Here is a 57671-nt window from a genome sequence, read left to right as displayed (position 1 = left end):
TCCTTGACCTCGATGGTGATGTTCTGGCGTGCGGTGTCGACCGCGCCGTTGTTCAGGGTCTCCTTGATCCATTTCGTGAACTCGCTGCTCTTGTCGAGGCCGCGGGTGATGGTGATCTCGCCCGCCTGCCGCGCGCCGGGCTGCTTGCGGATGATGTGTTTGCCTTCCGCGGTCACCTGACGGACCTCGACGACCTCCTCCTCGACGGTGAAGCCGCTGACCTCCTGGATGGACTCGACGAGGTAGCCGCCCAGCTGGACGCCGAAGATATGGGTGGAAAGAGCGTCGCCCTCTGCCATGGCTGTGTGTCACCTTTTCCTTTGGTCCGATGGCCCGGTGCCGGGTGCCCCCGCGGCGGAGGGCACCCGGGGGTCACTCGCTGACGAGGCTGGTGCTGTCGGAGAACTGCGCCAGCCGGAAGACCACGAACTCGGCGGGCTTCACCGGGGCCACTCCGATCTCGCACACCACCCGGCCGAGGTCGATGGACTCCTGGGGGTTGTTGTCCCGGTCGCACTTGACGTAGAAGGCTTCCTCGGCGACGCGGCCGAACAGCGCTCCCCGGCGCCATTCCTCGGTGAGGAACCCCGTGACGTTGCGCCGGATGCTCGACCAGAGCCGGTCGTCGTTGGGCTCGAACACCACCCACTGGGTTCCCAGCAGGATGGATTCCTCAAGGTAGTTGAAGAGCCGGCGCACGTTCAGGTAGCGCCAGGCCGGGTCCGAGGACAGGGTGCGCGCGCCCCAGATCCGGATGCCGCGGCCGGGGAAGGCCCGTACGCAGTTGACCCCGATCGGGTTGAGGAGGGACTGCTCCCCCTTGCTGAGGCGGATGCCGAGGTCCACCGCGCCGCGGATGACCTCGTTGGCGGGGGCCTTGTGGACGCCGCGTTCGCCGTCGCTGCGCGCCCACACGCCCGCGATGTGGCCGCTGGGGGGCACCATGGTGTTCCCGCCGGTCGCCGGGTCGAAGACCTTGATCCAGGGGTAGTACAGGCCGGCGTAACGGGAGTCGTAACCGGCGTCCTCGGTGCGCCAGGCGCGGACCCGCTGCGCGTTCATGCCCGGCGGGGTGTCCAGGACGGCGACCCGGTCGCCCATCTGCTCGCAGTGCGAGATCACCGCGAGCTGTACGGACCTGACGCCCTCCGCGTCCAGGTCGCCGCGCTGGTGCGCGCTCATCAGGTCGGGCACCGCGACCATGGTGATCTCGTCGATCGCTTCGAGTCCGGCGAGGCCGGTGCGTGCCTCGGCGTCGCCGACGTACTCGGCCGGGCCCGGCCGGGACGTACCGTGCCGGCCGGGGGCGGGCGCGGGTCTCGCGGCGGCCGGGAGGCGGACCGTCTGCTTCTCCGGGCGGGTCTGCTGCACTCCCGGCTGCTCGGCGGCCTCGATGAGTTTCGACTCGGCCACCTGCTGCACCAGATAGCCCTTGACGTTCTTGCGCGTGGTGACGTCGAAGGTCTCCGCCACCTTGCCGCCCTTGCGGACGACCAGCTTGAAGCGGTCCTCGGGCGGGTTCTCGCCCTCCGCGTCGGCGACCTCCACGGAGATGTCACCGCCTGCGCCCGGCAGCGCGGAGACCAGGAACCCGCCGATGGCGGCGGAGGCGGCGGGCGCTGCCGCGGGCGGCTCCTCCGGCGCCTCGGCCCCCTCGGCGGCTCCACCGACCCGGACGACGTACGCGGTGCCGCCGCCGTTGGCGAAGTACCCGTGCACCGCGTGCGCCAGATACGTCCCCTCGGTGAAGGAGCCGAAGGTCTGTACGTACTGGTCCCAGGTGGTCACCAGGGTCGGCTCGTGGAACGGGCCACGCTCGGCGAAGCCCACGAAGGCGGCGACGGCGGTGCCGACTCCTTCGATCGGCCGTGCTCCGGACTGCACCTCCTCCATGTAGACGCCCGGGGTGAGGTACGACGGCATGCTCGCTCCTTCGGGGTCGCCGATCGGTCACCGCCGAGTCTCAGCGGAGGTTTTCCCGGGCAGTAGGCCCCCGAGCCCCCGGTACGGGGCAGGAACGCTGCCCTCACGGGCACCTCGGCCGGGCACAACTGCCCTACGACAGCGGTATGTTCGCCCTCGCGCACCCCTGCCCCGCCCGCCCGGGGCCTAGGCTTGACGCGCACAGGCCCGTGACCGGAACCGGGCTTCGAAGCGCACCGCCACCGCCGCCACCTCGCCGACAGGAGGTCACCCGTGCGGACACCCGAGCCACGGCCCGACAGGACGACCGGTCAGACCGCGTCCCACCGCACCACCGGTACGACAGCGCCGGCCGTCCCCGCGGCCCGGCCGGCCGGCCGCCCCGGCCCACCCCGCGGAACCTCCGGGCGCTTCAGCGCAGCGCCGGCAACGCCGCGGTTGCCGGTCTGGTGGCCAGGAGCAAGGGCCGGGCGTCCGAGGCTCCGGAGGAGGAGATGCGGCACTCGGCCGTGCACGAGGTCCTGAGCGAACCCGGCCGGCCCTTCACGGGGCCGCTGGCCGGTGAGGTCGAGGCGCGCTACGGCGGAGTGGACCTCTCCCACCTGCGGGTGCACACCGGTGCCGTCGCCCAGCGCTCGGCGGCCGGGATCGGTGCCCGCGCCTACACCTCGGGCGACCACATGGTCCTGGGCGCGGGCAGCACCACGGAGGACGTCCTCCACGAGGTGTGGCACACCTTCCAGCAGAGCCACGGGCCGGTCTCGGGAAAGGACCACGGGGACGGTCTGAAGGTCTCCGAACCGGACTCCCCCGAGGAGAAGGAGGCGGCGGCAGTCGCCCACGAGCTCATCAGCTCCCCCGTCCCGGCCGAGCGGTCGTCCGGGGCACCCGCCGTGCAGCGCTCGACGGCAGCGGGCCGGCCGTCACCCGCCGGGAGGTCCGTCCAGCGCGCTCCGGCAGCCGACTCGGGAGGGTCACAGCACTCCGGGGGCTCGCAGCACTCCACCGAGCCGGTCTTCTCGTTCGCCCCGTCGCTCCCGGCCAACCCGTTCCTGTACACCGACGGCGACACGCAGTTCTGGGTCGGCCCGAACCCCCCTGAGGGCTTCTTCGACGTCGACCAGCATTGCGCGTACATGGCCACCTACTGGCTGCTCCACGGCACGCCGGCCGGTCTGCGCTACGACGGCTTCGACGACGCGACCCGGCGCGACGCCTCCGACACCGTGCGCCGCTGGGCCGCCTCCGGAGGGCTGGAGGCCCAGGAGCAGTACGCCCGTACCCGGCTGGGCGGCGCCGACGTCGACGGCACGAGGCTGGCGGGGCAGGCCACCTCGGGCAAGCTGCCCCCGGGCACGCTGATCTGGTTCGGCACCAGCCGGCACGCCGAGGCGGCGGTGGTGACGTCGGCGGGTCAGTTCCTGATGTACGACCCCAACACGGGCCGGACCACGACGCGCGACGCCGACGGGTTCGCCGCCTACATCGCGAGCAGGAACGCGTTCGTGGTCAGGTACGCCCCGGAAGCGGAGCACGACGCGAGCTGCAAGTGCTGCGTCATCATGTGACCGGCCCGGGCGCCGACGGGTTCGCCGTGGCCGGCACCGACACCGGCGAGGCGGTCGGCGCCCCGCACCCATGACGCTACGGTCCGGCCGCGGCGCGCTCCTCGTCGAGGCCGAGCCACGGCCCGAACTCGCTCTCCAGGACCAGGCGGCCGAGCTTGCGGTACTCCCGCAGGACCGCCGTCATCACCTGCGCCGTGCTCAGCGGCAGGCCCGTGTCCGCCGCCAGATAGGCCGCGGTCACCGCGCAGGCGCGGATGGAGCCGCCCGAGAGTTCGAAGCGGCGGGCGCAGAACTCCAGATCGAGCCCTTGCTCGCGGGGCAGCTCCGGCCCCAGGCAGCGGTCCCACAGGGCGAGCCGCTGGCCGGTCGCGGGCATGGGGAAATCCACGATCGTGTCGAGGCGCCGGGTGAACGCCTCGTCGAGGTTGGCCCGCAGGTTGGTGGTGAGGACCGCGATCCCGTCGAAGGACTCCATGCGCTGGAGCAGGTAGGCGGATTCCACATTGGCGTGCCGGTCGTGCGCGTCCTTGACCTGTGAGCGCTTGCCGAAGATCGCGTCGGCCTCGTCGAAGAGCAGCACCCCGTTCACCTCCGACGCCTCGCCGAAGATCCTTTCGAGGTTCTTCTCGGTCTCGCCGATGTACTTGTCGACGACGGTGGACAGGTCGACGACGTACAGTTCCATGCCGAGCTCCGCCGCGACCACCTCCGCGGACATGGTCTTCCCCGTGCCGGACTCCCCCGCGAACAGCGCGGTCACCCCGCGCCCGCGGCCGCCGCCCGGCCGCATCCGCCACCGGCCGAGCACCTGCTCCCGGTGGCGGGCCCGCAGGGCGAGTTCATCGAGCTGACGGCGCGTCGGGGCGGGCAGGACGAGGTCGTCCCAGCCGACCGCGGGCTCGATGCGCCGGGCGAGCCGGGCCAGGCCGGCGCCGTTCTGCGCCCGGACCGCGGCCCGTAGGTCCTCGGTGCGCACCGGCCGTCGCTCGACGGCGGCCACCCTCGTCGCCACGGTGGCGGCCCTGCGCATCTGCCCGGCGTCGAGCCGGTACCCGGCGACCGCCTCCGCGAGCGCGTCGGCCGTTCCGTCGCCCGGTGGCACGTACGCGCCGGGGCCGGCGGGTGGTCCCGTGAGTGAGGCGGCGGCGAGTGCGTGCCGCCACCGCCGGGTGCGTTGTGCGGGGGTGGGTGGCGGGACGGTGACGTTCACCGGGCTCTCCGCGGTCCACAGCGGGTCCCAGCCCTTGGTGCCGTAGGCGATCAGCGGGATCCCGGTGGCGGCCGCGCACAGACCGCGCAGGAGCCGGGCGCGCTCGGGCCGTTCCGGCTCCAGCGCTTCGAGCGGGCCGAGGACGATGCCGCCGCCCCTGAGCCTGGCCTCCGCCGCCAGGGCACGCGGCAGGTCCGCGGGCGCCGGCCCGGCGGCCAGCCCCGCGATGTCGAGCACCAGCGGGGTGCGGCCCGCCGCCGCCAGGGCGTCGACGGCGAGCCGGGCCGCGTCACCGCCCTGGTCGAGCAGGTGCACCAGACCGCCGCCGGTGCCGACGGCGGCCGCCACCCGGCGCGTCGCGCCCTCGGCGGTCCCGTCCACCGCCCGGCCCAGCGTGACCAGGCCGCGCAGCCTGGCGTCGAGCGCGTCGTCACCGAGCAGGTGCGCGGTCACCCGGTCGGGAACCCTCAACGTCCGTGAGGGAAGGGGACGTTCGGTGTCCTCGACTTCGAGGAGCCCTCCCGCCACGAGCGGCGCGGACGGGGCGAGGCGGAACCGGCCCGCTCCCGCCACGGGCAGCCCGCACAGCTCCAGTGTCAGCCCGATGGTCGGCCGGCACCGGAGGAGGTCGTCGTTGAGGTACCCGTAGAACAGCTCGAAGCGGGTGTCGATGTCCGGGGCGAGCGCGATCAGCAGCAGCTCGACGTCCAGCGGGACCAGGCCGAAGTCCGCGGAGAGGCGTGCGATGCGGGAGCCCGGCGGCGGTTCCGGCGGCGGCCGGCGGTCGTCGGGCGACGCGGGGAGGAACGCGGACGTTCCGTCGAGGATCCGCTCGACCGCCTCGGGCGTGAGGTACTGCCCGCGGTAGGGATCGTCCGGCTCCGGGTCGGTGGCCCGGCGCTCGGCGACGACGTGCCGGACCCGGCTCTCGACCCGGCGCATCCTCTCCCACAGGTGGTCCTGCCCGGCGCCGGGCCGCGCGCGTACGCTCTGCGTCGTCATGGGGCCGAGCCCCCGCCGCGACGGCGGCGGCCGGGCGGCAGTTCGCGGGCGCGCCGAGCGGTGAACCCTCGCGGGCCGGGGTCGGACGCGCCTTCGTAGCGCAGCCGTCGCCCGTCCTCGTCCCCGGCGCCGCCGGTCCCCGCGGCGGACCGCACCGTCAGCCCCTCCGTGACCGGCGGCCCCGCGGGCCGTACGTCACCGGCCAGTGGCGCGGTGACCCGCACGTCGATCGACGCCTTCATCTCGCCGTCCAGCGCCGACCACACGTCCGCCGCCGACACCCCGGCCGTGCTCGGACCCGCCGCGTCGATCTCGACGCCGAGGCCCAGCTCGGCCAGCGAGCCGGTGTGCAGGCGCGACGGCAGCACGTCCACCGCCGCCAGGCACCGGAGCACCTGTGAGAGCAGGCGGTGCTCGTCCTGCGGACGGGTGGTCCAGGCGGTGACCATGTAGGTCAGCGCGAACCAGCGGGGCGGGGCGCGCCGTCCGGTGACCCGGCCGTCGCCGTCGTGCACCTCGGCCGAGCCGGTCTGCCGCCGGGTGACGTCCTCGTGGATGTCGTAGAGGTACACGCTGACGGTCGGGGCGTTGCGGCGCGTGGACCAGTCCCTGGTGGGCGCGTCGAAGACCACCTCGACGCCGCTGTCCCGCAGGCCCGCCTCGTTCAGCAGCAGCCGCAGCCCTTCGTCGACTTCGTGGATCACCGGCGGTCCACCTCGTACGGTGGCTGGACGCTGCCGTTGACCACCAGGAAGGGTGTGGTGACGGGGCCGAAGCCGGGGCCCCGGGCAGTGATCGTGCGCGGGCCGGTCCGGTCCTTGGCGAGGATCAGCAGCTGTGCGGTGAACCGGAAGTCGGCGCCGGGCCGGCTCGGCGCGGCCGCCGCGGTGATGCCGGGCTCCCAGGTGAGCGTCACCGGCGCGCCCGGCGGGAAGTCCCTGCCGCGCACGAGGGTGACGAACCCGGGTTTGCCGAGGGGCGGTACGGCGACGATGCGGGGCTGGAGGATGCGCAGCGGCACCCTGGCGACGTTGTCACCGGGGTCGGCGTCGGTGCCGGTCGTCGTCAGGGTCGCGACGATCCTGGCCGCGAGGGCCTTGTCCGGTTTCAGGACGACGCGGGTGACCGTGGTGTCGCCGGGCGCCAGGTCGGGCAGTGCGCACGCACCGGCCGCGCAGCCCGCGGGCAGCGGCTCGGCGGGGATCCGGGCGGGCAGCCCGAGCCTCAGGCGCAGTCCGGTGGCCAGGGCGTTGTCGCCGTTGCGCACCAGGTAGGTCACCACGACCCGGCCGCCCACGAAGCCGGGGTCCGGCTGGGCGGTGACCGTCACTCCGGGTCCCGCCACCGGCGGCGGAGGCGGAGGCGGCGCGGGATGTGCCGGCGGCGGGGGCGGTGCCGGGCGGGTCGGCGGCCGGGAGGTGGGAGGGGCTGATGGGGACGGTGGTGCTGTCGTGGGCGGCCGGGTCGGCGGTCGTTCCTCGTCCTGGACCTCGATGCCGGTCCGCGCGGCGTTGTCGTCGGGCCGGGGGTCGACCACGGCACCGGCGACGGACCACTCCAGCCGCTGCCGTCCGGCCGTCACGCCGGTCAGGTGCGCCGTCACCCGTACCGACGCGCCGGGCCGGAGCACCCCCAAGGAACACTGCGGGGATCCGTCGGCGCACCGGCCCGCCGTGCTGGACAGCCGGTCGAGGCGCACGCCGGGTGGCGGAGCCGCGGTGAACACGGTGCCGGGTGAGGCGGCCGGGCCCTTGTTGGTCACGGTGACCGTCACCGAGGTGGCCGAGCCGGTCTTCACCGGCGGTGCGGTGGAGGGGGCGTCGAGGGTGAGGTCGACCGACTGGTGCACGCCGGGTTCCTTCTGCCGTCCGGGGAGTCCGCGGGTGAGGTGGGTCAGCTTGCCGTCGGCGAGGTCCAGGGTCTTGAGGCCTTCCGGTGAGTTCGGCGCGCGCGCCCGGCGCGCGCTGAACACGAGCGTGCCACCGTCCGCCGTCCAGGCCACGTCGCGGGGCTGGAACGGGCCGGTCGAGGAGGTCTCGGGCAGCTCCTGGCGGCACGCCGCGGGGTTGTCGCGCAGGTCGGCCGGGAGGACGACCTGGCAGCCCTCGCCGGTCGGGGAGGCGAGCAGGATGCCGTTGCGTTCGTTGATCCGGCCGCCGCCGTCCTTGCGGTTGAGCGCGATGCCGCGGCCGTCCGGGGAGAACGCCGGGCTGTCGTCGATCACCTGGCAGTCGCCGGGGCAGAGGGCGGCGCTCAGGTCCCGCTGCCGGTCGGGCGAGGCCACCGGCGCGGTCCAGACGTGCTTGTTGCCACCGTTGCCGCCGATCACATGGTTACGGGTGAAGGCGATCGTGGTGCCGTCCGGGGACCAGGCCGGCTGGGCGTCGCCGCCGGACGGCTGCCCGGCGGGTGGGTCGATCCGGCCGACGAGCGCTCCGCTCGTGGCGTCGGCGATCAGGATCCGGCCGGGGCCCCCTTTCCCGCCCGTGCCGCCGGGTGAGGTCCGGGTGAACGCCAGGAGCTTGCCGTCGGGCGAGAAGGTGGGGTCGGTGTCCCAGTCCTGTAGGCCCCGCCCGGCGAGCGGCACCGGCGCCGCGTTCGTACCGTCGGCGTCGGCCAGCCAGATCCGCTGGATCCGGCCGGCCTCGGAGTCCTCGAAGCGGGTCACCACGATCCGCCGGCCGTCCGGCGTGTAGTTCTGCCGCTCGGTCCACGGGTCGTACCCCGCCCGCGGGTTGAACAGCGGGTCGGCCGCGGGGTCGGTGGTGGTGTCGGCGGCCGGGTCCTCCTTGAGGACGGTCAGGCCGAGGTCCCTCGGGTCCGCGCCGTCCGTCCGGATGTCCTGCAAGGTCGCGGTGTGGGTCGCCGGAGCCGACGTCCGCTCGACGACGACGGCGCCGTCCGCCTGGGTGCCGAGCCAGGTCGGGGAGGCGACCGCGCGGTCCTCGTCGAGGACGAGCCGTGGCACCTCGGCCGCCCGGGTCCTCGCCTGGAACACGTGGTCGTACAAGCTGGTGCAGTCGCACGTCCGGTCAGGGCTGACGAAGACCACGTCGTTCCCCTCCGGCAGCCAGTCGGCCGACCGGGCGGTCCAGTTCGCGGCGTCGCCGCCCAGCAGAGGTTCGTCCAGGCCGCTGCCGTCCGTCACCCGCAGTTGAGGCCCCGTCGCGCCGCGCGCGTCCAGTGTGTACGCGACGAGGTCGCGGTGCGCGGGGTCGGCCACCGGGTTCCACACCGGCTCGGTCGCGTCGCCGGGCGGCCCGTGGCTGATCCGGGTCTGCGGGCCGCCGGCCAGCGCCCGTGTGTAGATCTGCCGTCCCCGCGCGGTGTCGACGTCGCTGGAGTACGCGATCCGGGCGCCGTCGGGGGAGAACGTGGGCGACGTCTCGTCGGCCGCGGAGTCGGTGAGCTTGCGTGCCCCGGTGCCGTCCACGCCCACGATCCACAGGTCCCGCCGCCCTCCGGCTTCCCGCGAGTCGAACACCACGGAGGTGCGGTCGGGCGCGAGCCTGGGGTGCGCGGCGTCCCGGCCGGTGGTCAGCTTGCGTACCGCGCCGTTCCCCCGCCGCAGGTACACCTGCGGCAAGGTCCCGTCCCGGAGGCTGGTGAAGACCGTCATGTCGCCCCGCGCGGAGGGCTGCCGGTCCAGGTGTACGGGGCCGGGGCCGAAGAGCGGCTCGCTCGAACGGGGCGCCTTCACACGGCCCAGGCTGCGGTGCTCCGTGCCCGCGTAGACGATGCGCCCGGCCTCCGCCGCCGCGGCCGCGTCCCGCCGGGCGACGGGGGACGAGGGCAGGGACACGGCGCCCACCGCGAGCAGCGGGACCAACAGCAGCAGGGCCACGCCCGGTCTGCCGAGGCGGGATCTCCCCGCCGGGCCAGCGGTGCCCATCGCATCCACCTCACAGTCCGGGAGTCTTCGTACGGGCACGAGCGTGACGGCGGCCGGCGGCGGAGGACAGGCCGGGAGGGCCCGCCCCGGGGGCAGTCGCCGCCGCCCTTCGGGGCAACGGGGCGGCCGCGTCCGGGCCCGCCGCACAGATGTGGCGTCGGGGGTCGGCCCGGGTCAGATCAGCCCGTACCGCATGGCGTAGCCGACGGCGTGTGCCCGGTTGCGCAGTTGCAGCCGGATGGTCACCTCGCGCAGCACGTTCTTGACGGTGCGCTCGGAGTACGACGTCTTCTGCGCGATCTCGGCGGTGTCGAGGCCCTCCGCCACCAGCCTGAGCATCTCCGCCTCCCGCGTCGTCAGCGTGGACAGCGAAAGCCCCCGGGGGTCGAGCACCATCCGCTGCAAGCTGTTGACGTGTTCCAGGAGCTTTCCCAGCAGGTCTCCCGGCAGCACGCCCTCACCGTTGGCAATGGCCGTGACGAGGTGGACGAGCCGGTCCTGGTCGGCCTCCGAACGCCGCAGCACGGCCGCCACCCCGCACTCGATCATCGGCTGGAGGTCCCGGGCCCCGAAGGAGCCCACGATCAGGCCGACGCGGGTCCTGGTGTCGCGTCGCAGCCGGCGCAGCAGCTGGACGGTGGGGTCGTCCAGCGTGTCCACCACGACCAGCGAGGTCCGCGCGTCATCGGCCTCGCCGCCGGCGAGCAGCTCGACCTCCGGCCGCTGCCGCAGTTGCTGGACGACTCCGGTGTGCAGGATCAGGTCCTCCGCGTAGACCGCCACGGAGATCCTTTCCGGCACCGGCCGATCCGGCACCGGCCCGTCCGGCACCGGCCCGTCCGGCACTGGTCTGTCCGGCACTGGTCTGTCCGCGGCCCGCCGTACGGGCTCGGGCTCCGGTCGGGCGGCCGGCCGCACCGGCGCGTTCTCCATGGGCGGCCCGTACCGGCGCCGGGTCGTCCCCTGTACGTGCTGCTCCGCTATGGATGCCATGTCCACGTCCGCTCGCTTCCTCTTCTTCGCTTCGGATCGGCTGTTCTCCAGCGGCCGGAGCCCCGGACCCGGGTGCCGTGAGCCCTCGGCCCGGCGGGTGCCGGCGGGACGCCGGGGGCAGCGCGGCGGTGTTCCGCGGGGGCAGCGCCCCTGCCCGCCGATTGCCCCCGCCGCCCTTCGTGCGACGGGACCGGCCGTCCTACGTTCGGGCGGTGACCACTTCTGCCGAACTCGCAATGCCGGCCGTGACGGTCTCTCCGGGAGGAGAGGCGACCACGAGCCTGACCGTCCGCAACGGCAGCGACATCGTCGAGGCGTACACCTTGGACGTGGTCGGTGACTGTGCCGCGTGGACCACCGTCGAACCGGCGCGCGTCTCGCTCTACCCCGGGACCTCCGAGACGGTGACGGTGCGCCTCGCCCCGCCCCGGACGCCCGACGTCCGCGCCGGGCAGTTGCCTCTCGGCATCCGCGTCCTGCCCGCCGAGCACCCGGAAGCCGTGACGGTGCCGGAGACCACGGTGCACATCGAGGCGTTCCACGAACTGCGGGCGGAGCTGGAGCCGCACCGCCGACGCGGCTGGCTCGGCGCGCGGTACCGGACCGCGGTGCGGAACCTGGGGAACACGCCGGTCGACGTGGCCCTCGGCGGCAGACAGGACGGGGAGGAACTGCGCTTCGGGTTCACGCCGGAGCGGCCCGCCCTCGACCCCGGTGAATCCCTGGAGGTGGGCCTGCGGGTGAGGGTCCACCGGCTCACCTGGTTCGGCCCGCCGGTGACCTGGCCGTTCGAGCTCGACGTCACGGAGACCGGAGCGGAGGCCGCGGCCCCTGCCGCCGCCCCTGCCCCTGACACCTCGGCAGGCCCGGGTCCGGCGGACCGGCGCGAGGCGCTGCGGGGCGAGTTCGTCCAGCTGTCGGTGCTGCCGAAGTGGCTGCTCGCCGTTCTCGCGGCGCTGCTGGCCCTGCTCCTCGCCTGGTTCACGCTGGTCCGGCCCGCGGTGCGCAGCGCGGCCGAGGAGGCCGCGGACAAGGCCGTCCGGAACAGCCCGGCCACCGGGGGCGAGGGGCGGCAGGGCGACGGGTCCGGGGCGGCCCCGGGCGGGAAGGACAAGCCCGGGGCGTCCCCCGGTACAGGCGGCACGGACACCGGTGCGGGAACGGGAGCGGGTACGGGCACCGGAAATGTCGGTGGGGGCGGCGGGGCGGACACCGTGCCGGGCAGCGCTCGGCAGAGTTCGGCGACGATCGACGTCCAGACGGACGGCGGTGCCGAGAAGGTGGGGACGTACCGGGTGCCGGCCGGGAGGATCCTCGGCATCACCGATGTCGTCGTGGCCAACTTCCAGGGCGACGAGGGCGTGCTGACCATCACCTTCGGCGACCGCAAGATCACTACGATCGCGCTGGAGACCTTCCGCAATCAGGACTACCACTGGGTCACCCCTCTCCGAGTGCCCGAGAACGCCACCGTCACCGTGGCCGTGACCTGTGCGAAGCCCGGTACACCGGCCACCGGGCAGCAGGCATCCGGGTGTCACGAAGTGCTCAATGTCAGTGGAGTGATGAGCGATCTCAAGCCGTGAACCAGAGACACGTGGGTGAACATGGTGATCCCGCCACCGGGCCAGGAACCAGAGCCCAGGACCGGTTCGTCCGAAAAGGACCACGACAACGTGCCGAGGCCCTCGTTCCCCCGGCTCTCAAACGGGCACGCCCGCCAAAGGCCGTGCCCGAACGGGCATGGAGGTGGGCCCAGCTCACGGCACACCTTCACCCGTGACCCGGCCGGGCCCGCGTCCGTAACGGTCACGTGGGCGACCCGCGGGTCCCCCGCCGGCCTCCCCGCACGCACGATCGGCGGTAGATCGGTTCCGGCCAGCCCGCCCGGAGCCCCTCGGGCATGACCGCCCTCATCCACCCCGGCCGGAGACGGCCCGAAGCCCGAACGGGCAGTCGTACAAGGCATGTTGGGAAGGACCGAACGCCGAGGCGTCCGCCGCACCGACGGCGGAGCGGACCGGGTACAGGAGTGTGAGGTGGAGGCCGAGGAACGACGGCACCGGATCGTGGGGACGGCCCGCCGGGACGGATCCGTGAACGTGGCCGAGCTCGCCGCGCACCTGGGGGTGGCGAAGGAGACCGTACGGCGGGACCTGCGGGTCCTGGAGGACCACGGCCTGGTGCGGCGCACGCACGGCGGCGCGTACCCGGTGGAGAGCGCGGGGTACGAGTCCGCCCCGGCGCCCCGGACCAGGACGCACGCGGCGGAGAGGACGAGGATCGCCGCGGGCGCGGCGGCGCTGCTCGGCGACGCCGAGAGCGTGTTCGTCGACGAGGGCCGCACACCCCGGCTGATCGCCGCCGCGCTCCCCCGCGAGCGGCCGCTGACCGTAGTGACGGCCTCGCTGGCCACCGCCGCGCTGCTCGCCGCCCGCGACAACGTCACGGTGATGCTGCTGGGCGGCCGGGTGCGCGGCGGAACCATGGCGACGGTCGACCACTGGGCGGCCCGCATGCTGGCGGGGCTGGTGATAGACCTGGCGTACATCGGCGCCGACGGCATCTCCTGGGAGTACGGTCTGACAACACCCGATCCTGCGGTGAGCGAGGTCAAGCGGCAGGCGGTGCGGGTGTCACGGCGCCGGGTGTTCTCCGGGGTGTGCACGAAGTTCGGGGCGGTGAGCTTCTGCCGGTTCGCCGAGCCGGCCGAGTTCGAGGCGCTCGTCACGGACACCCGGCTGCCGCGGAGCGAGGCGCACCGCTACTCGCTCCTGGGCCCGCAGGTGCTGCGCGTATGACACCGCCGGCCGTACCGCCCCTCGCCGAGGGACCTGGGCCGGCGCCCGCGCGGCAAGGACACCGCGTGACTCACCCGGACCTGGGCGCCCCCTCTTGACCGACCATGTCGAGCAGGAGCTTCGCGGCGACCGTCGTCCCGTCCGTGCGGACCGTGGCTGCCACCTCCCGCGCCCGTACGCGGACCTCGGGGGTCAGGGCCGTCCGGAGCGCGGCCGACAGGGACTCGAAGGCCGGGGCCGGGCCGTCGTGTGCCACGCCGATGCCCAGGTCGGCCACCCGGGCGGCCCAGTACGGCTGGTCCGTCGCCTGGGGTACCACCACCTGAGGCGCGCCGGCCCGGGTGGCCGTCGTCGTGGTGCCCGCGCCGCCGTGGTGCACGACGGCGGCCACCCGGCCGAACAGGGCCTGGTGGTTGGCCTCGCCGACGGCGAAGCAGTCGTCCTGGCCGTCGATCAGGGCCAGGTCGGCCCAGCCGCGCCCGACGAGTGCGCGGCGGCCCTGCGCGCGGATCGCCTCGATGGCCACCTGGGCGGCGTCCTCGGCCGCGCCCATGGGCATGCTGCCGAAGCCGACGTACACCGGTGGTGTGCCGGCGTCGAGGAAGGCCACCAGATCGGCCGGGAGCGGGCGCTCGTCCGGCAGGGTCCACGCGCCGGTCTGTACGACGTCGAGGTCCGGTGTCTCCCGCCACGGGTCCAGGGCCGGGTCCGTCGCCAGCCACGGCCGGTCGCCGACGACGTAGTCGCGGACGTCGTCCACCGGGGGCAGGCCGAACGACGCCCGGTTGGTGTTCAGCGCCTCGCCGAACAGCGCGTTGACACTCCGGGCGTCCAGGTCCCACAGCACCCGGTTGTCGGTCACCTCCGGCGGGAACGGCCGGCCCGGATACGCCAGCGGCGGACGGTGCGGCGCCGGCAGGGTGAGCTGCTGGAAGGTCACGGACACGGAGCGGATGCCCAGCTTCTCGGCCACCGACAGCGCGCCGGCCGCGGCCGGCATCATGCCGGTGGCCACCAGCACGTCACACCCCTCGGCCGCCGCGGTGACCGTTTCGAACTGACCGGCGATCAGCTCGGCCGCGCGCCGGGGCAGGGACGAGGGTGCCGCCCCCGACTTCGTCAGCGCCCGCGCCGACGGGCCGACCGGCACCAGCGGCACACCGACACCGGCCAGCCGCCGCGCGAAGTCCTCGTCCGGCGGCGCGCACACCCGTACCTCCGCGCCGAGTTCCCGCAACCGCACCGCGAGCGCCACCAGCGGCTCGACGTCCCCGCGCGATCCGTACGTCGACAGCAATACACGCATCCGTGACTCTCATTCCCGTAGGTTTCCGGCTTCGGTCGGCGATTCTGCGGCACCGCCAGGGCCTTGCCGCAAGCCCCCCGGTGCGCTATAAGTTGAGCATGGAAAGGAGCGGGTACTCCCCCTTTCCCTCCGCCGGTCGCTGTGAACGGGCAGTCCCGGTCTCGCGCCTCTTCAGCTGATCGTGAACCGGCCCCGCGCCGTGCGGCTCAGGCCGCGCCTTCTCGATGTGCGTGTCGACGCCTCGGCGCCGGCTGTTCGCCGGGGTCTGACCGTCACGCGACAGCCGGGCGCGCGGCCCCGGCGGCATCGCCGTTCCTCCGCACGGCCGAGAAGCACCGACCCGCCCCGATTCGAAGATCCGGCGACACTACCGTCATGGATCTCCTCTCACTGCGATATTTCCAGGCCGTGGCCCGCCACCAGCACATCAGCCGGGCCGCGGAGGAACTCCGGGTCGCCCAGCCGTCGGTGAGCCGGACCATCATCCGGCTGGAATCGGAACTAGGCATTCCGCTTTTTGACCGCCAGGGTCGGCGGATACGGCTCAACGAGCACGGCGAGGCCTTCCTGCTCCGGGTCGAGCGGGCGCTGGCCGAGCTCGACGACGCCCGCCGGGAGATGGCCGATGCCGCCGGGGACGGGCCGGGGCGGGTGGCCGTCGCCGCCGAGACCCTGGTTCAGCTGGCCGGGGTGCTGCCCGCCTTCCGCGCGCGCCGCCCGGGGGTGAAGGTGCGCCTGTTCCAGGCTCCCGTGGAGTCGATGCGGCGCCATCTGCGCTCCGCCGAGGTGGACTTCGCGCTCGCCTCCCAGCCGCTGGCCGGTCCCGAACTGCGCTCGGTGGAGCTGGTCCGGGAGGAGGTGCTGCTGGCCGTACCGCCCGGGCATCCGCTGGCCGTCCGGGAACGCGTCACGGTGGCCGAACTGGCCGGTGAGGACTTCGTCAGCACACGCGCCGGGCACTGGCAACGCGCCCTGCTGGAGCGGCTCTTCGCCCGTGAGGGACTGACGCCGCGGGTGGTCTGCGAGGGCGACGAAGCCGCCGCCACCCCGGAGCTGATAGGCGCCGGGCTGGGCATCGGCCTGATGCCGGCCGTCGCCCGGCGGACCCTGGGTGGGCGCAGCCCGGTGACCTGGCTGCGGCTGGACGCCGCGGACTGCCACCGGACGCTGACCCTGGTGTGGCGTCAGGACGCCTACCTCTCCCCCGCCGCCCTGGAGTTCCGCAGGCTGGCCATGGAGCGGATCATGCCCGCGGAGGCATGAGCATATGGCGCATCAGGTCGTGGAAGGCATGAGGGGACGGCACTAGCGTCGGAGGAGTCCACCGGGTTCCGACAAGGGAGAACAGCGATGAGCCAGCGACACTCCGCCGCCGACAGCGGCTTCAGCGGCTACGTGGAGGCCGTCCTCGACGTGTTGTCCGCCGAGCCGGGGCGGGCGGCCGTCATCACCGCCGAGGGACTGGTGATCAGCGGTGCGGAGTTCCGGGACCAGGTGTACCGGCTCGCCGGGGAGCTGGCCGGGCGCGGTGTGGGCCGCGGCACCACGGTCACCCTGCTCACCGGCAACACCGCCGAAGCCCTCGTCGCCCGCTATGCCGCCAACCTGGCCGGTGCCCGGGTGGTCGGCCTCTACGAGGGCACGAGCCCGTCGACCATGGCCCGTGTCATGGAGAGCGTGGACTGCTCCCTCCTGCTGGTGGACGACCAGCGGCACACCACCGCCGAGGAGTTGCTCCGGCTCGAAGGCGTTCCCCGGGCGCTGTCCCTGGGGCCGAGCGGCTTCGCCGAGGACGTGCTGGCCGCGGCCGCCGGGCGCCCGGCGCGGCCGATGGGCGGCCTCGTGGGCCCCGAGGACGACTGGTGCGTCCGGCACACCGGCGGGACCACCGGCATCCCCAAGGGCATCCGGATGACCCACGGCGCGTACCGGCGGGGCCTGGGGCACCGGCTCGCCGACGCCGGCGACCCGCCCCGCTACCTGGCCTGCACCTCCCTCGCCCACCTCGCCGGAATCCTCACCGACATGACGCTCTATCAGGGCGGCTCGGTGGTCCTGCTGCGCGGTTTCGAGCCCGGCGAGGTGCTGGCCGCGATCGAGCGCGAGCGCGTCACGCACACCTGGCTGCTGCCGCCGCTGCTCTACCAGCTGCTGGACCACCCGGACCTGGCCCGCACCGATCTGTCCAGCCTGAGCCGGGTCACGTACGGCGGCACCGCGGCCTCACCGGCCAGGCTGCGGCAGGCGGTCAAGGCCCTGGGACCCGTGCTCTACGGCTGGTACGGGCAGGCCGAGGCGCAGTCCATCACCGAGGCGGGCCCCGGGGACCAGGAGCGGACCGGCCGGGGCGGGCACCTTACGGTCGGCCGGGCCCTGCCCGGTGTGGAGATCGCCATCCGGGACACCGAGGGCACCACCCTGCCGGCCGGGGAGCGGGGCGAGGTGCAGGTGCGCTCGCCGTACATGATGCAGGGCTACTGGAAGCAGCCGGAGCTGACCGCCGAGGTGCTGCGGGACGGCTGGGTGCACACCGGTGACGTCGGCTATCTCGACGAGGACGGCTACCTCTACATCGTGGACCGGATCAAGGAGATGATCGTGGTCGTCGGCGGCCACGTATACCCGGCGGAGCTGGAGGACCTGCTCCTGAGCCACCCCGCCGTCGCCCAGTGCGTGGTCTTCGGCGGCCAGGACGAGGAGTCGGTGGAACACGTCCACGCCGCCGTGGTGCCCACCGCCGGACAGCGGCCCTCGCTGAAGGAGATCCGGGACTTCGTCACCACGCGCAAGGGGCGCCTGTACGCCCCCGACGCGCTGCACCTGGTGCCCGCCCTCCCCTTGACGGCGGCGGGCAAGCCGGACAGGCGTCGGCTGCGGTCCCGGCTGACCGGCTGAGAACCCGGCGGCGGAAGCCGGGAGGAGCCTTCCCGCCGGCCCGTCGTCTATCGTTCGCCGGCCGCCTTCTCGAGGAGCGAGGCGAGGATCGGCTCGGCATGTGTCCACAGCAACGCGCCGCCGATTCCCGGTACGACACGGTGGCGGGCACCGGGCACACGAGTGGCGAGCAGCGCGCCCTGGTCGGGAGAGTGGCCGGCGTCCCGGTCGCCGTACCAGATGTCGGCCGGGACGGCGATCCCGCCCAGGTCGAACGGCCACCGGCCCATCGCCAGGACCGTGTCGCGGGCGTAACCGGCCGCGCCCCGGGCGAAGCCCTCGTCCAAGGCCCTGCGGTAGGCGGCCGCGAAACCGGGCTCCTGGTACACGGCGAGGTCGCACTCGGGACTCCCGGACATGACCATGTCCCACATCGCGTCCGCGCCGAAGCCCGCGAAGAACTCCTCGGCGCCGGCCGGGTCGCGTGCGGTCCGCGTGACGAGGCCGCGCAGGTCCGCCGCCAGAGCGGGAGCGAACTCCGGTGCGGCGACCTCGTCCGCGCCGGAGACGACGGCCAGCGCCGAGACGTGACCCGCCCGCGCGCAGGCGAGGGCGAACGGCGCGCCCTGGGAGTTGCCGACCACGGCCGGGCGCCCCAGCCCCCGCAGTGCGCCGAGTTGGCGAAGGTCATCGGCGAAGTCGGCGAAGGTCCGGCCGGGCGCGGGGGTGGAGGCGCCGAGCCCAGGGCGGTCCACGGAGACCAGACGCACTCCGAGCGCCTCGACGACGCCCGCGCCGAAACCGAGCCACCGGCTCGTGGCCGCACCCGGACACAACACCACGGGGTGCCCGTCCGGCGGCCCCCACTCGGCCCACCCGAGCAGCCGGCCGTCGGACAGGCGGCTCTCACCGAGCCGGGCGGGGGCGCACACGTACGCAGTCATGATCGACATGATGGACGTGGGCGGGACGTCCCGCACCTGGTTTTGCCGTGGCCCCGTACCCCGCGCATGTTGCCTGGCGCGGCACGGCAGGGGCCACGCGTCTACGGGTTGCCGCCGGTCTCACACAGGTTGAGTTCGTACGCCAGCAGTGCCGCCTGTGTGCGGTTGTCGACGTCGAGCTTGGTGAGGGCGCGGGAGACGTAGGTCTTGACGGTGGACGGGCTCATGTACAGCTTTTCGGCGATCCCGGCGTTGCTCATGCCCTCGCCGAGGCAGGCGAAGACCTCCCGTTCGCGTGCGCTGAGCCTGGCGACCAGGGCGCGGGCCTCGGCCGTACGCCGGGGCACGGGCGTCCCGCGGGAGAGGAGTTGCCGGGTGACGGTGGGAGAGAGCACCGTGCCGCCGGCGGCGACCGTGCACACCGCGTGGATGAGCTGTTCCGGGTTGAGCTGCTTGAGGAGGAATCCCGAGGCCCCCGCGTGCAGCGCGGCGGTGATGTTCTCGTCCATGCCGAACGTGGTCAGGACGAGGACCTTGGGCGGGTCGGGCCGCTCCAGGAGGCGGCGCGTGGCGGCCAGGCCGTCGCAGCCCGGCATCTCGATGTCCATCAGCACCACGTCGGGCCGGCAGTGGCCGGCCTGGTCGAGGGCGTCGAGGCCGTCCCGGGCCTCCCCCGTGACCGTGATCTGCGGGGAGGCCTCCACGAGGGCGCGGATCCCGGCGCGCACCAGGGCGTCGTCGTCGGCTATCAGGACGCGGATCATGGGATCTCCGGGGTGGGGGAAGCGGGGCGGTGGGTGTCGTCGCCGGACAGCGGCAGCCGGGCCTCCAGGACGAATCCCCCGCCGGGTACGGGGGCCGTCGTCAGGGTGCCGCCCGCGGACCGGACCTCTTCGCGGAGCCAGGCCAGGCCGTGGCCGGTGCCGGGCAGCGGATCGCCGTCCGGCGGCGGCGTCCCGTTGGACACGGTGACGGTCAGCTCGGTGCCGGTCTGGTGGATCCGGATGTCGACGGCGGCGCTGCGGGCGTGGCGCGCGGCGTTGCTCAGCCCTTCCGTGACGACCTTGTAGGCGAGGTCCTGGGCGGCCGGGTCGGGCGGGACCGGGGAGATGTGGACATTGATGGTGATCAGGCGGCCGCCGCCGCGGTAGCGGCCGATCACGGGGGCGAGGTCCGCCAGGGTGTGCCGGCGTTCGGCCGGCGGCACCTCGCCGGGGTCGGGCGTCTTCGCGAGGGTGACGATCTCGCGCAGGGCGTGGACGGCGTCGCGCCCCGCGTCGGAGATGACCCGGCACCCGTCCTTGACGGGTGCCGGGGCGTCCTTGCGGACCGCGATGGCTCCGGCCTGGAGCACCATGAGGGTGATCTGCCGCCCGACCCCGTCGTGGATGTCGCGCACGAGCCGTTCGCGCTGGCGCAGGGCGGCCTCGCGGAGCCGGCCTTCCTGGAGGAGGGCTTCCCTGGCCTGCCGTTCGGCGGTGAGCTCGGCCATCCTCTTGTTGGCCTTGGCCAGGCAGCCCATGAGCACGGGGACGAGCACGATGACCGCGGCGCCGGAGAAGGTGGCCTCCGGGTGCGGGGCGTGCGCGATGAGCGCCTCGGGCGTCGCGAGCGCGAAGACCAGGGAGACGAGCACCAGGCCGGCGGCCAGTACGGAGCGGCCCCCGCGGACCGCGGTGTAGCAGGCCACCGTGGTGCTCAGCAGATGGCCGGTGACCATCACGCCGGCGGCGGAGAGCACGCTGTAGGGCAGGAGGAGGCGTTCGCGCCACACCGTGGTCACCGCGATGGCGAGGGACACCAGCACACCCGCGGTCCGGTTCGGGACGAGCCCCGCGTCCGGGACGACCAGCGCGATGTCGACGAGCGGGATGCCGTAGACCACCGCCAGGACGGTGTTCTTCCACCGGCTGTTGCACAGCGCGGTGTACCACTCCATGCCCGTGCACCCTTCAGATGATCACACTATGTCCGGATGGGTGGTGAAGTCTATCCTCCGGACAGCGCCGTCGACCTTGCCGGGCGCCGCGGCCCCTCAGGGCTTCCGCTGGTCCCGTACGAGCTCCTGGAAGATCCGCTCCCGGTCGCGCTCCGGGTCGCGGAAGACCTCCTTCGCCGGGAAGTACCGCTGCTGCATCTTCCGCAGGTCCTCCCCGGACAGCGTGGTCCGGCCCGCGCCGGACAGGGCCTTGCGCACCTCGGCGAGCTTGCCGTCCGTCATGCTCTTCCAGCGCGCCTGACGGCGGTTGAGCTCCCGCTGGCCCCACTCCCTGGCCCCGCTGGCGCGGAACTCGTCCTCGGAGATCTTGCCGATCAGCTTGTCCAGATACGGCTTCGCGCTCTTGTCGACGAAGTGGTCGTTGAAGGTGTCGAAACCGCTCTTGCCGTTCTTTCCGGGCTGGAGCACGGCGGCGAAGGCCCCCGTGGCGACCTTGACGATCTCCTGGGCGTAGAGCTCGGTGCGGGCGTCCTGCTGTTCCCACATCTTCGCGTCGATCTTCTTCTTCAGCGCGGACTCGTGCGTGCTGATGCGCTGCTTCTCCTCGGCGGAGGCGGCGCCGGCCCGGGACTTCTCGGCGATCCGGGAGACGGCCGCCTTCTTGGCCTTGGCCCACTTGCCGAGGGTGACCACGTCGGACGTCAGGACGCGGTTGAACTTCTCGTTGAGCTGGGGGAAGAGTTCCTGGAGCGCCTGGCCTTCGAGGCGGTCGCGCCACTGCGTGTCACGGTGCGCCACCAGGTCCTTGACTGCGTCGTTCCACTGACCGCGGTCGTGGTCGAGCTGCTTCTGCTCCGCGATCCATCCGGCGACCTCGTCGTACACGAGCTGTGCCAGCTGCTCGGCCAGCAGGGCGGGTTCGAGGAGCGGCGTGAGCTCGGGCTGGGCGACCATGGCGACCTGGAGGCCCTCGGCGACCGAGTCGAAGGCGAGGTTCCCGTAGTCCCCGGCCTTGGCGTCCTCGGCGACGGCGTAGCCGGTGGCGGCGATCCCCGCGTACGGCAGGATCTTGACGCCCAGCTCGCCGGCCCGGCCGACCTGGCGGCCCACCTTCGCGAGCAGGCCCGTGTCGGTGGTGAGTCCGTGCACGGCTGTCAGGTCACGGCCGAGGGCTTCGGTGACCTGGGTGGAGAACGTCTCGAAGTCCTTCGCGCCGAGCTCGGTGGCCGCGGCGCCGGTGAGGACCTTGTTGGTCTCGCGCAGTGGTGACATCAGCGCCTTGGGGTTCTTCTCGAACTCCTCCAGGGAGGTGACGTACTCGACGTCGGCGCCCTGCGCGCGCAGGCGTTCCCGCTGGGTACGGGCGACCTTGGCATCGTCGGCGGCCGCGATGCCGCAGGCGTCGGCCGAACGCTTCGCCCTGCCCGACGCGCCGCCGGTGCCGCACACGCCGGTGCCGTCGGGCCAGCCCTTCCCGGCGAGCCACTGGCTCATGCCGGGGTGGGCGGGGTCGTCGACCCCCACGATGAACAGGTACTTCCGGGGTATGTCCCCCTTGTACGCCCAGGCGCCGTTGGTCGACGCGCCGCCGAGCGGGCCGCCGCCGTGGTCCCCCTTGAGCGTGCCGCTGAGGAAGTTGCCGTCCTTCTGCAGCGCGTCCCACCGGATCTTGACCCGGACGGCGTCCCCGTTGCCCTCGATGGCGTTGCCGCCCTCGATGCCCTTTTTCGTGGAATCCCACATGAAGACGTGCTCGTGGTGCCCGTGTTTCGAGTATCCCGAACCCATCCTCCGCAGTTCGGTCTCCACGTCCTTTCCTTCCGCGAGCCAGCGGTTCTTCGAGGTCTGGAGGCCGTTCCTGTTCAGGGACTCGCGCAATTCGTCGGGATTCGCTTCTCCCCGGGGCCGCTTGTCCACCACGATATGGGTGTACTCGTCGGCGTGCGCCTGCGGGGCGACGGCCGCACTGCCCGGCTTGTCCGGCGGGGCGGCGAGGGCGGTGGATTCGCCGGTGACGGCGAATACCACGGCCGATGCCATGACCGTCGTGATGACGCGGGGTATGACGGGGCGGCGTCCTGCATTTCTCATTCTTTGCCTCTGCCGTGGGTGCGAGAATTTCCGGTCCGGTGCCCGGATTTTTTCAGTTCTCGCGGCGGGGAATCGTCGCCCGAAAGGCCCTTCGGCTTCTCCCGCGGTCCACACGACCCCCTCCTGCGGGAGGGGGTCGCGCTCCCTCTGCGGGTGGGGGTGCCAGCAGGTGGCGCCGGCCGCCGCCCGGTCCGGGCGTGCTCGCTCGTCGATCACCTTCCGCAGGTGAAATACACTCCTCCGGTGAACGAGACCCTGCCCCCGTGCCCCGAATGCTCCAGCGCGTACACCTACGAAATGGGCGCGCTCCTGATCTGCCCGGAATGCGGGCACGAGTGGTCGCTCCCGGCCGCCGCATCCGAGGCCGCCGGTACCGAGGACGGTGTGATCAAGGATTCGGTCGGCAACGTGCTCGCCGACGGCGACACGGTCACCGTCGTCAAGAGCCTGAAGGTCAAGGGAAGCCCGACCGGGATCAAGGCCGGCACCAAGGTGCGCAACATCCGTCTCGTGAACGGCACGGACGGCCACGACATCGACTGCAAGATCGACGGCTTCGGCGCGATGCAGCTCAAGTCCAGCGTGGTCCGAAAGGCCTGACCGGCATATCGACGGCACGGGGCCGCCGGACGGCGGCAGCCCGGCCGTTCGCCGCTTGCCGATCCGCCTTTCCGTCTTTACGCCCGACTCCGCCCGGAGCCTCCTGGCCCGCCGCCGCCGGCGGGCCAGGAGCAGGGCGACCCGTCAATCAGCGCTGCCGGCCGGATGTTCCATGCGGGAGAGCCAGGCCGTGAGCAGCGTTTCGAGCGCCTCGGCCTCGGCGGGTGTCAGGAGATCCAGCAGGTGGCGTTCATTGCGCATGTGGTCGGTGAACGCCTGGTCGATCAGTTGCCGCCCGGGCTCGGTGAGGGCGACGATCCGGCCGCGCTGATCGTCGCGGGAGCGGCGGCGGGTGACGAGGCCGGCCCGCTCCAGGCGGTCGATCCTCTTGGTCATCGCGCCGGTGGTGACCATGGTGTGCGCGGCGAGCTCGCCCGGCGCCCGTTCGTAGGGCTCGCCGGCGCGGCGCAGGGCGCACAGGACGTCGAACTCCCCCTCACCGAGGCCGTAGCGGCGGTACACGAGGCAGAGCTCCTCGGTGAGCCGGCCCGCCAGGCGGTGCAACCGGCCGATCACCGCTTGCGGGGTGACGTCGAGGTCGGGCCGCTCCCGGTGCCAGTCGGCCTGGATGCGTGCCACACGGTCCATCGGCTGCCTGTCTTCTTCCATGGTCACCAGGATAGCTTCCATGGAAGTTACATTACCTTCCATGGAAGCTGATATGCGCTGGGTGTCGCTGACCGCGCTCGCACCGGTGGCATGGGGTACCAACTACTTCGTCACGCACGAGTACCTCCCCGCGGAGCACCCGCTCTACGGAGCCGCTCTGCGCGCACTGCCCGCCGGCCTCGTCCTGCTGGCCCTGTCCCGGCAGCGGCCGCGTGGTGCGTGGTGGTGGCGGTCGGCGGTGCTCGGGCTGCTCAACGTGAGCGTCTTCTTCGTCCTCGTCTACGTCGCATCCCAGCTGCTGCCGACGAGCGTCGCCGCGACCGTCATGGCCGTGTCCCCGCTGACGATGATGCTCATAGCCTGGCCCCTGGTGTCCGAGCGCCCGCGGGCCACCCACCTGACCGGCGCCGCGATCGGGCTCGCCGGGGTGTGCCTCATGCTGCTCACCGGGGCGGAGAGAGTGAGCGTGCCGGGGGTCCTCGCCTCGCTCGCCGCCGTGCTCGTGTCGTCCTTCGGCCACATCCTGGCCAAACGGTGGAGCGCCGACACCGATGTGCTCGCCTCGACCGCCTGGCAACTCACCGCGGGAAGCCTGTTCCTGCTCCCCGCCGCCGCGGTCGTGGAGGGCCCTCCCCCGGCGCTCTCCCCGTCGGCGCTCCTCGCGTTCGGCTACGTCACCCTGGTCGCCACCGCGCTGGCCTTCGCCGCCTGGTTCGCCGGGCTGCGGCACCTGCCCGCGGGAACGGTCGGCCTGATCGGACTGCTCAACCCCGTCACGGGCGTGCTGCTCGGCACGGTGGTCGCCGCCGAGGTGCTGACCTTCCGGCAGCTGTGCGGACTCGCCCTGGTCCTGGCCGGAGTCACCCTGGGCCGGCCCGTCCGCGCGGGCCGGCGCGGCAGCGGGCGGCCACCCGCCCGTTCCGCCCCTGACGAGGACCCCGACACCCGCGGCAACGCCGCCGACCTCCGCGCCTCCCGCGCCCGGCGCAAGTCCCCCACCACCTGAGGACCGCGCCGCGAGGGGAGGACGGGACGCGCGCCGGCCGAGCCGACCGCACACCCGCGGACCGGCAGACCTCTCCGGCCGTCGGCTAGCCTCACCAGGTGACCCGTCGCGCCGTCAGGAGGACCGTCATGGCCCAGCCGTTCCCGCCCATCGAGCCGTACGCGCACGGTCTCCTCGATGTCGGCGACGGGAACCGGATCTACTGGGAGACCAGTGGGAACCCCGACGGCAAGGCGGCCCTGTGCGTGCACGGTGGCCCCGGCAACGGCGGGCGCCGCGGCAGCCGGACGATGTTCGACCCCGAGGTCTACCGGATCGTCCTGTTCGACCAGCGTGGCTGCGGTGAGAGCCGTCCCCATGCCTCCGACCCGGCCGTCGGCCTCGCGCACAACACCACCGACCACCTCGTCGCCGACATGGAGCGGCTGCGCGAGCACCTGGGCGTCGAGCGCTGGCTCCTCCACGGCGGGTCGTGGGGTTCGACGCTGATCCTCGCCTACGCCGAGCGCCACCCCGAGCGGGTCTCCGAGATCGTCCTCGCCGGCGTGACCATGACCCGGCCGGAGGAGATCGACTGGCTCTACCGCGGCGTGGGCCGTCTGCTGCCCGGCCCGTGGGAGGCGTTCCGTGACGCGCTGCCGCCGTCCGACCGCGACGGGAACCTCGTGGCGGCCTACGACCGGCTGCTGAACGGCCCGGACGAGGCCGTCCGGGCCAAGGCGGCGCGGGACTGGTGCGCTTGGGAGGACGCCGTCATCGCCCACGAGGCCCTCGGTAGTCCGGGCCACTACAGCGCCAAGCCCGACGACGCGCTGATGGCCTTCGTCCGCATCTGCGCGCACTACTTCGCCCACGACGCCTGGCTCGAGGACGGGCAGCTGCTCCGTGACGCACACCGGCTGGCCGGTATCCCGGCGGTCCTGGTGCACGGCCGGCTCGACCTGGCCGGCCCGTTGAAGACCGCGTGGGAGCTGGCCAAGGCGTGGCCGGACGCCGAACTCAAAGTGATCGACGATTCGGGGCACACCGGCAGCCCCGCCATGCGGGACGCGGTCCTGGAAGCGCTCGCGCGGTTCGGCCGGAGCGGCCGGTGACCGGCCCCGCACCACGCCGGGTGCCGTCGCCGCGCCCTTCCGCCCGCGCGCGGTGACGGGCCCCGCGTCCCGGTGTCAGTCCGCCGGGCGGCGTGCCAGGAGCAGCGGGAGGACGTCGGCCCGCACCTGGGCGGGCGAACCGAGCACCCGTGACTCCACCGTCGCGCGCCGGTAGAACAGCTGGGCGTCGCCGGCGTCCAGCATGCCGTGCGCGCCGTGCAGGTGGAGCACGTCGCGGCCGGTGTCCCGGGCCAGTTCGGCGGCCATGGCCAGGGCCTGGCCGGCGGTCAGGCGGTGGTCGCGGCCGGTGTCGCCCTCCCAGGCGGCCTGCTGGGTGAGCAGGTGGGCGGCGTCGACCCGGGTGGCCAGGCGGGCCAGCTGGAAGGCGGGCGCCTGCTGCCGTGCCAGCGCGCCGCCGAACTGCCGGCGCTCCTTGAGCCGGTCGGTGCCGAGCCGCAGGGCGCCCCGGCCGAGGCCGACGAGGTAGGCGGCCTGGAGGGTACGGGCGGACGCGATCAGCTCGTGCCGGGCGCCCTCCGTGTCCTCCTCGGGGGTGAGCCAGAGGGCGACCGGCGCGTCCGTCAGCCGCACGGCGTACAGCTCGCCGCGGCCCAGCTCCTCGTGCCTGCGCAGGTGGACGCCGGGCCGGTCGCGCCGTACCAGGGCCGTGCGGTGGACACCGTCGGCGGTCAGGCCCGGGATCAGCAGCCAGTCGGCCTCCGCCGCGAAGCCGACGAAGCGCCGCTCGGCGCTGACGGTGTCCCCCGCCGCGCCGGCCGTGAGAGGGGCGTCGTACGGGCGGACGCCTCCGTCGCGCACCGCGGCGGCCACGGAAGCGCCCCCGGCGATCTCCTTGAGGAAGCGGTCGCGTCCGGGCCCCGGCGCGCAGCGCAGCAGCGCCTCCGACGTGAGCACCGTGTCCAGCAGCGGACCCTGGTAGAGGACCTCGCCGAGCCGCTCGGCCAGTACGGCGAGGGCGCGCAGGCCACGGCGGTCGCCGGGGACGGGCGACTGGTTGAGGCTCAGGGCGCCCGTCCCCAGCAGCGCCTGCCAGACCAGCGCGCGGATCTCGCTGTCGTCGGGCCCGGCACCGTGGCGGGGGCGGTCGGCCATGCGGCGGATGAGCGGGGCGATCTCGTCGCCCAGGGTCTCGGTGACGTGCCGGCGCAGTTCCTGGTGCTCCGCGGCGAGTGTGACGTCCATGGCGGTCCGGTCTCTCCGGTTCTCTCGGTGGCTCGGCTCTGTCCGGCGCGCGAAGCGCCCAAAAGGCTCCGGCCGCTCAGGCGAGCAGTCCCAGGCCGGCGGAGGCGATGACGGTGAGCATGACCTCGGACGTCCCCGAGGCCAGGGTGAGGCCGGGCGCCTCCCGGCAGGCCGCTTCCAGCACGCCGTGCCCCAGGCTCTCCTCGTCGTCCCCGGCCAGCAGGGCGTCCAGGCCCACCGCCTCGGACGCGGCGAGGGCGACCTCACGGCCCGTCTCCCCCGCCCAGTACTTGGCCATCGCCGAACGCACCTCGTCGCTCCGCCCGGCGTGGAGGTCGTCCACGCACCGCCAGGCCAGCAGCCGGGCCGCGCGTACGTCGGCGTCGAGTGCCACCAGCCGGCCGGCCTCGGCGGGGGTGAGCCCGGCGGTGCCGGTCCGCTCCAGGGCGGCGTCCAGCCAGCGGCGCGCCTTGGCCTGGAACTCGATGCCGGTGCGCTCCAGGCCGAGCACCTCGCCGATGATCCGCCAGCCGTCGTCGACGGTGCCGAGCACGTCCTCCTCGGTGACGCGGATGCCGGAGAGCGTCACCTCGTTGAACCGCTCGTCGCCGATGTTCCACAGCGGCTCCACGGCGACGCCCGGGGTGCGCAGGGGCACCAGGAAGACGGTGATGCCGTGGAAGCGGACGTCCGACTCGGTCGTCCGGGCTGCGCACAGCGCGAAGTCCGCCAGGTGGGTCTTGGCGCTGTAGACCTTGCGGCCCGAGAGCCGCCAGCCGTCGCCGTCCCGCTCGGCGCGGGTCCGCAGGGCGCTGAGGTCGGAACCGGCGTCCGGCTCGCTGAACAGCACCCCGGCAACGCTCTCGCCCCGCGCGATCGGCGGCAGCAGCCGCTCCTTCTGCCGGTCGGTGCCGTACAGCAGCAGGGCCAGGCCGACGATGTCGACGCTGAGGGTGTGCGCGATGTCGGGCACACCGTGGGCGATCAGCTCCTCCGTGAGGATGGCCTTCTCGGCGATGCCGCGCCCGCTCCCGCCGTACTCCCGGGGCCAGTTCGGCGCCAGCAGCCGACGCTCCCCCAGCCTGCGGTAGACGCCGAGGAGGCCGCCCTCGGTGCCGGGGCGGGTACGGATCGCGGCGGTCTCGGCGCGCACCTCGTCGGTGTCGAGCAGCGCGCGCACCTCGTCGCGGTAGGCCCGTTGCTCAGGCGTCGGCGCGAGATCCATCGGTGCCACCTCCCTCGTGCTCGTCCCGCGCCCGCCGCATTCCGGTGGCGAGTACGTCGACCAGGTGGCCGGGGGCGCCGAGGAACGCGTAGTGCTCCCCTTGGAGGACCGTCGAACGGAACCGGCCGGGCTCGGCGTACTTCTCCCAGCCGCCCATCCGGTCCGGCCTGATCTCCCGGTCGGCGTCCCAGCCGATGGTGTGCACCACGGAGGGCAGCCGGACCGGTTCGGGCAGGTGGTAGGCGCGGTTGGCGTCCACGTCGGCCCGCAGCACGCCCAGGCTCATGTCGATCAGGCCGGGGTGCGGTGTGCCTCCCATGGCCCGGGTCAGCTCGCCCAGCTCGACGGCCAGTTCGTCGTCCGTCATGCCGAGGAACCGGCCGAAGGGGCCGTCGTGCGGGGCGACCTGCGAGGAGACGAAGAGCGCCGACGGCGTCGGCAGCCCCTCCCGCAGGAGGTGCAGGGCGGTGGCGAAGCCGGGCAGGGCGCCGCCGCAGTGCCCGAAGAACCCGAACGGCCGGTCCAGGTAGGGCAGCAGCGCCTCCGTGAGCGGCCCGGCGAGCCGCTCGTACGTGACGTAGTGCGGGTCGCGCAGGCGGTTCTCCCGGCCCGGCAGCTGGATCAGGCACACCTCGGCGGGGCCGATCCGCTTGGGCCACCGGTTGTACATCGACGCCCCGACTCCGGAGTACGGGAAGCAGAAGAGCCGGGTGGGCGCGTCTCCCTTGGGTTTGCGCAGCAGCCAGCGCTGCGGGCGCGGCGTAGGAGCCATGCGGGAAGTCACCTCGTGAGGGAAGCGGCGAAGGCGGTGCCCGCCATGCCGGCGGTGAGCGTGGTGCCGTCGGTGGGGTCGATGAGGAGGAAGGAGCCCGTACGGCGGGAGTGGCTGTAGGGGTCGAGGGCGAGGGGTTCGGCGGTGCGGAGGGTGACTTCGCCGATGTCGTTGGCGGTCAGCTCTCCGGGGTCGGGGTGGTGGGAGAGGTCGTCGAGGGTGAGCCGGGAGGGGATGTCCTTGACGATCGCCTTGACCGTGCGGGTGGTGTGCTTGAGCAGGACGCGGTCACCCACGCGCAGGGGCTTGTCGGCGACGTGGCAGACAGTGGCCGTGACGTCCTGGGTGGGTACGGGGGCGGTGCGGATGGGGGCGATGAGGTCGCCGCGGGAGATATCGAGGTCGTCGGCGAGACGGACGGTGACCGACTGCGGGGCCCATGCCTCCTCGACGGCTTCACCGAGCGCGTCGATGCCCACGATCGTGCTGGTCCGCCCGGAGGGCAGGACGGTGACCTCGTCGCCGACGGCGAGGATCCCGGAGGCGATCTGACCGGCGTAGCCGCGGTAGTCACGGTGGGCGGGCGTCTGGGGGCGGATCACGTACTGGACGGGGAACCGTGCCGCCTCGGCGTCCGGGGCGGCGGCCACCTCCACGCCTTCCAGGTGTTCGAGGACGGTGGGACCGGCGTACCAGTCCATGTGCGCGGACGCTTCCACCACGTTGTCGCCGGCCAGTGCCGAGATCGGGATGGCGGTGACTTCGGGGATGCCGAGGGATGCGGCGTAGGCGGTGAATTCGTCGGCTATGGCGGCGAAGGCGGGTTCGGCGTAGCCGGCGAGGTCCATCTTGTTGACGGCGAGTACGAGGTGGGGGACGCGCAGCAGGGCGGCGACGGCGGCGTGGCGGCGGGTCTGTTCGACGACGCCGTTGCGGGCGTCGACGAGGACGATGGCGAGCTGGGCGGTGGAGGCGCCGGTGACCATGTTGCGGGTGTACTGCACGTGGCCGGGTGTGTCGGCGAGGATGAAGCGGCGGCGTGGGGTGGCGAAGTAGCGGTAGGCGACGTCGATGGTGATGCCCTGTTCGCGCTCCGCCCGCAGCCCGTCCGTCAGCAGTGCCAGGTCGGGTGCTTCCTGGCCGCGGTTGCGGGAGGCGTGGGCGACGGCTTCGAGCTGGTCGGCCAGGACCGATTTCGAGTCGTGCAGGAGACGTCCGACCAGCGTGGACTTCCCGTCGTCGACGGAACCGGCGGTCGCGAAACGCAGCAGGGAGGTCTCGGTGACAGTGGTCATGATCAGAAGTACCCCTCGCGCTTACGGTCTTCCATCGCCGCCTCCGACAGCTTGTCGTCGGCCCTGGTCGCGCCGCGCTCGGTCAGCCGCGACGCCGTGATCTCCGCGATGACGGCCTCGACCGTCGCGGCGTCGGAGTCGACCGCGCCCGTGCAGGACATGTCCCCCACCGTGCGGTAGCGCACCAGACGCCGTTCCACCCGCTCGTCCTCGCGCGGCCCGCCCCACTCGCCGGGGGCCAGCCACATCCCGGCCCGGGCGAAGACCTCGCGCTCGTGCGCGTAGTAGATGGAGGGCAGTTCGATCTTCTCGCGGGCGATGTACTGCCACACGTCGAGCTCGGTGAAGTTCGACAGGGGGAAGACGCGGACGTGTTCGCCGGGGGCGTGGCGGCCGTTGTAGAGCTGCCAGAGTTCCGGGCGCTGGCGGCGCGGGTCCCAGCCGCCGAATTCGTCGCGCAGCGAGAAGACGCGTTCCTTGGCCCGCGCCTTCTCCTCGTCCCGCCTGCCACCGCCGAACACCGCGTCGAAACGGTGGCGTTCGATGGCGTCGAGAAGGGGGAGGGTCTGAAGGGGGTTCCGGGTGCCGTCCGGGCGCTCGCGCAGCCTTCCGTCGTCGATGAATTCCTGCACCGAGGCCACTTCGAGGCGCAGTCCGTGTTCGGCCACCACGCGGTCCCGGTAGGCGAGGACCTCGGGGAAATTGTGCCCGGTGTCCACGTGCAGCAGGGAGAACGGCACGGTCGCGGGTGCGAAGGCCTTCAGTGCCAGGTGCAGCATGACGATGGAGTCCTTGCCGCCGGAGAAGAGGATCACCGGCCGCTCGAACTCCCCGGCCACCTCGCGGAAGACGTGCACCGCCTCCGACTCCAGCGCGTCCAGGTGCGACAGCGCGTACGGGTTCACAGCAACCCCCTCCCCACCAGCTCCTTGTGCACCACGGCCGCCGACTCCTCCACGCTCGTCCCCTGTGTTTCGATCCGGACTTCGGGGGCCTCGGGAACCTCGTACGGGTCGTCGACCCCGGTCAGCCCGGAGATCTCGCCCGCGGCCTGCTTCGCGTACAGGCCCTTCACGTCCCGCACCGAGCACACCTCGACCGGCGTCGCCACATGCACCTCCAGATACGCGGTGCCGTGCTCGCGGTGGCGCTCGCGCACCGCCTCCCGGGCGTCCGCGTACGGGGCGATCACCGGCACCAGCACCGTCACGCCGTGCGAGGCGAGCAACTGGGCGACGAAGCCGATCCGTTGCACGTTGGTGAACCGGTCCGCCCGGGAGAAGCCCAGGCCGGCCGAGAGGAACTCGCGGATCTCGTCACCGTCCAGCACCTCCACCTGCCGCCCCTCGCCGCGCAGCCGCTCGGCCAGCGCCCGCGCGATCGTCGTCTTGCCCGCGCTGGGCAGACCGGTCAGCCACACGGTCGCCCCGCCGGCGCCGGACGGTGCGCTCATCGCCGTTCCCGCTCCCGTGTTCACACGGCCAGCCGGTGGGCGCGGAGCTTCTCGTAGAACGGCAGGTGGTGCTCCAGGTAGCCGCCGAGCACGGGGTGCGACGCGACGTCGACGTCGTGCTTGCGCCGCTCGGCGGTGAAGCCGCTGCTGGTGCTGACGTCGGAGTGCCAGCGCTCGCTGGGCCGCCATTCCTTGCGGGATTCGGGCTGCCAGCTGAGGGCCTTCTCCAGGTACGGGATGCCGGTGGCGCGCGCGTACGCCTCGACGACGGCCTCCGGCCTCTCGACGAGGTCGTTGCCGTCGATGACCACCGGTGTCCGGCCCGTCGCCTCCCAGGCCGCCTGGAAGAGCTCGTACTGGGCCTCGAAGCCGATCTGGTGGCGTCGTACGTCCGGGTTGACCGCGTGGTAGGAGGCGATGGTCTCGGCCGGGTGGCGGATGATGAAGGTGTGCGCGGCGTCCTCGCCGAGGAAGCGCCGGTCCGCCAGGACGCCGGGGTAGCGCTCGTCGGTGGTGTCCTTGAAGAACAGCGGTGACCGTCCGGCCGTCGTCCGCATGGCGGCGAGGACGTCCGCCTCCGTGCGGCGCTGTTCCCCGTCGACCTCCACCTGCCCGAACTCGGCGAGGTAGGAGAACGGTTCGTGCAGCACCTGGAAGTCGCCGCGCTCGCACATCATGCGGAAGAACGCGGTGGACCGGCTGCGCGGCGCGCTCCACAGCGCCAGGATCTTCGGTCGGGTGCCGAGGTCGCTCACAGGATTTCCCTCCACAGACGCCACGTGCTCCGCGGGTCTCCACGGGCCGGCTCGCGGCCGGCGGGCCGCTGCGAGGGCAAGCAACGCACGCCCCGGCGAGCGGTGTAAAGGCCGGAGCGGCCCGGCACGGCAAAGAGCGACAGGGTGTCGACGTGGCGTCGATCCGGCGGGGACGCGTGTCGACGCCCGTTGGGCCCGGTGCCGTGGGGCGTCAACGGAGTTCGGGAGCCCGTTCATCACCGCGATGGACGCAGCCGCGGTGGTCGGACGGATCTACTGTCCAGCGATCCGGTGGAGACCGGAGCCCGGGCGACGGGTCCGGGTGGTCTCGGAAAGGAACAGCGGAATGGTCATCTGTCCCGAGTGCGAGAGCTCCGTGGCTCTCGCCGAACCCCCCAAGGTCAACGAGATCATCGAGTGCGGGGACTGCTCCAGCGAGCTGGAGGTCCTCACGGTGGATCCCCTCCAGGTCGCGCTCGCCCCCGACGTCGAAGAGGACTGGGGCGAGTGACCGCCGCCACGCGCCCGGCGTCCGCGGCGCCGTTCGCGGTCGTCGCCTCGCGGCTGCGCGCCGATGAGAAGCGCGTTCTGGAGGCCTTCGAACGCCGTGGGCTGCCGTACGAGTTCGTCGACAGCCGGGCGTTGTGGCGGGTGCTCCAGCAGTCGGGCACGCCCTGGCCGTTCGTGCTGAACCGCGAGATCGGCCAGGCGCGCGCCCTGTACGCGGCGCGGGCCCTGGAGGCGTCCGGCGCGACCGTGGTCAACTCGGCGCGGGCCGTCGACATCTGCGGGGACAAGTACCGCACGTCGGTGGCGTTGCGCGACGCCGGGCTGCCCACGCCGCGCACCGCGCTCGCGCTCACCCCCGAGGCCGCCCTGGAGGCGCTGGAGGTCATCGGCTATCCGGCGGTGGTGAAGCCGCTGACCGGCTCGTGGGGCCGGCTGGTGTCGAAGCTGCCCGACCGGGAGGTGGCGGAGACGGTGATGGAGTACATCGCCGCGCTGCCCTCGCCGGTGTCGCACATCGTCTACGTCCAGGAGCTCGTCCCCAAGCCGGACCGGGACATCCGGGTCGTCGTGGTGGGGGACGAGGCGCTGGGCGCGACGTACCGCAGCAGCGCCGACTGGCGCACCAATGTGGCCCGGGGGGCGGAGACGCGGCGCTGTCCGCTCACCCCCGAGCTGGCGAAGCTCGCGGTCACGGCCGCGCAGTGTGTGCACGCCGAGATCGCCGGGGTGGACCTCGTGGAGGACGGCGAGGGCAACCTCCTGGTCCTGGAGGTCAACCACGGCGTGGAGTTCTCGGGATTCCAGCGTGCGGTCGGGCCGGAGATCCCGGTGGCCGACCGCATCGTCGATCACCTTATTGCGAGGTCGCAGTCATGCTTCGAGTAGCGGTCGCGGGTGCTTCGGGATACATCGGCGGTGAACTGCTGCGGCTGCTGACCTGCCACCCCCGGGTCGAGGTCGTGCTGGCCACGTCGAACACCTTCGCCGGGCGCCGGGTGGACGGTCCGCATCCGAACCTGCGGGGCCGGACGGAGCTGTCGTTCGCGGCGCACGACGCGCTGGAGGAGCGCGCGGGCTCCTACGACGTGCTGTTCCTGGCCATGCCGCACAAGCGGACGATGGGGCGGATGGCCCGGTACCTGGAGCTGGCCGGCACGGTCGTCGACCTGTCCGGCGACTTCCGGCTGCGGGACGCCGAGGTCTTCGCCGACTACTACGAGACCGGGCACACCGCACCCGGTCTCCTCGGCTCCTTCACCACCGGGCTGCCCGAATGGCACCGCCACGAGCTGCGGACCGCCGACCGGATCTCGGTGCCCGGCTGCATGGCGGCCGCGGGGATCCTGACGGTGCGTCCGCTGGCCGAGGCCGGGCTGATCGAGGGTCCGGTGGACATCGACGCGCGGACGGGGTCCAGCGGGTCGGGCGTCTCGGCGGGGTCGTCGAACCTGCACGCCGAGCGCAGTGGCGCGATGCGGCTGTTCGCGCCGACCCGGCACCGGCACGAGGCGGAGATCGCCCAGGCGACGGGCCTGCCGGTGCGGATGACGGCGACCGGTGTGGAGGCCGTGCGCGGCGTGCAGGTGCTGTGCCGGGTGCGGCTGGCCGAGGGGACGCGGGAGTCGGACGTGCGGTCGGCCTACCGCAAGGCGTACGCGGACGAGCCGTTCGTACGCGTCGTGGCGCACAAGCGCGGGGCGTACCGGCTGCCCGAGCCGAAGATCCTCTCCGGTTCGAACTTCTGTGACGTGGGGTTCGCGGTGGACGGGGAGCGCGCGTCGCTGGTCGGGGCGCTCGACAACCTGGTCAAGGGCGGGGCGGGCAACGCGGTGCAGTGCCTGAACGTGCGCTTCGGCTGGCCGGAGGAGACCGGCCTGGAGTTCACCGGTCTGCACCCCAACTGATCACCCGTACTGAGCACGGGGCGGCCGCACGCGGCGGCCGTCCGGACCGGCACCTCGCTGACCAAGCCGAGGCCGATCGAGGCAGGGGACGAGAATGCAAGAGACCATCGTGGTCAAGTGCGGCGGCAACGCCGCCGTCGACCCGCTGGCGGTGTGCGAGGACATCGCGGGGCTGACCCGCGAGCGGCGTCCCGTCGTGCTGGTCCACGGCGGTTCGGCCGACATCGAGGGGCTGGCCGCCCGGATGGGTGTGGTCTCGCGCCGCCTCACCGCTCCCGACGGGGTGTCGGCGCGCTACACCGACGCGGAGACCCTCCAGGTGGTGCACCTGGCACTGGCCGGGCTGGCCAAGCCCCGGCTGCTGACCGCGCTGGCCTCGGCCGGGGTGTCGGCCGTGGGCCTGACGGGCCTGGACGGCGGGCTGCTGCGGGCGCGGCGCAAGACCGCGCACCGGGCGGTCGTCGACGGCCGGCGGATCGTGATCCGTGACGACCACAGCGGCCGCATCACCGAGGTGAACGACGCGTTGCTGCGAACCCTGCTGGCCGCCGGTCACGTCCCGGTGGTCTCGCCGCCCGCGGTGGCCGAGGACGGGAACCCGGTGAACACCGACGCGGACCGGGCCGCCGCCGCGGTCGCGGCGGGTCTGGGCGCGGGCACGCTGGTCCTGCTCACCGGGGCGCCCGGGGTGCTCGCGGACCCGGCCGACGAGAGCTCGGTCCTGCCGGTGTGCGCGGTGGCGCCCTCGGGCACACCGCCGTTCACGGGCGGTGGGATGGGCCTGAAGCTCGTCGCCGCCAGGGAGGCGCTCCAGGGCGGGGTGGGCCGGGTGCTGATCGCCGACGGGCGGCGCCGCGACCCGGTGCGCGCCGCGCTCGGCGGGGCGGCCACCGAGGTGGTCCTGGAGGGCGGGCCGGCCGTCGCCGCGCCGGACGCCGCGATCGGAGCGGGGCGATGACGACGGAGAGCCGGTTCGACAAGGCCGGGCAGGCGTGCGCCCGCTCGGAGCCGTACGCGATCGGGCTGCTGCGCAGCATGCTCCAGATCCCCTCGCCGTCCTACGGGGAGGGCAAGCTCGCCGCCCACCTGGTCGGGGTGATGCGGGAGATGGGCTTCTCGGCGTACGTGGACGAGGCGGGCAACGCGGTCGGGGAGATCTCACGCGGGGCCGGGCCCACGGTGATGCTGCTGGGCCACATGGACACGGTGCCCGGGGACATCCCCGTGCGCATCGACTGCGGCCGGCTCTACGGCCGGGGCGCGGTGGACGCCAAGGGGCCGCTGGCGGCGATGGTCTGCGCGGCCGCCGACGCGGTGGACTTCCGGGGCCGGATCGTGGTGGTCGGCGCGGTGGAGGAGGAGACTCCGCTGTCGCGGGGCGCGGTGCACATCCGCCGCACGCACACCGCGCCGGACGCGCTGATCATCGGTGAGCCCAGCGGCTGGCAGACCGCCGTGCTGGGCTACAAGGGCAAGCTCGACCTGCGCTACCGGGTGGAGTGCGCGCCGACGCACCCCAGCAACCCGGTCCCCAAGGCGTCCGAACTGGCCTGCGCGGCCTGGCCGGTGCTGCTGGAGCTGCTGGGCCCGCAGGCGGGTCACGGCGGGTTCGACGTGCCGGGGGCGACGCTGGTGTCGATCCGCGGCGACCTGACCGAGGCGGAGGCGGAGTTCGACATCCGGACGCCGCCGGGTTACGACGCGCGGGGCCTGGTGGAGCGGCTGGCCGAGCGGCTCCCGGGACGGCTGGAGGTCGTCAACTCGGTGGCGGCGTGCCGGGTGGGCCGTACCGACCCGGTGGTGCGGGCGCTGTCCGCCGGCATCCGGGCGCAGCAGGCGCGGCCGGTGATGAAGGTGAAGACCGGCACGTCCGACATGAACACACTGGCGGAGGAGTGGGACGTCCCGATGGCCACCTACGGCCCCGGGGACAGCCGGCTCGACCACGCCGACGACGAGCACATCGCGCTCAGCGACTTCCTGCGCGGCATCGATGTGCTCACCCACGCGCTCCAGGAACTGGGCGAGCGCCTGGGCCCGCGGCACCAGCTGTCGCTGGTGCCGTCCCTTCCGGCCCGGCCGGTCGTGACTACGGACGGTGGATCGTGATGACGGAGACGGTGGCGGACGGGCGGACGCTGGAGGAGCACGCCCAGCGGGTCCGGGAACTGATCGTGGACATGTGCGCCAACCCGGAGGGCGGCCATCTGGGCGGCTCGATGTCGATGGTGGAGATCCTGGTGACGCTCTACCACTCGGTGCTGCGCCTGGACCCGGGCGAGCCGGAGGACCCCGGCCGGGACCTGCTGGTGCTCAGCAAGGGGCACGGCGCGATCGGGCTGTACGCGGCGCTGGCGGAGCGGGGCTTCTTCCCCGAGGAAGAGCTGGCGGCGTACGGGACGCCGGACGGGGTACTGACCGCACACCCCAACCCGGCGGTGCCGGGGGTGGAGATGCCCACGGGGTCGCTGGGACACGGGTTGCCGCTGGGGGTGGGCTTCGCGCTGGACTTCCGGCTCTCGGGCAGCGACCGCCGGTGCTTCGTGGTGCTGGGCGACGGCGAGCTCCAGGAGGGGTCGGTGTGGGAGGCGGCGATGGCGGCCGCCGCGCACCGGCTGGACCGGCTGGTGGCCGTCGTGGACCGCAACGGCCTCCAGATCACCGGGTCCACGGAGGACGCCGTGGGCCTGGAGCCGCTGGCCGACCGCTGGCGCGCCTTCGGGTGGACGGTGCTGGAGGTCGACGGCCATGACACGGAGGCGCTGCGGGCGGCCCTCGGCGGCGCTCCGCGGGTGCCGGGGAAGCCGACGGTCGTCCTCGCGAGCACGGTCAAGGGCAAGGGCCTGCCGTACGTCGAGGGCCAGGCCCGCAGTCACTACGCCCGGCTGGCCGGCCGGCAGCACAAGCGTGCGCTCGCGGTGTTGCGGGCCCGGAGCAGGAGAACGGAGACGACGGCATGAGCGTGACGGTTGCCGAGCCGGGGAGCCCGGACGTACGGACCGGGGCGGCGCCGCCGCGGCCGAACCGGGACGTCTACCGCGACGTGCTGGCCGGGCTGCTGCCGGCGGACGAGCGGCTGGTGTGCCTGGACAGCGACACGGGCCTGTTCTCGGGCGTGGACTGGGGCACCGCCGCCGACCGCTACGTCAACCTGGGCATCGCCGAGCAGAACCTGATGGGCGTGGCCGCGGGGCTGGCGAAGTCGGGGCGCGTGCCCTTCGTCAACACGATGTCCACCTTCGCCGCCACCCGGGCGGTGGAGGCGGTGAAGCTGGACATCGCGCTGAACAACCTGCCGGTGCGCATCGCCGCCACGCACAGCGGGCTGTCGGCCGGGCACCTGGGCTCGACGCACCACTCGCTGGAGGACCTGGCGGTGATGCGGATGCTGCCCCACATGACGGTGCTGGTGCCCGCGGACGCGGCGGCCACCGAGGAACTGGTGCGGGCCTGCGCGGACATTCCGGGGCCGGTGTACCTGCGGCTGGGCCGCGGGGCCACCGAGGACCTGCCGGCGGGCGCGGAGCCGTTGCGCGTGGGGCGTGCCCAGCGGCTGCGCGAGGGAGACGACGTCACGCTGGTCGCCACCGGCCCCTACCCGGTGCTCGCCGCCCTGGCGGCCGCCGAGGAGCTGGCCGCGGAGGGCGTCGAGGCGGCGGTGCTCAACATGCACACCGTCAAGCCGCTGGACACCGCGGCGCTGACGGCGGCGGCGCGGACGACCCGTGCCGTGGTCACGGTCGAGGAGCACTGGGCCGCCGGCGGTCTGGGCTCGGCCGTCGCCGAGGTGGTCGCCGAGCTGGGCGTGGGCTGTCCGGTGCTGCGGGTGGCGGTGGGTGACTCCTTCGCCGCCGGTACGGGCGGGCAGCGGCATCTGCTGGAGCGCAACGGCATCACCGCCGCCGCGGTGGCCGACCGGGCGCGGCGGGCGCCGGCCCGTCACTGACGCCCGTACGAACAGAAGGTACGAACAGCAGGGGCCCGGCCGCCGATCGGCGGCCGGGCCCCTGCGTGCGCGCGTCGTCAGTCGCGTTCGCCCGTCACACAGAACTCGTTGCCCTCCGGGTCCGCGAGCACGGTGTGGCTCTCGTGCTCGGAGAGCACGCGGGCGCCCAGGCCGGTGAGCCTCTCGATCTCCCGGCTCGCCGAGCCGCCCTCGGCCGGGCCGACGTCGAGGTGGACGCGGTTCTTGCCCGCCCGCGCCTCCGGGACGCGCATGAAGTAGAGGTGGGGGCCGCCGTCGGGGTTGCGGACCACGGCCTCCTCCGCGCTGGACCAGTCGGCCGCCTCCCATCCGGTGGCCGCCGCCCAGAAACCGGCGAGCTTGCCGGCGTCGGCCGCGTCGATCACGACGTTCTGGAGCTGGATACCCATGGTCTTCCGTTCTCTCGGATTGCCTGCGACCACGGCCCCCGGGAGCGAACCCCGGGGGCCGGGCCAGATATTACGCACGTACCGCCCGGTCCCGGGGTGCCGGGACCGGGCGGTACGTCGTCTTGAGGGGAGTTCCCGGCGAGGGGCGTCAGTGGGGGTCCCCCGCCTCCACGGTGGGAGGGGCGGCGGTCCCGCCCTCCTCGCGCCGCCCGTCGTCCGGCACGACCTCGGACAGGTCCCGCAGCCGCGGCAGCGGGGAGCGGGCGAGGAAGACCAGCGCGCTGAGCGTGCCCAGGCCGACCACCACCAGGGTGGCCCGCAGGCCGATGAGCCCGCCGAGCCAGCCGCCGAGCAGGGCGCCCAGGGCGGCGGTGCCGGTGACGAGGAAGCGGTAGCCGGCGTTCGCCCGGCCCAGGATCTCCGACGGCACGACGGTCTGCCGCAGGCTCATCACCTGGATGTTGCTGATGACCACGCCCATGCCGTTGATCAGCAGGGCCAGGCCGACGACGACGGCGCTGAGGAGCCGTCCGCCGCCGGCCGCCGGGATGAGCAGCGGGGCGGCGCAGGCGATCACCATCGTCACCATGATGGTGGGGCCGATGCCCCACCGGCGGCCCAGCCGCCCGGCGACCAGGCTGCCGAGGAACGCGCCGATGCCGGTCATCGCCATCACCACGCCCAGCGTGATGGGGGCGAAGTGCAGTTCGCGCGTCAAGTACAGGATGAGCACGGCCCACAGGCCCTGGTTGAAGAGGTTGTACGTGGCGGCCTCGCCGGCGATGGCCCGCAGGTAGGGGTTGCTGCCGACCAGGCGCAGGCCGGTGCCGATGCGGGAGACCACCGAGCCCTCGGCGGCCGTCGACGCGGGTTCCGCCTCGCGGCGGCGGATGAACAGCAGCGATATCGCGGAGACGAGGTAGGTGCAGGCGTTGATGAGGACCGCGGCGGGGGCGGTGACCAGCCCGACCAGCACACCGCCCAGGCCGGGCCCGCTGGCCTGGGCGAGCGAGCGGCTGCCCTCCAGCTTGCCGTTGCCCTCGATCAGGTGGTCGCGCCCGACCAGGGAGGGTATGTACGCCTGGTAGGCGAGGTCGAACAGGACGGTGAGCGTGGCGGCGAGGAAGACGATGACGCTGAGCAGCCCCACGTCCATCACGTCCAGGGCGGTCAGCAGCGGGATGAGTCCGAGGATCACCGCCCTGCCGAAGTTGGCGCCGATCATGATGGGGCGCCGTCTGTTCTGGTCGATCCACACCCCGGCGAGCAGGGTGAAGAGCATGTAGGGGGCGAACTGGGCGGCGTTGACGACGCCCATCTGGAACGGTGTCGCGTCCAGGGTGGTGGCGGCCAGGAGCGGGATCGCCAGTACGGAGATCTGCGCGCCGAACATCGACAGGCTCTCCGCGGACCAGAACTTCAGGAAGTCCGCGTCCCGCCACAGTCCCCTCGGCCGTCCGCCGGCCGGTGCTTCGCCCATGTCGTCCGTGTCCTCACTTCTCGTGGCCCAGGACCCGCCGCAGCGTGCGCGCGAGCGCCGGCAGGTGCGGGTGCTGGAGCATGGTGTGGTGGGTCCCCGGGACCACGTGGTGGTCCAGGCCGCCGGTCGCGAAGGCCCGCCACCGGTCGACCTGATCATCCAGCTCCGCCCGCGCGCTCAGCAAGGTGACGGGACCGTCGTACGGGGTGGGCCGATGGGTGTGGAACGCCCGGGAGTTGGCCAGGAAAACGGCGACACGGGTGCGGATCTCCTCGCGCACCCCGGCGGGGATCAGCCCGGTGCGCTCCAGGAGCGACAGGAGCTCTTCCCTCCGTTCACCGGCCGGTACGGTGGCCAACCGCTCCAGCTCGGCCGCGGGCGCCTCGGCGCCGCGGAGTCCGGCGAGGTCGTGGCCGAAGGCGGCCAGGAGCTCGGCCTCGCCGGGCGCCTCGCCGGCCTGCGGCGGGAACCCGGTGTCGAGCAGGGTCACGGTCGCCACATCCGCGCCGGCGGCCCGCAGGCGTGCGGCCATCTCCAGGGCCACGGCGCCGCCCAGCGACCAGCCGGCCAGGTGGTACGGGCCGGACGGGTACGCCCCGCGTACGGCGGCCAGGTAGGTGTCGGCCAGCGCGCCCAGGTCCGGGGCGGCGCCGTGGGTGTCGTCGTGGGTGTCGTCGTGCAGGCCCGGGTGTTCCAGGGCGTGGACGGGGGTGTCGGCGTCTAGGATCCGGGCCAGCGGCACGTAGGGCACGACCGCGCCGCCCACGGCGTGCACCAGGAAGAGCGGCGGCCGGCCGCCCTCGGCCCGCAGGGTCACCAGCGGCGTCACCCCGGCGCCGGTCGCCGCGGCCGGCGCGGCGGGGGTGTGCGCGTCGATCGCCCGGGCCATCGCCTCGACCGTGGGCGCCGCGTAGAGCGCGCGGACGTCGAGCAGCGCGCCGAAGGACTCGCGCACCGCGAACCGCAGGCGGATCAGGTCCAGGGAGCTGCCGCCCAGGTCGAAGAAGCCGTCGAGCGCGCCGACCCGGGTGGCGCCCAGGGTCCGCGCCCACAGGGACGCGAGGGCCCGCTCGGTGGGGGTGCGCGGCGCCACGAAGGGCGCGCCCGTGGTGAGTTCGGGGGCGGGCAGCGCCTTGCGGTCGACCTTGCCGTTGACGGTCAGGGGTATCCGCTCCAGCGGCACCACGACCGACGGCACCATGTAGTCCGGCAGTTCCGTGCCCACATGGGCGCGGAGCCGGGCGGGCAGGTCGGGTCCGGCGCCCGGGGCGGGCACGACGTAGCCGATCAGCCGCCGCCCGTCGTCGGTGCCGTGCACGGTGGTGAACGCGTCGCCGACCTCGGGGTGCGCGGCCAGCACGGCGTCGATCTCGCCGAGCTCGATGCGGAAGCCGCGGATCTTCACCTGCTGGTCGATCCGGCCCAGGTACTCCAGGGTGCCGTCGGACAGCCGCCGCGCCAGGTCGCCGGAGCGGTAGAGGCGGCCCGTGCCGCCGCCGAACGGGTCGGGGACGAAGCGCTCCGCGGTCAGGTCCGGGCGCCCCAGGTAGCCCCAGGCCACGCCCGGTCCGCCCACCCACATCTCGCCCGGCACGCCGGCCGGCGCGAGCTGCCCGGCCCGGTCGACGACCCACACCGACAGATCGGGGATCGGCACCCCGATCGGGCCGGGCGAGCGGGTGAGGAGCTCCCGGCTCAGGGGGCGGTAGGTGACGTGCACGGTCGTCTCGGTGATGCCGTACATGTTGACCAGCCGCGGCGTGTCCTCGCCGTGCCGGTCGAACCAGCGCAGCACCGCGTCCACGTCCAGCGCGTCACCGCCGAAGACCACCGTGCGCAGCGCCAGGTCCGCGCCGCGTTCCTCGTCCACGGCGACCAGTTGCCGGAAGGCGGCGGGCGTCTGGTTCAGGACGGTCACCCGCTCGCGCTCCAGCAGCTCGTAGAAGGCCTCGGGAGAGCGGCTCTCCCAGTACGGCACGACCACGAGCCGGCCGCCGTAGGCGAGCGCGCCCCACAGCTCCCACACGGAGAAGTCGAAGGCGAAGGAGTGGAAGAGCGACCACACGTCCCGCTCGTCGAAGCCGAACCACTCGTGGGTCGAACGCAGCAGCCGGACGACGTTGCCGTGGGGGATCATCACGGCCTTGGGGCGGCCCGTGGAACCCGACGTGTAGATGAGGTAGGCGAGGTCGTCGCCTCCGACGGTGACGGGCTCCGGCGCGGGGCCGCGGTCGGCGGGGTGCCCGCCGTCGAGGGGGACGCGCTCGTACGGGCCGTCCGGCAGCTCGGCGCCGCTCTCGGCGAGCACCACGCCGATGCCGGAGTCCTTGAGCATGTACCCCAGCCGCTCGGCCGGGTAGCCGGGGTCGAGCGGCACGTACGCGCCGCCGGCCCGCAGGATCCCCAGGATGCCGGCGACGAGGCCGGCCGAGCGCGTGCCGCACAGGCCCACGAGGTGGCCGCGGCGCACCCCGCGCTCCCGCAGCCTGGCGGCCAGGCGCCCGGCGTACGCGTCGAGTTCGCGGTACGTGAGCCGTGCCGTGCCGTCGACGACGGCGACGGCGTCGGGCCGCAGCCGTACCTGCTCGGCGAAGAGCGCGTACAGCGAGGCGTCGGCCGGGTACGTGCCCTGGGCGGCGCTCCAGTCCGTCATCTGCCGCTGTTCGCGCGCGGTGAGGAGGGTGAGCCCGCCGACGGGCGCGTCGGGGGCCGCCACGGCCTGCTCCAGCACGGTGCGGAAGTGGTCGACGAGCCGCTCCACGCGGTCGTGGTCGTAGAGCTCGGTGGCGTACTCCAGTTGCAGGGCGATGCCGCCGTCCGCGGTCTCGCTCGCGCTGATGGCCAGGTCGAAGCGGGCCCGGGTGCCGGTGGTCCCGACGTACTCGCCGGCCGTGGAGCCGATCCGGAAGGGCGTGCCGGCGGCGTCGGCGGCCTGGAGGGTGAGGCTGATCTGGAAGAGCGGGTTGCGGCCGGGAACGCGCTCGGGCTTGAGCGCGTCGACGACCCTCGTGAACGGCACGTCCTGATGATCCAGAGCGCCCAGGACCGTCTCCTTGCAACGACCCACCAGCTCACGGAACGTCGGATCACCCGCCGTGCTGGTACGCAGCACCAGCGTGTTCGCGAACAACCCGACGAGGGGCTCGACCTCGGAGCGCGTACGACCGGAGAACACCGACCCGATCGCCAGATCATCCTGACCCGTGTACCGCGACAGCACCGTCAGCAGACCCGCCTGAAGCACCGCCAGCAACGACGCCTGCTCACTACGGGCGAGAGCACGCAGCTCTTCGCTCAGGGGGGCGGCAAGCCGGTGGTCGACGACGGCTCCGGTCTGCCGGGGTGCGGCGGGGCGGGGCCGGTCGGAGGGGAAGTCGACGACCGGCAGGTCCGCCAAGGTGCGCCGCCAGTAGGACAGCTGCCCCTCCAGGACGTCCCCGGTCAGCCGCTCGCGCTGCCAGGCCGCGAAGTCGGCGACCTGCACGGGGAGCGGAGGCAGATCAGTGCCGGCGTGGAGCGCGGAGAGCTCCTGGCCGATGATCCCGGTCGACCAGCCGTCGGTGACGACGTGGTGGAGGTTCATGAGCAGGACGTGGTCGGTGTCGCTCAGCCGCAGCAGGGCCGTCCGCAGCAAGGGGCCGGTGGCGAGATCGAAGGGCCGTACCGCCTCCGCGTCCGCGAGCAGGCGTACGCGCTCCTCCCGGGCCGGCTCCGGCAGGTCGGACAGGTCGGTCACCGGCAGCGGCCAGGACGCGGGGGCCTCGTCGACGACCAGGCGCGGCTCCTCGCCCTCACCGGAGAAGCGGGTGCGCAGCGCCTCGTGCCGCGCGACGAGCAGCCGGAACGCCTCACGCAGCGCGTCGGCGTCCAGGGCTCCGCGCAGGCGCAGCGCGAACGGCATGTTGTACACCGGGGACCCGGGGTCGAGCTGGTGCAGGAACCACAGGCCCTCCTGCTGGTAGGAGGGCACGAGCGGCCGCCCGTCGCGGGGTACGGGGCGGATGCGGTCGGCGTCGCCGGCCGCGCGGTCCTGGTCGTCCGCCGCGGTGGCCCGGGCCTGGTCGACGCGGGCGGCGAGGTCCCGCAGGGCGGGCTGCGCGAACAGGGTGCGCGGGGCGAGGGACACGTGGAAGGTGTCGCGTACGCGGGAGGCGAGGCGGGTGGCCTGGAGGGAGTTGCCGCCCAGGTCGAAGAAGCTGTCGTGCGCGCCGATGGACGCCGTGGGGACGTCCAGCAGCGTGTGCCATATGCCGGCGAGGGCGTGTTCGGTGGCGGTGCTCGGGGGCGTGTTCCGCGATTCCGCCGTCGTGCGCGGGGCGGGGAGCCGGGCCCGGTCGAGCTTGCCGCTGGGGGTCAGGGGAAGCGCGTCGATCACCATCACCTGGGACGGGACCATGTGCAGCGGCAACCGGTCCATCAGCGCCGCGCGGACGTCATCGGCGTCGGCGGCACCGGCGGTGGTCGGCACGACGTAGCCGATCAGCCGCGCGGCGGGGGTTCCGGCGTCGTGGACGACGACGGTGCCCTGCCGGACTCCTTCGCAGCCGGCGAGGGCGTGTTCGATCTCGCCGGGTTCGATGCGCAACCCGCGGATCTTGATCTGCCGGTCCGCGCGGCCGAGGAATTCGAGGTTGCCGTCCTCACGCCACCGCACCACATCCCCCGTGCGGTACATCCGCTCACCGGACCCCGCGAACGGATCCGGGACAAAACGCTCCGCCGTCAGATCCGGACGGTTCAGATAACCCCGCGCCAGACCGGCGCCCGCCACGAACAACTCACCAGGAACACCCACCGGCACCGGCTCGAAAGTCTCCGCGTTCAGGACGTACGCACGGTGATTCGCCATCGCACGACCGATCGGCGGCGACGCCGTCAGACCACCCGGCGGGCATAGATAATCCACACACGCCACCGTCGCCTCGGTCGGACCATAACCGTTGTGGAACTCACGCCCCTCGTTCGACCACCGGTTCACCAACTCCGCCGGAAACGCCTCCAACCCCACGAACAACGCCCGCAGATCCGACAACGGCCCCGGATCCAACAACCTCAACACCGCCGGCGGCACATCCGCCACCGACACCCGCTCACGTATCAACAACTCCTGCAACGCATCCGGATCCAACAACGTCTCACGCGACGCACCCACCACCGCCGCACCCGAACCCAACGCACCATAGAAGTCAAAGACCGACACATCGAACGCCGGATTCGCGAACTGCAACAGACGATCCCCCGGACCGATACGGAACAACTCCCGCGCGTTCAACACAAAGTTCACCGCAGCCCGATGCGACACCATCACCCCCTTCGGCGCACCCGTCGACCCCGACGTGTAGATCAGGTAGGCCAGGCTCTCCGGCGTCGTTCCGCTGCCGGGCAGGGGTGAGCCGGGCATCCGTGCCAGGCGTCGGTCAGTGGCGGGGTCGTCGAGGCATACGCGGGGCATGTCCGCCGGCAGGGCCGTGGACAGCGCCCGCGTGGTCACGACGACGCGCGTGCCCGCGTCCGTCAGCTGGCCGGCCAGGCGTTCCGCCGGATACTGCGGATCGAGCGGCAGCCACGCGCCACCGGCCTTGAGCACCGCCAGCTGCGCCACCGGCAGCTCCGTGCCCCGCTCCAGCAGCACGCCCGCCACGACGTCCGGACCCAGCCCGAAATCCGCCCGGAGGAGGTGGCCCAGCCGGTTCGCCGCCGCGTCCAACTCCCCGTACGACAGCTCGGCACCCTCGAAGCGCACCGCCGGCGCCGCAGCGTCCGTACGCGCCCACCGCTCCACCAGCTCATGGAGCAGGGACCCGTCCTCATCGCGCGTGACGGGGTCGGGGTTCCATCCGCGCAGCAGTTGTTCGCGCTCTTCCGCGTCCAGGAGGTCCAGCGCGCCCAGCCGGGCGTCCGGGCCGGTCACGGCCTGCTCCAGGACGGTACGGAAATGACCGGCCAGCCGCTCCACGCGGGCCCGGTCGAACAGCTCCGTCGCGTACTCGATGACGACGTCCAGACGGCCTTCCGGTGTCTCGATCACCGTGACGCCGAGGTCGAAGCGGGAGCTGATCTCGGGGGAGGCCAGGGGTTCGGCCTCCACACCCGGCAGGGCGAAGCCGCGGCCGCTGGTGCCGGCGGCCTGGAGGGTGAGGCTGATCTGGAAGAGCGGGTTGCGGCCGGGAACGCGCTCGGGCTTGAGCGCGTCGACGACCCTCGTGAACGGCACGTCCTGATGATCCAGAGCGCCCAGGACCGTCTCCTTGCAACGACCCACCAGCTCACGGAACGTCGGATCACCCGCCGTGCTGGTACGCAGCACCAGCGTGTTCGCGAACAACCCGACGAGGGGCTCGACCTCGGAGCGCGTACGACCCGAGAACACCGACCCGATCGCCAGATCATCCTGACCGGTGTACCGGTAGAGCACCGTCAGCAGACCCGCCTGAAGCACCGCCAGCAACGACGCCTGCTCACTACGGGCGAGAGCACGCAGCCCTCCCCCAGTTCGCCGGGCAGGCTCGTCTCCAGGGTGGCGCCGGAGGACGTCGGTTCCACGGGGCGTGGCCGGTCGGAGGGGAAGTCGATAACCGGCAGGTCCGCCAGGGTGCGCCGCCAGTAGGACAGCTGCCCTTCCAGGACATCCCCGGTCAGCTGCCCGCGCTGCCAGGCCGCGAAGTCGGCGGTCTGGAGGTCGAGTGCGGGCAGCTCGCCGCCGCTGTAGAAGGTGGCCAGGTCCTGGACGATGATCCCGGTCGACCAGCCGTCGGTGACGACGTGGTGCAGGCTCATCAGCAGGACGTGGTCGGTGTCGCTCAGCCGCAGCAGACCCGTCCGCAGCAAGGGGCCGGTGGCCAGGTCGAAGGGCCGTACCGCCTCTTCGTGTGCCCGATGCCGTATGTGCTCCTCTTGTTCCGGCTCCGGCAGGTCCGACAGGTCGGTCACCGGCAGCGACCAGGAGGCGGGGGCTTCGTCGACCACCAGACGCGGTTCCCCGTCGTCTCCCGGGAAGCGGGTGCGCAGCGCCTCGTGCCGCGCGACGAGCAGCCGGAACGCCTCACTCAGAGCGTCGGGCTTCAGGGGCCCGCGCAGGCGCAGCGCGAACGGCACGTTGTAGACCGGGGAGCCGGGCTCCATCTGGTGCAGGAACCACAGACCTTCCTGCTGGTAGGAGGGCGTGAGGGGCCGCCCGTCGCGGAGGACGGGGCGGATACGGTCGGCGCCGGCCTCCGCCGCGCGCTTCTGCCGCAGCCGCAGGGCCAGCAGCGCGCGCCGCTTCTCCTCGATCGTCGTCTGTCGGGGCATCGCCTCGGTCATCAGGCTTCCTCACTCAGCAGTCGGTCCAGCTCCTCCTCGGACAGCCCGGCGATCTCCGCTTCGAGGTCCGTCTCCTCCGCGGCGGCCGTCGCGAGCTCCTCGCCGATACGGGCGGCCAGGTCCTTGAGCACCGGCTGGGCGAAGAGGACGCGCGGTTCGAGCGCGGTGTGGAAGGTGTCGCGGATGCGGGAGATGAGGCGGGTGGCCTGGAGGGAGTTGCCGCCCAGGTCGAAGAAGCTGTCGTAGGCGCCGATGGATTCCAGGGGCACGTCGAGCAGCCCGTGCCAGATCTCGGCGAGGTCCCGCTCGGTCGCGTCGCGCGGTGCGACGTGGACGCGGGCCGCTCCCTCCTGGGGCGCGGGGAGCCTGGCGTGGTCGACCTTGCCGTTGGGAGTCAGCGGCAAGGCGTCGAGGACCATGAGCTGGGCCGGGACCATGTGCTGGGGAAGCCGGTCCATGAGCCCGGTGCGCAGGGCGTCGGCGTCCAGCGACCGGGCGGCCTCGGCGACGGCGTAGGCGATGAGGCGTGCCTCGGGTGTGCCGGGACGGTCGACGGTGACGACGGCCTGGGCGACGCCGGGGCTGGTGGTCAGGGCGTGTTCGATCTCGCCGGGTTCGATGCGCAACCCGCGGATCTTGATCTGCCGGTCCGCGCGGCCGAGGAATTCGAGGTTGCCGTCCTCACGCCACCGCACCACATCCCCCGTGCGGTACATCCGCTCACCGGACCCCGCGAACGGATCCGGGACAAAACGCTCCGCCGTCAGATCCGGACGGTTCAGATAACCCCGCGCCAGACCGGCGCCCGCCACGAACAACTCACCAGGAACACCCACCGGCACCGGCTCGAAAGTCTCCGCGTTCAGGACGTACGCACGGTGATTCGCCATCGCACGACCGATCGGCGGCGACGCCGTCAGACCACCCGGCGGACACAGATAATCCACACACGCCACCGTCGCCTCGGTCGGACCATAACCGTTGTGGAACTCACGCCCCTCGTTCGACCACCGGTTCACCAACTCCGCCGGAAACGCCTCCAACCCCACGAACAACGCCCGCAGATCCGACAACGGCCCCGGATCCAACAACCTCAACACCGCCGGCGGCACATCCGCCACCGACACCCGCTCACGTATCAACAACTCCTGCAACGCATCCGGATCCAACAACGTCTCACGCGACGCACCCACCACCGCCGCACCCGAACCCAACGCACCATAGAAGTCAAAGACCGACACATCGAACGCCGGATTCGCGAACTGCAACAGACGATCCCCCGGACCGATACGGAACAACTCCCGCGCGTTCAACACGAAATTCACCGCAGCCCGATGCGACACCATCACCCCCTTCGGCGCACCCGTCGACCCCGACGTGTAGATGATGTACGCGAGGTGGTCGGGCTCGGTGGTGCCGGTGAGCGGTGTCTCCGGGGTACGGGCCAGTCGTTCGCGGAGCTCGGGGTCGTCCAGGATCAGCCGTGGTACGTCGGCGGGCAGTGCCGGTGCCAGCGCGCCGGTGGTCACCACGACGGCGGCGCGGGCGTCGGAGAGGTAGGACGCGAGGCGTTCGGTGGGGTGCTGCGGGTCCAGGGGGAGCCACGCGCCACCGGCCTTGAGGGTGGCGAGCTGTCCGACGGGCAGCTCGGGGCCCCGGTCCAGCAGCACGCCGACCACCGCGTCGGGACCCACGCCGAAGTCGGCGCGCAGGACATGGGCCAGCCGGTTCGCCGCCGCGTCCAGCTCCCCGTACGACAGCTCGGCACCCTCGAAACGCACCGCCGGCGCCGAACCGTCCGTACGCGCCCACCGCTCCACCAGCTCGTGCAGCAGCAGCCGGTCCTCCTCCCGCGCCACGGGGGGCGGGTTCCAGCCCGTCAACAGTCGCTCCCGCTCGCCCGCGGTCAGCAACGTCAGCGCGCTCACCCGGGTGTCCGGGGCCGCCACGGCCTGTTCGAGCACCGAGCGGAAGTGGCCGACCAGCCGTTCCATCCGGCCCCGGTCGAACAATTCGGTGGAGTACTCGAGCCATACGCGCAGGCGTCCGTCGGTGGCCTCGTCGACCTGGAAGGCGAGGTCGAAGCGGGCGGTGCCGTTCTCCACGGGTACGGGCTCCACGGCCAGGTCGCCGAGGCTGAACTCGCCGACCATGGCGCCGGTGAGCAGGGTGAAGCTGATCTGGAACAGCGGGTTGCGGCCGGGGGTGCGCTCGGGGCGGAGCTCCTCGACGAGGGTGCCGAAGGGGACGTCCTGGTGTTCCATCGCGCCCAGGACGGTCCGCTGACAGCGGGCGACCAGTTCGCGGAAGGCCGGGTCGCCGGCCGTGCTCGTCCGCAGGACCAGGGTGTTGGCGAAGAAGCCGACCAGCGGCTCCACCTCGGTGCGGGTGCGGCCCGAGAACACCGAGCCGACCGCCAGGTCGTCCTCGCCGGTGTAGCGGGAGAGCACGGTCAGGAAGGCGGCCTGGAGGACGGCGAGCAGCGAGACGCGTTCCTCGCGCACCCACGCGCGCAGGGCCGCGCCGAGCTCGGCGGGCAGGTCCAGTTCGAGTTCGGCGCCGTTCCAGGTGGGCTGGGAGGGGCGGGGGCGGTCGGTGGGGAAGTCGATGGCGGGGACGCCGGCGAGGGTGGTGCGCCAGTAGTCGATCTGGGTGCGCAGGCCGTCGCCGGACAGCCGGCGCCGCTGCCAGGCGGCGTGGTCGGCGGGCTGGACGGCGAGGCCGGGCAGGGAGGCGTCCGCCGATCCGTAGAGGGCCGCCAGTTCCTGGGTGACGATGCCCACGGACCAGCCGTCGGTGACGATGTGGTGCAGGCAGAGCACGAGGAGGTGCTCGTCGGCGGCCAGGCGGAGCAGGTGGGTGCGGAAGACCGGGCCGTTCTCCAGGTCGAACGGGGCGCGGGCGTGGGTTTCCACGAGGGTCCGGGCGCGGTCGTCGCGTTCGGCTCCGGGCAGGTGGGAGAGGTCGGTCACCGGCAGCGGCCAGGCGGCGGGCGCGTCGTCGACGCTCTGGTAGGGCACGCCGTGCTCGGAGCCGAAGCGGGTGCGGAGCGCCTCGTGGCGGGCGACGAGGGCGCGCAGGGCCCCGGCCAGGGCCTCGGTGTCCAGGGTGCCGCGCAGGCGCAGGACGAAGGGCACGTTGTAGACGGGCTGTCCGGGCGCCAGCTGGTGCAGGGTCCACAGGTGGCGCTGCTGGTCGGAGACCTGGAGCCGGCCGGTGCGGGGCACGGGGGCGATGCGGTTGCGTTCCGCGGCCTCGGCGCGCTGCCTGGTGAGCTTGGCGTCCAGGAGCGCGCGTTTGATGTCGGAAAGACTGGCCGTCCCGGTGGAGGTCTCGCCCGGTCCCGTCATGCTCATCCTCGATCCCTTCGAACCTTGTTCCGCCCGGTCCCGCGAACCGGTTCTGCGATCCGGTCGTGGCAGGACGACCCTGGATCCTGACGCTAGTGAACTGGCCGGGGACGGCGCGTCCACACGGGTGTGGAGCCGCCGTCCCCGCTTTGTGGACACCGTGCTGACCGACGGGGCCCGCGGTGCGGTGCTCAGGCGTCGTAGTCGACGCGGAGGGTGTCGTCGAGCGCCGCGAGGGTCTTGTCGAGGGCCTCGTGGCCGGGTGCCTCCCCGTAGACGATGGCGGTGAACGCCTGGGTGCCTTGCCGCCAGTCCACGGGGTCGCCGGGCCGCCGGACGATCTCGACGCGGGCGACGCCGGGGAGGCGCCGGGCCTCCTTGCGGCCGGTGATGCCGGTCACGGTGGTCGCCGCGACGGGGGGTGGGGCGAACCGCTGGAAGGTGACGCGCGGAGCCGCCGTGGGCGCGTCGAGCCGCCGCGGTACGGGGGCGCCCGTGGTCAGGGCGTTCTCCAGGGCGAGGCGGAGCACGTTCACGCCGGTGGCGCGGCCGACGAGGTCGTTGACGAAGCCGCCGAGGCGGCCGTTGACCTCGATGAGCCGCGGGCCGTCCGGGGTGAGCTTGAACTCGGTGTGGGTGACGCCGGAGGTCACGCCGAGCGCCCTCAGCGCCTCCTCCGTGTGTGCCAGGACGCGCGCGGCGACCGGCTCGTCCAGGGTGCTGGGGAAGAACACCCCGCTCTCGCGGAAGGGTTCGACGAGCGGGAGCTTTCCGGTGATGCCGAGGTGGGTGACGTGCTCGCCGTCGACGACCGATTCGACGGAGACGTAGTCGCCCCAGCGGGGGCCGGCGACGGCCGGGTCGCCGAGGAGCCGTTCCTCGGCGATGAGCGGGCCCTCCCCCGCCGCCAGCAGTCCGGCGGCCACGCGGTGGAACTCGGCGGCGGAGCCGACGGGGAACGTGGCCCGGCTGCCCGCGCCCCGCCGGGGCTTGAGGACGGCGGGCAGCCCGACGGCCGCCAGCGCGGCCGCGGTGTCCCCGGCGTGGGAGAGTTCGGCGAACCTGACCACCGGCGCGCCGGCCGCGGCCAGCCGGGTGCGCTGGCGCAGTTTGTCGCCCAGGGCCGCGGCCACCTCGGGGGTGTGGAAGCGCAGGCCCAGGGCCCGGGCGAGGTGGGCGGTGAGGTCGAGGCGGGCGTCGGTGAAGGTGGTGATGCCGGCGGTGCCCAGCGCCCTCAGCCGCTCCACCGTGGCCTCCGGCGGGGTGTCGGCGGTGTGCCGCACCAGGGTGCCGGCACGCTCCAGTACGGGCAGCGAGGCGGCCACCGCCGGGGAGCCGGGGTCCACGACGAGCACGATGTCGCACAGGCCGGTCGCGGCGTGGGCGATCTCCACGGGGCTGACCGCCCCGTTGTCGTAGACGACCGCCAGCCGCTCAGGCATCGCGCGCGGCCCGCTCGGTCTCCTCCTGGAGCATGCGCAGCGCCTCCTCCTCGGAGAGCTCTCCGAGGGAGGCGAGCAGTCCTTCCTCGACCAGTTCGGCGAGCCGGTCGACGCTGCCCTCGGCGAAGACGACGGGCAGCGGGATCTGGACGCCGTAGGCCTCCTCGATGCGCGTCATGAGCTGGACGGCCTGGAGGGAGGTGCCGCCGGCCTCGAAGAGGCTCTCCTCGCTGTCGAACTCCTCGTCGGGGACGGCGAAGATCTCCTGCCACATGTCGGTGAGCTCCTGCCGGAGCTGTGTCCCGGTGCTCACGACTGTCCCTCCGGCGTGCCGAACGCGGCGTCCCACTCGGCTTCCGCGATCTTCCCGGCCTGCTCCCAGGGGTGGGTGTACGGCATGGAGGCGGCGATCCCGGTGAGCTTGTCGCGGTGCTCCCAGACCTTCTCGAAGGCGTCGGCGTAGCGCTGGAGCAGCGGGCCGGCGTCCGGGTGCAGGTGGGCCTTCTGGAGGGCGAAGGAGTCGTCGATGACGCGGTGGGTGACCGGGAAGTCCTCCTCGCGGTAGGGGCGTTCGGGCACGCCGGGCAGGGCCCAGGGGTAGGCGCCGAGGCCGCGGCGCTCGCGGAAGACGCGCTGGGCGGGCAGGGGCATCAGCTGGTAGGGGGCGGCGGGCACGCCCTCGGCGCGCAGGGCGCGCTGGACGGTGGCGCGCAGCGGTCCGGCGAGGTGGTCGTCCAGGCCGAAGGCGGCCGGGTCGACGCGGAAGCGCAGGATGTGCCAGGCGTGGGTGCGGTCGCCGGGGACGACCGGCGGCAGGAAGCCGGGCAGGGCGGCGACCCGTTCCAGGAGCGGGCGTACGTTCTCGTCGCGCCGCTTGGACTCCTCGGGCAGGCGGGTGAGCTGGCTGCGGGTGAAGGCGGCCTGGAGGGCGCTGGGCTTGTTGTTCCAGCCGAGGAGGTGGGCGACGTAGGAGCGTTCGCCGCGCTCGGGGATCAGCTCGCCGAACTGGCGCAGCATGGTGGCGCGGGTGGCCAGCCGGTCGTCGTCGGTGGTGATCAGTCCGCCTTCGCCGCAGGTGGCGAGGTTCTTGCTGACGTTGAGGCTGAAGGTGTTGATCGCGCCGATGGAGCCGGCCGGGCGGCCCCGGTACTCGGCGCCGTGTGCCTGGGCGGCGTCCTCGACGACGGCGATGCCGTGGCGGGCGGCGAGCGCGGTGATCTCGTCCATCTCGGCGGGCAGGCCGTGCAGGTGGACGACGACGATCGCCCTGGTGCGCGGGGTGATCGCGGCCTCGACGGCCTCGGGGGTCATATTGTAGGTGCGCGGGTCGATGTCGACGAAGACCGGCACGGCGAGCAGGTGCAGGGGCGCGGCCGCGGTGGCGATGAAGCTCAGCGCGGGGACGATGACCTCGTCGCCCGGTTCGATGCCGAGGGCGCCGAGGGCGACGGTGATCGCGGCGGTGCCGTTGCTGACGGCTATGGCGTGGCGGGTGCCGGTGAAGCGGGCCCACTCCTCCTCCAGGCCGGGGATCTCCCGTTCGCCGGAGGAGGCGGTGGTGTACCGGCCGGAGGCGAGGGCCCGGTGCACGGCCTCCTCGTCCTGTTCGGTGACCCGTGGCCAGGCGGCGATGCGCAGGTCCTTGGGCACGGCCCGGGCACCGCCGAGCATCGCGAGCCTGCTCGCGGGGTCGGTCGGCCGCTGTGCTGTCACAGTTCTGCCCTCTCGTCTTCGAGTGCGGTGAGGACGCTCTCGTGGTCCTTCAGGAGTGCGTGGACGCGGCCGGCCAGGCGCCGGGGGGTGAGTCCGCCGTCCCGGGTGAGCGCCGCCATGATGCGGATGGCCGACCAGTGGTGGGCGACGCGCTCGACCGACCGGGCCTGTTCCACGAGGCCGGGGAGGTCGAGGGTGCGCCCGGCGTGGGCCAGCCAGTCGGCGTGGACCGCGGTGCAGGCGAGGGCGGCACCCGCGGCGACGAACAGCTCGTCGCGGATGTCCTCGCCGGCGGTGAGCCGCTTGACGTTGTCCTCCAGGAACGCCTGCTGGCCGGCGAGGCCGGTGCAGGTGTCGCCGTCGGCCGGGGCGGCGAAGTGCGCGAGGTTGAGGCCGAGGACCCGGGCGACCTCGGTGCGGTCGAGCGCGGGGAAGTCCTCGGGGGCGGCGTCCAGGACGAGGGAGAGCCAGCGGTTGTCGATGTGGACGCCGGTGAAGAACATGTCGCGCTCGTGGACCAGTTCGTTGCCGGAGTCGCGCGCGGCGGTGAGCTCGTCGAGGGTGATGTCGCCGTGGAAGGCCGGCGGCACGGCGTCCAGGACGCGGACGGTGCCGCGTTCCTCGTCGAAGCCGTGCACGACGACCAGGTGGTTGGAGTGCACGTCCCGGTAGGCGGGGCGGAACGGCAGGTGGTAGTTGTCGACGGCGACGGCGACGGGCGTGCCGGCGGTCACCGCGTCCCTGACCTGTTCCCAGCCGGTCGTCGCGTCGGCGGGCTCGTGCCAGGTGGAGCGTACGGGGTGGTGGGGGGCGAGCGCGGCCAGCAGCGATTCGCCGTTCGCGCAGGGGTAGTAGTACTCCTCGCGGCGGACGCCGCCGGGGAAGTGGCGGAAGGTCCAGGCCGCGCCGAGGACGGGCAGCGCGGGGATGCCGCGGTGCTCCAGGAGCGTGGCCAGGCAGCCGTGCAGGCAGCCGCCGAGGTCGTGGCGCCAGGGGCGGACGTTCTCCAGCAGGGCCTTCACGCGGCCACCTCCAGCGGGGCGCCGGGGAGCAGGGTCATCGCGAACAGGTGGACGGCCGGGTTGTCGGGCAGCCGCAGGGCGCTCAGGTCGCTCTCGCGGGGCACGGGCACCCGGTGGCGCCAGATGACGGGGCCCATCTTGCGCTCGACGTGGCGCGGGTAGTGCATGCGCGTGCAGGTGAAGGCGGGGCTGCCGCCGACGCGGGAGCCGGTCTCCGGCCAGAAGTCGGGCACGCGCAGCCACTCGGGGTCGACCGAGCCGTCGGCGTAGTGCAGCAGCACCTGGTCCTCGGTGCGGCGCTCGGCGGCGGCGAGCAGCTGGATCCAGTCGTAGCGCCCGGTGGGCACCTCGATCAGCTGGCCGGCGCAGCGGACGTTGTCGGGCCGCCCGGGGGCGGCCTCCGGGAACAGGAAGGGCACGCCGTCGACGACGACGGGGCCGCCGGCGGGCAGTTCGTCGGCGGGGAAGGTGTTGCCCCAGATGTTGAAGGCGCCCGTGGAGAGGGCGTCGGCGCGGGTGATGCCGGTGTTGTCGGCGTGTTCCGCGAGGTTCACCGGGACGGCCCGCGGCTGTCGGCGGCCGGCCCGGTCGGGGAGTCGATCCATCAAGTGCACCTGACTGCGGCAGTAGGGACGGCGGAAAGGGCCCGCAGAGGCGGCTCGGCGCCGGGCCGGAAGCGGCACCAGGCGTGCAGGCGTGGCTCCACGGTGCGGGGCATGAGGTGGGCGCGCGTGGCGGCGCGTGCGGACGGGAAGGCGATCACCGTGTCGCCGACGCGGCGGCCGAGCGCGGCGAGCCGCTCCGTGAGGCCGGCCCGCTGCGGGGAGGTCGCGCCGTGCCAGACGTCGAGGCCGGCGAGGCGGGCCCCGGGGACGGCGGCCGTGTCGTCGCCGACGACGGCGACGAGCGCGGCGGGGGTCGTCAGCCACCGGACGCACAGGGCGTCCGGGTCCGGCGCCGCCCAGGGTGGTGTGCGGGGGTCCACGGGTGTGCCGGGGCGGCGTTCCATGGTGACCTCGGTGAGCGGTTTGTCGTCGCTCGGCCAGTGGTGCACGGGTGTGAAGCCCAGGCGCGCGTAGAGCGGGGGCAGGCAGCGTTCGACGACCGCGTCCAGGCGGAGCACGGGCACGCCGTGTGCGGCGGCGGCGCTCTCCACGGCGCGCAGCAGGGCCCGGGCCACTCCCCCGCCGCGGGCGGCGGGGCCGACCGAGACCCGGCCGATCTCCCAGGCGCCGTCGGGCCGGGCGTGGACGCGCAGGGTCCCGGCGGGCTCGCCCGCGTGGTCGTGCGCGAGCCAGACGGTCGCGCCGCGGGCCACGTCGGCGCGGACCCGGTCCGCGGTCTCGGCGGCGCCGTCGGGGACGGGCAGGCCGGGCAGCGGGTCGGAGCCGCGGTAGGCGGCTCTGGTGAGGGCGGCGATGCGGTCCGGGCGGCCGGCGGCGAGGGCCTGCCCGGTGGTCAGGGCGACCACGCCCGGGCCGGTCGCCGTGTCCGGCCACGGGGTCCGTTCAGTCATGGCCGATCAGCAATTCGTGGAAGCAGTCCGCCCCGAACTCCAGGGCGCCGACGGCGATCCGCTCGTCGGGGCAGTGCAGCCGGCCGCGGTAGGAGCGGTCGAGGTCGTGCAGCAGCGGGAGCCACCCGTAGCACTGGATGCCGAGCCGGGGGAAGAGGCGGGCGTCGGTGGAAGCGGTCGTCACCATGGGGAAGGGGATGCCTTCGGGGTCCTTCGCCTTGAGGATGCCGGCGAGCCGTTCGTAGAACCCGTCGAGCCGTGGCGCGGGCATCTTGTCGCCTTCGACGAGGACCTCCAGGTCCATGTCGCAGCCGACGCGTTCGCGCAGTTGCCGGAGGAAGTCCTCGCGGCCGAAGTCGCCGGGCAGCAGCCGGCCGTCGAGCTCGACGTCGATCCGGGCGGGCAGGACGTTGGTGGCCGTGCCGCCGTGGACGACGGTGGCG

At 73.3% G+C, this 57671-nt stretch carries 46 protein-coding genes (2 of these 46 only partly in view); 15 read left to right on the top strand and 31 right to left on the bottom strand.

Annotation, left to right across the window (positions count from 1 at the left end):
- On the bottom strand, positions 1-299 hold the 5' portion of the coding sequence (locus SMD11_RS33120) for a phage tail protein (protein WP_087929952.1). It extends 142 nt beyond the left edge of the window; 299 of the gene's 441 nt are visible here — the first part of the coding sequence; it begins with the start codon at positions 297-299; its stop codon lies off the left edge, out of view.
- Between the two features lie 73 nt (positions 300-372).
- Complete coding sequence (locus tag SMD11_RS33115) at positions 373-1923, bottom strand: phage tail sheath family protein (RefSeq protein ID WP_087929951.1); 1551 nt, start codon at positions 1921-1923, stop codon at positions 373-375.
- A 449-nt stretch (positions 1924-2372) separates the two neighbouring features.
- Here SMD11_RS33115 and SMD11_RS33110 point away from each other — a divergent pair, with 449 nt between their 5' ends.
- A complete protein-coding gene (locus SMD11_RS33110) occupies positions 2373-3491 on the top strand; it encodes a DUF4157 domain-containing protein (protein WP_159395436.1) in 1119 nt (372 codons plus the stop codon).
- Positions 3492-3567: 76 nt separating this feature from the next.
- Here the strand turns inward: SMD11_RS33110 and SMD11_RS33105 are convergent, their stop codons facing one another.
- The 4 genes from SMD11_RS33105 to SMD11_RS33090 all read right to left on the bottom strand — a co-directional run bounded on the left by SMD11_RS33105 (position 3568) and on the right by SMD11_RS33090 (position 10378).
- Positions 3568-5703 (bottom strand): ATP-binding protein, encoded by a 2136-nt coding sequence (locus SMD11_RS33105; RefSeq protein ID WP_087929949.1) that lies wholly within the window; start codon positions 5701-5703, stop codon positions 3568-3570.
- Entirely contained in the window at positions 5700-6407 is a 708-nt protein-coding gene (locus SMD11_RS33100) for a DUF4255 domain-containing protein (RefSeq protein WP_087929948.1), read from the bottom strand. The genes SMD11_RS33105 and SMD11_RS33100 overlap by 4 nt, the downstream gene beginning before the upstream one ends.
- Entirely contained in the window at positions 6404-9595 is a 3192-nt protein-coding gene (locus SMD11_RS33095) for a DUF11 domain-containing protein (protein ID WP_087929947.1), read from the bottom strand. Before SMD11_RS33095 ends, SMD11_RS33100 begins: the two co-directional genes overlap by 4 nt.
- 174 nt (positions 9596-9769) lie before the next feature.
- Positions 9770-10378 carry a LuxR C-terminal-related transcriptional regulator gene (locus SMD11_RS33090; protein WP_234366286.1) on the bottom strand — a complete coding sequence of 203 codons (609 nt, stop codon included), beginning with the start codon at positions 10376-10378 and terminating at the stop codon, positions 9770-9772.
- Between the two features lie 446 nt (positions 10379-10824).
- Between SMD11_RS33090 and SMD11_RS33085 the strand changes: the two genes are divergently transcribed.
- Together SMD11_RS33085 and SMD11_RS33080 are read left to right on the top strand one after the other, a co-directional pair.
- Entirely contained in the window at positions 10825-12174 is a 1350-nt protein-coding gene (locus SMD11_RS33085; RefSeq protein WP_087929945.1) for a hydrolytic protein, read from the top strand.
- A gap of 453 nt (positions 12175-12627) precedes the next feature.
- Positions 12628-13389, top strand: a complete 762-nt coding sequence (locus SMD11_RS33080; RefSeq protein ID WP_234366285.1) for a DeoR/GlpR family DNA-binding transcription regulator — start codon at positions 12628-12630, stop codon at positions 13387-13389.
- Between the two features lie 70 nt (positions 13390-13459).
- Here SMD11_RS33080 and SMD11_RS33075 read toward each other — a convergent pair whose 3' ends face one another.
- Positions 13460-14695 carry a glycosyltransferase gene (locus SMD11_RS33075; RefSeq protein WP_087929943.1) on the bottom strand — a complete coding sequence of 412 codons (1236 nt, stop codon included), beginning with the start codon at positions 14693-14695 and terminating at the stop codon, positions 13460-13462.
- 375 nt (positions 14696-15070) lie between these two features.
- Between SMD11_RS33075 and SMD11_RS33070 the strand changes: the two genes are divergently transcribed.
- Together SMD11_RS33070 and SMD11_RS33065 are read left to right on the top strand one after the other, a co-directional pair.
- Positions 15071-15958: a LysR family transcriptional regulator gene (locus SMD11_RS33070; RefSeq protein ID WP_087929942.1), complete on the top strand. Its 888-nt coding sequence runs from the start codon at positions 15071-15073 to the stop codon at positions 15956-15958.
- 87 nt (positions 15959-16045) lie between these two features.
- Entirely contained in the window at positions 16046-17590 is a 1545-nt protein-coding gene (locus tag SMD11_RS33065; protein ID WP_087929941.1) for an AMP-binding protein, read from the top strand.
- Positions 17591-17637: 47 nt separating this feature from the next.
- Here SMD11_RS33065 and SMD11_RS33060 read toward each other — a convergent pair whose 3' ends face one another.
- From SMD11_RS33060 to SMD11_RS33045, 4 genes are all read right to left on the bottom strand, one after another.
- Positions 17638-18513: an alpha/beta fold hydrolase gene (locus tag SMD11_RS33060; RefSeq protein WP_087930882.1), complete on the bottom strand. Its 876-nt coding sequence runs from the start codon at positions 18511-18513 to the stop codon at positions 17638-17640.
- Between the two features lie 101 nt (positions 18514-18614).
- Positions 18615-19277, bottom strand: coding sequence for a response regulator (locus SMD11_RS33055; RefSeq protein WP_087929940.1), 663 nt, complete (start codon positions 19275-19277; stop codon positions 18615-18617).
- Positions 19274-20452 carry a sensor histidine kinase gene (locus SMD11_RS33050; protein ID WP_087929939.1) on the bottom strand — a complete coding sequence of 393 codons (1179 nt, stop codon included), beginning with the start codon at positions 20450-20452 and terminating at the stop codon, positions 19274-19276. The genes SMD11_RS33055 and SMD11_RS33050 overlap by 4 nt, the downstream gene beginning before the upstream one ends.
- Positions 20453-20548: 96 nt before the next feature.
- Entirely contained in the window at positions 20549-22492 is a 1944-nt protein-coding gene (locus tag SMD11_RS33045; protein WP_087929938.1) for a hypothetical protein, read from the bottom strand.
- 294 nt (positions 22493-22786) lie between these two features.
- On the opposite strand from SMD11_RS33045, the gene SMD11_RS33040 reads away from it, so the two are divergent.
- Positions 22787-23143, top strand: coding sequence for a zinc ribbon domain-containing protein YjdM (locus SMD11_RS33040; protein ID WP_087929937.1), 357 nt, complete (start codon positions 22787-22789; stop codon positions 23141-23143).
- 144 nt (positions 23144-23287) lie between these two features.
- On the opposite strand, the gene SMD11_RS33035 is transcribed toward SMD11_RS33040, so the two are convergent.
- On the bottom strand, positions 23288-23812 hold the full coding sequence (locus SMD11_RS33035; RefSeq protein WP_087930881.1) for a MarR family winged helix-turn-helix transcriptional regulator: 525 nt from the start codon (positions 23810-23812) through the stop codon (positions 23288-23290).
- 52 nt (positions 23813-23864) lie between these two features.
- On the opposite strand from SMD11_RS33035, the gene SMD11_RS33030 reads away from it, so the two are divergent.
- Both SMD11_RS33030 and pip read left to right on the top strand, forming a co-directional pair.
- Positions 23865-24818, top strand: coding sequence for a DMT family transporter (locus SMD11_RS33030; RefSeq protein ID WP_087929936.1), 954 nt, complete (start codon positions 23865-23867; stop codon positions 24816-24818).
- A gap of 128 nt (positions 24819-24946) precedes the next feature.
- Positions 24947-25912, top strand: coding sequence for a prolyl aminopeptidase (pip, locus tag SMD11_RS33025; RefSeq protein WP_087929935.1), 966 nt, complete (start codon positions 24947-24949; stop codon positions 25910-25912).
- A 75-nt stretch (positions 25913-25987) separates the two neighbouring features.
- Here pip and SMD11_RS33020 read toward each other — a convergent pair whose 3' ends face one another.
- From SMD11_RS33020 to SMD11_RS32990, 7 genes are all read right to left on the bottom strand, one after another.
- On the bottom strand, positions 25988-27115 hold the full coding sequence (locus SMD11_RS33020) for an acyl-CoA dehydrogenase family protein (RefSeq protein WP_087929934.1): 1128 nt from the start codon (positions 27113-27115) through the stop codon (positions 25988-25990).
- 76 nt (positions 27116-27191) lie between these two features.
- Positions 27192-28340 (bottom strand): acyl-CoA dehydrogenase family protein, encoded by a 1149-nt coding sequence (locus SMD11_RS33015; RefSeq protein ID WP_087929933.1) that lies wholly within the window; start codon positions 28338-28340, stop codon positions 27192-27194.
- The gene (locus SMD11_RS33010) at positions 28318-29112 is read right to left on the bottom strand and encodes a thioesterase II family protein (RefSeq protein WP_087929932.1); all 795 of its coding nucleotides are present in this window, start codon (positions 29110-29112) and stop codon (positions 28318-28320) included. Before SMD11_RS33010 ends, SMD11_RS33015 begins: the two co-directional genes overlap by 23 nt.
- 8 nt (positions 29113-29120) lie before the next feature.
- Entirely contained in the window at positions 29121-30407 is a 1287-nt protein-coding gene (locus SMD11_RS33005) for a sulfate adenylyltransferase subunit 1 (protein ID WP_087929931.1), read from the bottom strand.
- Positions 30408-30409: 2 nt separating this feature from the next.
- Positions 30410-31312, bottom strand: coding sequence for a sulfate adenylyltransferase subunit CysD (gene cysD, locus SMD11_RS33000; protein ID WP_087929930.1), 903 nt, complete (start codon positions 31310-31312; stop codon positions 30410-30412).
- Positions 31309-31860 carry an adenylyl-sulfate kinase gene (gene cysC / locus SMD11_RS32995; RefSeq protein ID WP_087929929.1) on the bottom strand — a complete coding sequence of 184 codons (552 nt, stop codon included), beginning with the start codon at positions 31858-31860 and terminating at the stop codon, positions 31309-31311. Before cysC ends, cysD begins: the two co-directional genes overlap by 4 nt.
- Positions 31861-31880: 20 nt before the next feature.
- A complete protein-coding gene (locus tag SMD11_RS32990) occupies positions 31881-32615 on the bottom strand; it encodes a sulfotransferase family protein (protein WP_199844007.1) in 735 nt (244 codons plus the stop codon).
- Between the two features lie 346 nt (positions 32616-32961).
- Here SMD11_RS32990 and SMD11_RS32985 point away from each other — a divergent pair, with 346 nt between their 5' ends.
- The 7 genes from SMD11_RS32985 (at position 32962) to SMD11_RS32955 (ending at position 38975) form a co-directional block, all read left to right on the top strand.
- Positions 32962-33126, top strand: coding sequence for a lysine biosynthesis protein LysW (locus SMD11_RS32985; RefSeq protein WP_087929928.1), 165 nt, complete (start codon positions 32962-32964; stop codon positions 33124-33126).
- Positions 33123-34010, top strand: coding sequence for a lysine biosynthesis protein LysX (gene lysX / locus SMD11_RS32980; protein WP_087929927.1), 888 nt, complete (start codon positions 33123-33125; stop codon positions 34008-34010). Before SMD11_RS32985 ends, lysX begins: the two co-directional genes overlap by 4 nt.
- Positions 33998-35029: an N-acetyl-gamma-glutamyl-phosphate reductase gene (gene argC, locus SMD11_RS32975; protein ID WP_087929926.1), complete on the top strand. Its 1032-nt coding sequence runs from the start codon at positions 33998-34000 to the stop codon at positions 35027-35029. The genes lysX and argC overlap by 13 nt, the downstream gene beginning before the upstream one ends.
- A 94-nt stretch (positions 35030-35123) precedes the next feature.
- On the top strand, positions 35124-35987 hold the full coding sequence (locus SMD11_RS32970) for a [LysW]-aminoadipate kinase (RefSeq protein ID WP_087929925.1): 864 nt from the start codon (positions 35124-35126) through the stop codon (positions 35985-35987).
- On the top strand, positions 35984-37138 hold the full coding sequence (locus tag SMD11_RS32965; protein WP_087929924.1) for a M20/M25/M40 family metallo-hydrolase: 1155 nt from the start codon (positions 35984-35986) through the stop codon (positions 37136-37138). Before SMD11_RS32970 ends, SMD11_RS32965 begins: the two co-directional genes overlap by 4 nt.
- Positions 37138-37989 (top strand): transketolase, encoded by an 852-nt coding sequence (locus SMD11_RS32960; protein ID WP_087929923.1) that lies wholly within the window; start codon positions 37138-37140, stop codon positions 37987-37989. Before SMD11_RS32965 ends, SMD11_RS32960 begins: the two co-directional genes overlap by 1 nt.
- Entirely contained in the window at positions 37986-38975 is a 990-nt protein-coding gene (locus SMD11_RS32955) for a transketolase family protein (protein ID WP_087929922.1), read from the top strand. Before SMD11_RS32960 ends, SMD11_RS32955 begins: the two co-directional genes overlap by 4 nt.
- A 77-nt stretch (positions 38976-39052) precedes the next feature.
- On the opposite strand, the gene SMD11_RS32950 is transcribed toward SMD11_RS32955, so the two are convergent.
- The 12 genes from SMD11_RS32950 to SMD11_RS32895 form a co-directional block, all read right to left on the bottom strand.
- Positions 39053-39403, bottom strand: coding sequence for a VOC family protein (locus SMD11_RS32950; RefSeq protein ID WP_087929921.1), 351 nt, complete (start codon positions 39401-39403; stop codon positions 39053-39055).
- 148 nt (positions 39404-39551) lie between these two features.
- Entirely contained in the window at positions 39552-40883 is a 1332-nt protein-coding gene (locus SMD11_RS32945) for an MFS transporter (protein ID WP_087929920.1), read from the bottom strand.
- A 13-nt stretch (positions 40884-40896) separates the two neighbouring features.
- Positions 40897-47322 (bottom strand): amino acid adenylation domain-containing protein, encoded by a 6426-nt coding sequence (locus tag SMD11_RS32940; RefSeq protein ID WP_267896895.1) that lies wholly within the window; start codon positions 47320-47322, stop codon positions 40897-40899.
- Positions 47301-48185, bottom strand: coding sequence for a condensation domain-containing protein (locus SMD11_RS36945; RefSeq protein WP_087929918.1), 885 nt, complete (start codon positions 48183-48185; stop codon positions 47301-47303). The genes SMD11_RS32940 and SMD11_RS36945 overlap by 22 nt, the downstream gene beginning before the upstream one ends.
- A complete protein-coding gene (locus tag SMD11_RS32930; RefSeq protein WP_087929917.1) occupies positions 48185-51541 on the bottom strand; it encodes a non-ribosomal peptide synthetase in 3357 nt (1118 codons plus the stop codon). Before SMD11_RS32930 ends, SMD11_RS36945 begins: the two co-directional genes overlap by 1 nt.
- Before the next feature lie 185 nt (positions 51542-51726).
- The gene (locus SMD11_RS32925) at positions 51727-52977 is read right to left on the bottom strand and encodes a hypothetical protein (RefSeq protein WP_087929916.1); all 1251 of its coding nucleotides are present in this window, start codon (positions 52975-52977) and stop codon (positions 51727-51729) included.
- Entirely contained in the window at positions 52970-53290 is a 321-nt protein-coding gene (locus SMD11_RS32920) for an acyl carrier protein (RefSeq protein ID WP_087929915.1), read from the bottom strand. The genes SMD11_RS32925 and SMD11_RS32920 overlap by 8 nt, the downstream gene beginning before the upstream one ends.
- Positions 53287-54690: a DegT/DnrJ/EryC1/StrS family aminotransferase gene (locus SMD11_RS32915; RefSeq protein WP_087929914.1), complete on the bottom strand. Its 1404-nt coding sequence runs from the start codon at positions 54688-54690 to the stop codon at positions 53287-53289. Before SMD11_RS32915 ends, SMD11_RS32920 begins: the two co-directional genes overlap by 4 nt.
- Complete coding sequence (locus tag SMD11_RS32910) at positions 54687-55712, bottom strand: BtrH N-terminal domain-containing protein (protein WP_159395435.1); 1026 nt, start codon at positions 55710-55712, stop codon at positions 54687-54689. Before SMD11_RS32910 ends, SMD11_RS32915 begins: the two co-directional genes overlap by 4 nt.
- Complete coding sequence (locus SMD11_RS32905; RefSeq protein WP_087929912.1) at positions 55709-56317, bottom strand: hypothetical protein; 609 nt, start codon at positions 56315-56317, stop codon at positions 55709-55711. Before SMD11_RS32905 ends, SMD11_RS32910 begins: the two co-directional genes overlap by 4 nt.
- Positions 56317-57228 (bottom strand): GNAT family N-acetyltransferase, encoded by a 912-nt coding sequence (locus SMD11_RS32900; RefSeq protein WP_087929911.1) that lies wholly within the window; start codon positions 57226-57228, stop codon positions 56317-56319. The genes SMD11_RS32905 and SMD11_RS32900 overlap by 1 nt, the downstream gene beginning before the upstream one ends.
- A protein-coding gene (locus tag SMD11_RS32895; protein ID WP_087929910.1) for a M20/M25/M40 family metallo-hydrolase crosses the window boundary here: on the bottom strand, positions 57221-57671 show its end. It continues 896 nt past the right edge of the window; only the last 451 of its 1347 coding nucleotides appear in the window; its start codon lies off the right edge, out of view; its stop codon occupies positions 57221-57223. Before SMD11_RS32895 ends, SMD11_RS32900 begins: the two co-directional genes overlap by 8 nt.

It is taken from the genome of Streptomyces albireticuli (genome assembly GCF_002192455.1).
Lineage (GTDB): Bacteria > Actinomycetota > Actinomycetes > Streptomycetales > Streptomycetaceae > Streptomyces > Streptomyces albireticuli_B.
The sequence above is the reverse complement of the archived record's forward strand: the minus strand, read 5'-3'. Positions and strand labels throughout refer to the sequence as shown.

Excerpts from the sequence above, each read along its gene's own strand:
- SMD11_RS33115 (WP_087929951.1), bottom strand. The coding sequence starts at position 1,923 with ATGCCGTCGTACCTCACCCCGGGCGTCTACATGGAGGAGGTGCAGTCC.
- SMD11_RS32955 (WP_087929922.1), top strand. The coding sequence starts at position 37,986 with ATGAGCGTGACGGTTGCCGAGCCGGGGAGCCCGGACGTACGGACCGGG.
- SMD11_RS33095 (WP_087929947.1), bottom strand. The coding sequence starts at position 9,595 with ATGGGCACCGCTGGCCCGGCGGGGAGATCCCGCCTCGGCAGACCGGGC.
- cysC (WP_087929929.1), bottom strand. The coding sequence starts at position 31,860 with ATGAGCGCACCGTCCGGCGCCGGCGGGGCGACCGTGTGGCTGACCGGT.
- SMD11_RS33020 (WP_087929934.1), bottom strand. The coding sequence starts at position 27,115 with ATGGACGTCACACTCGCCGCGGAGCACCAGGAACTGCGCCGGCACGTC.
- SMD11_RS36945 (WP_087929918.1), bottom strand. The coding sequence starts at position 48,185 with ATGACCGAGGCGATGCCCCGACAGACGACGATCGAGGAGAAGCGGCGC.
- SMD11_RS33055 (WP_087929940.1), bottom strand. The coding sequence starts at position 19,277 with ATGATCCGCGTCCTGATAGCCGACGACGACGCCCTGGTGCGCGCCGGG.
- SMD11_RS33050 (WP_087929939.1), bottom strand. The coding sequence starts at position 20,452 with ATGGAGTGGTACACCGCGCTGTGCAACAGCCGGTGGAAGAACACCGTC.
- SMD11_RS33085 (WP_087929945.1), top strand. The coding sequence starts at position 10,825 with ATGCCGGCCGTGACGGTCTCTCCGGGAGGAGAGGCGACCACGAGCCTG.
- SMD11_RS33030 (WP_087929936.1), top strand. The coding sequence starts at position 23,865 with ATGCGCTGGGTGTCGCTGACCGCGCTCGCACCGGTGGCATGGGGTACC.
- SMD11_RS33060 (WP_087930882.1), bottom strand. The coding sequence starts at position 18,513 with ATGACTGCGTACGTGTGCGCCCCCGCCCGGCTCGGTGAGAGCCGCCTG.
- argC (WP_087929926.1), top strand. The coding sequence starts at position 33,998 with ATGCTTCGAGTAGCGGTCGCGGGTGCTTCGGGATACATCGGCGGTGAA.
- SMD11_RS32925 (WP_087929916.1), bottom strand. The coding sequence starts at position 52,977 with ATGCCTGAGCGGCTGGCGGTCGTCTACGACAACGGGGCGGTCAGCCCC.
- SMD11_RS32970 (WP_087929925.1), top strand. The coding sequence starts at position 35,124 with ATGCAAGAGACCATCGTGGTCAAGTGCGGCGGCAACGCCGCCGTCGAC.
- SMD11_RS32985 (WP_087929928.1), top strand. The coding sequence starts at position 32,962 with ATGGTCATCTGTCCCGAGTGCGAGAGCTCCGTGGCTCTCGCCGAACCC.
- SMD11_RS33045 (WP_087929938.1), bottom strand. The coding sequence starts at position 22,492 with ATGGCATCGGCCGTGGTATTCGCCGTCACCGGCGAATCCACCGCCCTC.
- SMD11_RS33065 (WP_087929941.1), top strand. The coding sequence starts at position 16,046 with ATGAGCCAGCGACACTCCGCCGCCGACAGCGGCTTCAGCGGCTACGTG.
- SMD11_RS33035 (WP_087930881.1), bottom strand. The coding sequence starts at position 23,812 with ATGGAAGAAGACAGGCAGCCGATGGACCGTGTGGCACGCATCCAGGCC.
- SMD11_RS33075 (WP_087929943.1), bottom strand. The coding sequence starts at position 14,695 with ATGCGTGTATTGCTGTCGACGTACGGATCGCGCGGGGACGTCGAGCCG.
- SMD11_RS33015 (WP_087929933.1), bottom strand. The coding sequence starts at position 28,340 with ATGGATCTCGCGCCGACGCCTGAGCAACGGGCCTACCGCGACGAGGTG.
- SMD11_RS32900 (WP_087929911.1), bottom strand. The coding sequence starts at position 57,228 with ATGACTGAACGGACCCCGTGGCCGGACACGGCGACCGGCCCGGGCGTG.
- SMD11_RS32945 (WP_087929920.1), bottom strand. The coding sequence starts at position 40,883 with ATGGGCGAAGCACCGGCCGGCGGACGGCCGAGGGGACTGTGGCGGGAC.
- SMD11_RS32965 (WP_087929924.1), top strand. The coding sequence starts at position 35,984 with ATGACGACGGAGAGCCGGTTCGACAAGGCCGGGCAGGCGTGCGCCCGC.
- SMD11_RS33070 (WP_087929942.1), top strand. The coding sequence starts at position 15,071 with ATGGATCTCCTCTCACTGCGATATTTCCAGGCCGTGGCCCGCCACCAG.
- SMD11_RS32930 (WP_087929917.1), bottom strand. The coding sequence starts at position 51,541 with ATGAGCATGACGGGACCGGGCGAGACCTCCACCGGGACGGCCAGTCTT.
- pip (WP_087929935.1), top strand. The coding sequence starts at position 24,947 with ATGGCCCAGCCGTTCCCGCCCATCGAGCCGTACGCGCACGGTCTCCTC.
- SMD11_RS33105 (WP_087929949.1), bottom strand. The coding sequence starts at position 5,703 with ATGACGACGCAGAGCGTACGCGCGCGGCCCGGCGCCGGGCAGGACCAC.
- SMD11_RS32960 (WP_087929923.1), top strand. The coding sequence starts at position 37,138 with ATGACGGAGACGGTGGCGGACGGGCGGACGCTGGAGGAGCACGCCCAG.
- SMD11_RS33005 (WP_087929931.1), bottom strand. The coding sequence starts at position 30,407 with ATGACCACTGTCACCGAGACCTCCCTGCTGCGTTTCGCGACCGCCGGT.
- SMD11_RS32905 (WP_087929912.1), bottom strand. The coding sequence starts at position 56,317 with ATGGATCGACTCCCCGACCGGGCCGGCCGCCGACAGCCGCGGGCCGTC.
- SMD11_RS32950 (WP_087929921.1), bottom strand. The coding sequence starts at position 39,403 with ATGGGTATCCAGCTCCAGAACGTCGTGATCGACGCGGCCGACGCCGGC.
- SMD11_RS33010 (WP_087929932.1), bottom strand. The coding sequence starts at position 29,112 with ATGGCTCCTACGCCGCGCCCGCAGCGCTGGCTGCTGCGCAAACCCAAG.